At 40.5% G+C, this 57,671-nt stretch carries 53 protein-coding genes (2 of these 53 cut by a window edge); 45 read left to right on the top strand and 8 right to left on the bottom strand.

What is annotated here, in order from left to right:
* Nucleotides 1–869: the 3' portion of a UDP-glucose--hexose-1-phosphate uridylyltransferase gene (locus tag ACTU7M_RS06080; RefSeq protein WP_443473495.1), read on the top strand. 616 nt of this gene lie to the left of the window's left edge; 869 of the gene's 1,485 nt are visible here — the last part of the coding sequence; the start codon falls outside the window, past its left edge; the stop codon is at nucleotides 867–869.
* Between the two features lie 188 nt (nucleotides 870–1,057).
* Here the strand turns inward: ACTU7M_RS06080 and ACTU7M_RS06075 are convergent, their stop codons facing one another.
* Entirely contained in the window at nucleotides 1,058–1,261 is a 204-nt protein-coding gene (locus ACTU7M_RS06075; RefSeq protein WP_443473494.1) for a CsbD family protein, read from the bottom strand.
* Nucleotides 1,262–1,440: 179 nt separating this feature from the next.
* Here ACTU7M_RS06075 and tsaB point away from each other — a divergent pair, with 179 nt between their 5' ends.
* The 4 genes from tsaB to tsaD are packed head-to-tail and all read left to right on the top strand — an operon-like array spanning nucleotide 1,441 to nucleotide 4,219.
* The gene (tsaB, locus tag ACTU7M_RS06070) at nucleotides 1,441–2,166 is read left to right on the top strand and encodes a tRNA (adenosine(37)-N6)-threonylcarbamoyltransferase complex dimerization subunit type 1 TsaB (RefSeq protein ID WP_443473493.1); all 726 of its coding nucleotides are present in this window, start codon (nucleotides 1,441–1,443) and stop codon (nucleotides 2,164–2,166) included.
* On the top strand, nucleotides 2,141–2,740 hold the full coding sequence (rimI, locus tag ACTU7M_RS06065; protein WP_443473492.1) for a ribosomal protein S18-alanine N-acetyltransferase: 600 nt from the start codon (nucleotides 2,141–2,143) through the stop codon (nucleotides 2,738–2,740). The genes tsaB and rimI (ACTU7M_RS06065) overlap by 26 nt, the downstream gene beginning before the upstream one ends.
* On the top strand, nucleotides 2,740–3,189 hold the full coding sequence (gene rimI / locus ACTU7M_RS06060; protein ID WP_443473491.1) for a ribosomal protein S18-alanine N-acetyltransferase: 450 nt from the start codon (nucleotides 2,740–2,742) through the stop codon (nucleotides 3,187–3,189). Before rimI (ACTU7M_RS06065) ends, rimI (ACTU7M_RS06060) begins: the two co-directional genes overlap by 1 nt.
* Nucleotides 3,190–3,202: 13 nt before the next feature.
* Entirely contained in the window at nucleotides 3,203–4,219 is a 1,017-nt protein-coding gene (tsaD, locus tag ACTU7M_RS06055) for a tRNA (adenosine(37)-N6)-threonylcarbamoyltransferase complex transferase subunit TsaD (protein ID WP_443473490.1), read from the top strand.
* A gap of 40 nt (nucleotides 4,220–4,259) precedes the next feature.
* Here the strand turns inward: tsaD and ACTU7M_RS06050 are convergent, their stop codons facing one another.
* Complete coding sequence (locus ACTU7M_RS06050; RefSeq protein ID WP_443473489.1) at nucleotides 4,260–6,212, bottom strand: ABC-F family ATP-binding cassette domain-containing protein; 1,953 nt, start codon at nucleotides 6,210–6,212, stop codon at nucleotides 4,260–4,262.
* Nucleotides 6,213–6,509: 297 nt separating this feature from the next.
* Between ACTU7M_RS06050 and ACTU7M_RS06045 the strand changes: the two genes are divergently transcribed.
* Nucleotides 6,510–7,145 carry a redox-sensing transcriptional repressor Rex gene (locus ACTU7M_RS06045; RefSeq protein WP_443473488.1) on the top strand — a complete coding sequence of 212 codons (636 nt, stop codon included), beginning with the start codon at nucleotides 6,510–6,512 and terminating at the stop codon, nucleotides 7,143–7,145.
* A gap of 45 nt (nucleotides 7,146–7,190) precedes the next feature.
* Here ACTU7M_RS06045 and ACTU7M_RS06040 read toward each other — a convergent pair whose 3' ends face one another.
* On the bottom strand, nucleotides 7,191–7,394 hold the full coding sequence (locus ACTU7M_RS06040) for a YdiK family protein (protein ID WP_443473487.1): 204 nt from the start codon (nucleotides 7,392–7,394) through the stop codon (nucleotides 7,191–7,193).
* Between the two features lie 23 nt (nucleotides 7,395–7,417).
* Entirely contained in the window at nucleotides 7,418–7,981 is a 564-nt protein-coding gene (locus ACTU7M_RS06035; protein WP_443473486.1) for a lysostaphin resistance A-like protein, read from the bottom strand.
* A gap of 287 nt (nucleotides 7,982–8,268) precedes the next feature.
* Between ACTU7M_RS06035 and groES the strand changes: the two genes are divergently transcribed.
* From groES to ACTU7M_RS05995, 8 genes are all read left to right on the top strand, one after another.
* A complete protein-coding gene (groES, locus tag ACTU7M_RS06030; RefSeq protein WP_443473485.1) occupies nucleotides 8,269–8,553 on the top strand; it encodes a co-chaperone GroES in 285 nt (94 codons plus the stop codon).
* Between the two features lie 34 nt (nucleotides 8,554–8,587).
* Complete coding sequence (gene groL / locus ACTU7M_RS06025; RefSeq protein WP_443473484.1) at nucleotides 8,588–10,204, top strand: chaperonin GroEL; 1,617 nt, start codon at nucleotides 8,588–8,590, stop codon at nucleotides 10,202–10,204.
* Between the two features lie 160 nt (nucleotides 10,205–10,364).
* Nucleotides 10,365–12,149, top strand: coding sequence for an alpha-amylase family glycosyl hydrolase (locus ACTU7M_RS06020; RefSeq protein ID WP_443473594.1), 1,785 nt, complete (start codon nucleotides 10,365–10,367; stop codon nucleotides 12,147–12,149).
* A gap of 87 nt (nucleotides 12,150–12,236) precedes the next feature.
* On the top strand, nucleotides 12,237–13,631 hold the full coding sequence (locus ACTU7M_RS06015; protein ID WP_443473483.1) for a sugar transferase: 1,395 nt from the start codon (nucleotides 12,237–12,239) through the stop codon (nucleotides 13,629–13,631).
* Nucleotides 13,632–13,808: 177 nt separating this feature from the next.
* Nucleotides 13,809–15,221 (top strand): nicotinate phosphoribosyltransferase, encoded by a 1,413-nt coding sequence (locus ACTU7M_RS06010; protein WP_443473593.1) that lies wholly within the window; start codon nucleotides 13,809–13,811, stop codon nucleotides 15,219–15,221.
* A gap of 21 nt (nucleotides 15,222–15,242) precedes the next feature.
* The gene (gene nadE, locus ACTU7M_RS06005) at nucleotides 15,243–16,073 is read left to right on the top strand and encodes an ammonia-dependent NAD(+) synthetase (protein WP_443473482.1); all 831 of its coding nucleotides are present in this window, start codon (nucleotides 15,243–15,245) and stop codon (nucleotides 16,071–16,073) included.
* A gap of 21 nt (nucleotides 16,074–16,094) precedes the next feature.
* Nucleotides 16,095–17,954, top strand: a complete 1,860-nt coding sequence (locus ACTU7M_RS06000; RefSeq protein WP_443473481.1) for an LTA synthase family protein — start codon at nucleotides 16,095–16,097, stop codon at nucleotides 17,952–17,954.
* Between the two features lie 27 nt (nucleotides 17,955–17,981).
* Nucleotides 17,982–19,076: a glycosyltransferase family 4 protein gene (locus ACTU7M_RS05995; protein WP_443473480.1), complete on the top strand. Its 1,095-nt coding sequence runs from the start codon at nucleotides 17,982–17,984 to the stop codon at nucleotides 19,074–19,076.
* 50 nt (nucleotides 19,077–19,126) lie between these two features.
* Here ACTU7M_RS05995 and ACTU7M_RS05990 read toward each other — a convergent pair whose 3' ends face one another.
* A complete protein-coding gene (locus tag ACTU7M_RS05990; protein ID WP_443473479.1) occupies nucleotides 19,127–19,798 on the bottom strand; it encodes a YigZ family protein in 672 nt (223 codons plus the stop codon).
* Nucleotides 19,799–19,943: 145 nt separating this feature from the next.
* Between ACTU7M_RS05990 and ACTU7M_RS05985 the strand changes: the two genes are divergently transcribed.
* From ACTU7M_RS05985 to hpf, 5 genes are all read left to right on the top strand, one after another.
* Nucleotides 19,944–21,428: a UDP-N-acetylmuramoyl-L-alanyl-D-glutamate--2,6-diaminopimelate ligase gene (locus ACTU7M_RS05985; RefSeq protein ID WP_443473478.1), complete on the top strand. Its 1,485-nt coding sequence runs from the start codon at nucleotides 19,944–19,946 to the stop codon at nucleotides 21,426–21,428.
* Nucleotides 21,429–21,441: 13 nt separating this feature from the next.
* Nucleotides 21,442–22,296 (top strand): DegV family protein, encoded by an 855-nt coding sequence (locus ACTU7M_RS05980; protein ID WP_443473477.1) that lies wholly within the window; start codon nucleotides 21,442–21,444, stop codon nucleotides 22,294–22,296.
* A gap of 300 nt (nucleotides 22,297–22,596) precedes the next feature.
* A complete protein-coding gene (locus ACTU7M_RS05975; protein ID WP_443473476.1) occupies nucleotides 22,597–23,958 on the top strand; it encodes a DEAD/DEAH box helicase in 1,362 nt (453 codons plus the stop codon).
* On the top strand, nucleotides 23,936–24,622 hold the full coding sequence (locus tag ACTU7M_RS05970) for a ComF family protein (protein ID WP_443473475.1): 687 nt from the start codon (nucleotides 23,936–23,938) through the stop codon (nucleotides 24,620–24,622). The genes ACTU7M_RS05975 and ACTU7M_RS05970 overlap by 23 nt, the downstream gene beginning before the upstream one ends.
* 117 nt (nucleotides 24,623–24,739) lie before the next feature.
* Complete coding sequence (gene hpf / locus ACTU7M_RS05965) at nucleotides 24,740–25,294, top strand: ribosome hibernation-promoting factor, HPF/YfiA family (protein ID WP_443473474.1); 555 nt, start codon at nucleotides 24,740–24,742, stop codon at nucleotides 25,292–25,294.
* 116 nt (nucleotides 25,295–25,410) lie between these two features.
* On the opposite strand, the gene ACTU7M_RS05960 is transcribed toward hpf, so the two are convergent.
* The gene (locus tag ACTU7M_RS05960) at nucleotides 25,411–26,715 is read right to left on the bottom strand and encodes an ISL3 family transposase (RefSeq protein ID WP_443473473.1); all 1,305 of its coding nucleotides are present in this window, start codon (nucleotides 26,713–26,715) and stop codon (nucleotides 25,411–25,413) included.
* A gap of 302 nt (nucleotides 26,716–27,017) precedes the next feature.
* Here ACTU7M_RS05960 and secA point away from each other — a divergent pair, with 302 nt between their 5' ends.
* The 22 genes from secA to ACTU7M_RS05850 all read left to right on the top strand — a co-directional run bounded on the left by secA (nucleotide 27,018) and on the right by ACTU7M_RS05850 (nucleotide 51,521).
* Entirely contained in the window at nucleotides 27,018–29,591 is a 2,574-nt protein-coding gene (secA, locus tag ACTU7M_RS05955) for a preprotein translocase subunit SecA (protein WP_443473472.1), read from the top strand.
* 87 nt (nucleotides 29,592–29,678) lie between these two features.
* Nucleotides 29,679–30,795 (top strand): peptide chain release factor 2 gene (gene prfB / locus ACTU7M_RS05950; protein WP_443473471.1). Its coding sequence is split into 2 segments (ribosomal slippage): nucleotides 29,679–29,750 and nucleotides 29,752–30,795, totalling 1,116 coding nucleotides; the frame shifts between segments, so codons are not numbered across the junction.
* Nucleotides 30,796–31,052: 257 nt separating this feature from the next.
* The gene (gene ftsE / locus ACTU7M_RS05945; RefSeq protein WP_443473470.1) at nucleotides 31,053–31,739 is read left to right on the top strand and encodes a cell division ATP-binding protein FtsE; all 687 of its coding nucleotides are present in this window, start codon (nucleotides 31,053–31,055) and stop codon (nucleotides 31,737–31,739) included.
* A complete protein-coding gene (gene ftsX, locus ACTU7M_RS05940; protein ID WP_443473469.1) occupies nucleotides 31,729–32,616 on the top strand; it encodes a permease-like cell division protein FtsX in 888 nt (295 codons plus the stop codon). The genes ftsE and ftsX overlap by 11 nt, the downstream gene beginning before the upstream one ends.
* A 125-nt stretch (nucleotides 32,617–32,741) precedes the next feature.
* Nucleotides 32,742–33,482, top strand: coding sequence for a response regulator transcription factor (locus tag ACTU7M_RS05935; RefSeq protein WP_443473468.1), 741 nt, complete (start codon nucleotides 32,742–32,744; stop codon nucleotides 33,480–33,482).
* Nucleotides 33,482–35,257 carry a two-component system histidine kinase PnpS gene (pnpS, locus tag ACTU7M_RS05930; protein WP_443473467.1) on the top strand — a complete coding sequence of 592 codons (1,776 nt, stop codon included), beginning with the start codon at nucleotides 33,482–33,484 and terminating at the stop codon, nucleotides 35,255–35,257. Before ACTU7M_RS05935 ends, pnpS begins: the two co-directional genes overlap by 1 nt.
* 252 nt (nucleotides 35,258–35,509) lie before the next feature.
* Complete coding sequence (locus ACTU7M_RS05925; RefSeq protein ID WP_443473466.1) at nucleotides 35,510–36,412, top strand: substrate-binding domain-containing protein; 903 nt, start codon at nucleotides 35,510–35,512, stop codon at nucleotides 36,410–36,412.
* A gap of 134 nt (nucleotides 36,413–36,546) precedes the next feature.
* A complete protein-coding gene (pstC, locus tag ACTU7M_RS05920; RefSeq protein WP_443473465.1) occupies nucleotides 36,547–37,407 on the top strand; it encodes a phosphate ABC transporter permease subunit PstC in 861 nt (286 codons plus the stop codon).
* A complete protein-coding gene (gene pstA, locus ACTU7M_RS05915) occupies nucleotides 37,408–38,223 on the top strand; it encodes a phosphate ABC transporter permease PstA (protein ID WP_443473464.1) in 816 nt (271 codons plus the stop codon).
* Between the two features lie 2 nt (nucleotides 38,224–38,225).
* Nucleotides 38,226–38,978, top strand: coding sequence for a phosphate ABC transporter ATP-binding protein PstB (gene pstB, locus ACTU7M_RS05910; protein ID WP_443473463.1), 753 nt, complete (start codon nucleotides 38,226–38,228; stop codon nucleotides 38,976–38,978).
* 59 nt (nucleotides 38,979–39,037) lie between these two features.
* On the top strand, nucleotides 39,038–39,697 hold the full coding sequence (phoU, locus tag ACTU7M_RS05905) for a phosphate signaling complex protein PhoU (protein ID WP_443473462.1): 660 nt from the start codon (nucleotides 39,038–39,040) through the stop codon (nucleotides 39,695–39,697).
* A 96-nt stretch (nucleotides 39,698–39,793) separates the two neighbouring features.
* Nucleotides 39,794–40,093 (top strand): ArsR/SmtB family transcription factor, encoded by a 300-nt coding sequence (locus ACTU7M_RS05900; RefSeq protein ID WP_443473461.1) that lies wholly within the window; start codon nucleotides 39,794–39,796, stop codon nucleotides 40,091–40,093.
* Between the two features lie 79 nt (nucleotides 40,094–40,172).
* Complete coding sequence (gene uvrA / locus ACTU7M_RS05895; protein WP_443473460.1) at nucleotides 40,173–43,016, top strand: excinuclease ABC subunit UvrA; 2,844 nt, start codon at nucleotides 40,173–40,175, stop codon at nucleotides 43,014–43,016.
* A 470-nt stretch (nucleotides 43,017–43,486) separates the two neighbouring features.
* Nucleotides 43,487–45,010 (top strand): daptomycin-sensing surface protein LiaX, encoded by a 1,524-nt coding sequence (gene liaX / locus ACTU7M_RS05890; protein ID WP_443473459.1) that lies wholly within the window; start codon nucleotides 43,487–43,489, stop codon nucleotides 45,008–45,010.
* Nucleotides 45,011–45,028: 18 nt separating this feature from the next.
* Entirely contained in the window at nucleotides 45,029–45,334 is a 306-nt protein-coding gene (locus ACTU7M_RS05885; RefSeq protein ID WP_443473458.1) for a PspC domain-containing protein, read from the top strand.
* The gene (locus ACTU7M_RS05880; RefSeq protein WP_443473457.1) at nucleotides 45,334–45,669 is read left to right on the top strand and encodes a phage holin family protein; all 336 of its coding nucleotides are present in this window, start codon (nucleotides 45,334–45,336) and stop codon (nucleotides 45,667–45,669) included. Before ACTU7M_RS05885 ends, ACTU7M_RS05880 begins: the two co-directional genes overlap by 1 nt.
* A gap of 176 nt (nucleotides 45,670–45,845) precedes the next feature.
* The gene (gene hprK / locus ACTU7M_RS05875) at nucleotides 45,846–46,784 is read left to right on the top strand and encodes an HPr(Ser) kinase/phosphatase (RefSeq protein WP_443473456.1); all 939 of its coding nucleotides are present in this window, start codon (nucleotides 45,846–45,848) and stop codon (nucleotides 46,782–46,784) included.
* An 18-nt stretch (nucleotides 46,785–46,802) separates the two neighbouring features.
* A complete protein-coding gene (gene lgt, locus ACTU7M_RS05870; RefSeq protein ID WP_443473455.1) occupies nucleotides 46,803–47,660 on the top strand; it encodes a prolipoprotein diacylglyceryl transferase in 858 nt (285 codons plus the stop codon).
* Complete coding sequence (locus ACTU7M_RS05865) at nucleotides 47,657–48,694, top strand: NAD(P)H-dependent glycerol-3-phosphate dehydrogenase (RefSeq protein ID WP_443473454.1); 1,038 nt, start codon at nucleotides 47,657–47,659, stop codon at nucleotides 48,692–48,694. The genes lgt and ACTU7M_RS05865 overlap by 4 nt, the downstream gene beginning before the upstream one ends.
* A gap of 1 nt (nucleotide 48,695) precedes the next feature.
* Nucleotides 48,696–49,583: a UTP--glucose-1-phosphate uridylyltransferase GalU gene (gene galU, locus ACTU7M_RS05860; protein ID WP_443473453.1), complete on the top strand. Its 888-nt coding sequence runs from the start codon at nucleotides 48,696–48,698 to the stop codon at nucleotides 49,581–49,583.
* Nucleotides 49,584–49,644: 61 nt separating this feature from the next.
* Nucleotides 49,645–50,592 carry a thioredoxin-disulfide reductase gene (trxB, locus tag ACTU7M_RS05855; protein WP_443473452.1) on the top strand — a complete coding sequence of 316 codons (948 nt, stop codon included), beginning with the start codon at nucleotides 49,645–49,647 and terminating at the stop codon, nucleotides 50,590–50,592.
* 269 nt (nucleotides 50,593–50,861) lie between these two features.
* Entirely contained in the window at nucleotides 50,862–51,521 is a 660-nt protein-coding gene (locus ACTU7M_RS05850; protein ID WP_443473451.1) for an amino acid ABC transporter permease, read from the top strand.
* Nucleotides 51,522–51,965: 444 nt separating this feature from the next.
* On the opposite strand, the gene ACTU7M_RS05845 is transcribed toward ACTU7M_RS05850, so the two are convergent.
* A complete protein-coding gene (locus ACTU7M_RS05845; protein ID WP_443473450.1) occupies nucleotides 51,966–52,589 on the bottom strand; it encodes a histidine phosphatase family protein in 624 nt (207 codons plus the stop codon).
* A 131-nt stretch (nucleotides 52,590–52,720) separates the two neighbouring features.
* On the opposite strand from ACTU7M_RS05845, the gene ACTU7M_RS05840 reads away from it, so the two are divergent.
* From ACTU7M_RS05840 to ACTU7M_RS05825, 4 genes are all read left to right on the top strand, one after another.
* Nucleotides 52,721–53,788 (top strand): DUF871 domain-containing protein, encoded by a 1,068-nt coding sequence (locus ACTU7M_RS05840; protein ID WP_443473449.1) that lies wholly within the window; start codon nucleotides 52,721–52,723, stop codon nucleotides 53,786–53,788.
* 3 nt (nucleotides 53,789–53,791) lie between these two features.
* Nucleotides 53,792–54,685: an N-acetylmuramic acid 6-phosphate etherase gene (murQ, locus tag ACTU7M_RS05835; protein WP_443473448.1), complete on the top strand. Its 894-nt coding sequence runs from the start codon at nucleotides 53,792–53,794 to the stop codon at nucleotides 54,683–54,685.
* A gap of 22 nt (nucleotides 54,686–54,707) precedes the next feature.
* Nucleotides 54,708–56,204: a PTS transporter subunit EIIC gene (locus ACTU7M_RS05830; protein WP_443473447.1), complete on the top strand. Its 1,497-nt coding sequence runs from the start codon at nucleotides 54,708–54,710 to the stop codon at nucleotides 56,202–56,204.
* Nucleotides 56,205–56,283: 79 nt separating this feature from the next.
* The gene (locus ACTU7M_RS05825) at nucleotides 56,284–57,150 is read left to right on the top strand and encodes a MurR/RpiR family transcriptional regulator (protein ID WP_443473446.1); all 867 of its coding nucleotides are present in this window, start codon (nucleotides 56,284–56,286) and stop codon (nucleotides 57,148–57,150) included.
* A 56-nt stretch (nucleotides 57,151–57,206) separates the two neighbouring features.
* Here ACTU7M_RS05825 and ACTU7M_RS05820 read toward each other — a convergent pair whose 3' ends face one another.
* Nucleotides 57,207–57,671: the 3' portion of a transporter substrate-binding domain-containing protein gene (locus ACTU7M_RS05820; protein WP_443473445.1), read on the bottom strand. Its footprint extends 321 nt past the window's final position; 465 of the gene's 786 nt are visible here — the last part of the coding sequence; its start codon lies off the right edge, out of view; the stop codon is at nucleotides 57,207–57,209.

Here is a 57,671-nt window from a genome sequence, read left to right as displayed (position 1 = left end):
ACTGGGGCTTCCAGTATTCTCCTTACGCTTATTATAATGAGCATTGTATCGTGTTTACCAAAAAACATATTTCCATGAATGTGGGTCACCATACCATCCAAAACTTAATGGAATTGACAACGGTATTTCCCCATTATTTTATGGGATCGAATGCAGGACTACCAATTGTCGGGGGCTCTATGTTGGGACATGAGCATTACCAAGGGGGGCGTCATCATTTTCCAATGGAGAATGCGAAAGTTCTGGACACATGGACCTGGAAAACAAATTCAAACGTTACAGCTGAACGCCTGTATTGGCCACTATCCGTAGTAAGGCTACGTGCACATGATAAGGAAGATATCCTGCAAGCCGGTTCAGAATTGATGGAGGCGTGGGATAACTATTCTAATGAAGCGCTCCAAATAAAATCACATACGAATGATGAAAAACATAATGCTGTGACTTTAATTGCCCGTCGAAACGGATCGGATTATGAACTGGATGTAGTCTTAAGAAACAATCGGACAACGGAAGAGTTTCCTGATGGCATTTTTCATCCACACCCAGATGTGCAGCATATCAAGAAGGAAAATATTGGCTTGATAGAAGTTCTGGGGTTGGCGATTTTACCACCACGTCTAAAAACAGAATTAGCTGAGGTTGAAGCTTTTATTTTAGGAGCTAACAATAACATCGCGCCTTACCACCAGGAGTGGGCAGAAGAACTGAAGCAACAAGGGACTATAACCAAGGAAAATGCCGCGACAATCCTTAAAGAAGCGGTCGGACATAAATTCCAGAGAGTGTTGGAGGATGCTGGGGTTTTCAAACAAACAAAAGAAGGACAAATGGCTTTTGCAGCATTTATAGCTGACTTCCAGGCATAACAAAATGGAGCTGTGAAATAACTCCCAGCCCTTATCTATTTACGAATACTTTATCGCAAACGTGCTCAAAAAGGCAGCCCCGACGCCACTTCACGAATAATGCTCAGATGGTCTGCGACCATGCTGTGCTTATTCGTTCCAGTGGTTCGGGGCTAAACGCCTTTTTGAGCACTCTCATTTTTTAAATGTTATCTATTTTTGTCTTGCCAGTCATCGACCTTGTCATGGGCTCTGTCTTTGCCTTCTTCGACTTTTTCAGTCATCTTACCTTTATTTTTTTGCAGTTTTCCTTCAAGTTCCTTGGATTTGTCATCGGTAGCATCGCCGTATTCTTCCTTCACTTTTCCGACAGCTTGATCTTTCAATCCTTTTAGTTTGTCATCTAATGCCATATTAATAACCTCCTAAATTAAATTGAGAGAACGATTACAAGTTCCCTTTGATATTATTATTAAGGAAAAAGGTTTGTAACGCAAATAAAAGCCCTTGTACATCTTATAAAAATGCAAAGAGATTTTTACTGGCAGTTAAGCTATAATGTTAATAACTAATCGTGGAAGGACGAAGTATTTTGAAAATCTTAGCCATTGAATCATCCAATCAAACGATGAGCGTCGCGACTGTTGAGAACGGTCTAGTCGTCTCCGAATACACTCGAAATGGCAACCTGCAACATAGTACCCAGCTGATGCCGGCTATTGAAACGGTTATGAACGGGTCAAGTTGGCAGCCAAAGGATATTGACCAAGTGGTGGTATCGAAAGGTCCCGGCTCATATACTGGCGTGCGAATCGGTGCCACTATTGCAAAAACACTGGCCTGGACGCTCAAAAAGCCTCTAGTTCCTGTCTCCAGCTTAAAATTATTAGCAGCGAATGGACTTGCTTTTGAAGGGCTGATCATCCCTTTAATTGATGCAAGAAGGGAAAATATCTACACCGGAGTTTACCATGTAGAAAATGGCATTTTAGTGCAAGTGCAGGAAGATAATCATATCGACAGCGAAATCTTCTTTGACTCCTTAAAAAATAACACTGAACCACTCCTGTTTATCGGGCAAGATATTCCGATTTACAAAGAGCGTCTTACTGACGTTTTTGGAGACCGTGCATTTTTTGCCCCACAACAAGACTGGTTGCCTCGTGCGGGCGTTTTAGCAAATTTAGCTCACGGTGAGCAACCAGTTGACGCGCATGTATTTACTCCCGAATATTTGAAAAAACCTGAAGCTGAAGAAAATTGGCAAAAAGCCCATAGAGGAGAAGAGAAAGGTGAGTACGTTGAAAGAATTGATTAATCATTTCCATTCGATGATGGATTCACTTCAAAAAGAGGGTCCTCTTCTGCAAAGTAAACTATCTTTTTCTAAACGGACGGATTATTTATCTGACCGCTACACTCTTCCTAACGGGCAAGAAATCAGCCTGGAAATTGGCCAAAGAAAGCATATCGCTGATGTATTGGAAATTGAACGCTTAGGCTATGAAGGAAAAACGCCTTGGGGGTTTGTGGCTTTGGAAAATGATATTGTTAAAAGTCAAAAATCGCTGTATTTGATTTTATACAATGGAAACGAACCAATTGCTTTTTTAGGGAGCCGTTTTGAAATTACGGATATCCATATTACCAATATAGCAGTTGCTCCCGCTTGGCAGAAAAAGGGCGTTGGTAGCTTGCTTTTGGAATTATTAAAAGTTGTGGCGAAACAGGAAGCTGTTTCCAGCTTAAGTCTTGAAGTACGTATTTCCAACAAAAATGCCCAAAGTCTTTATAAAAAAATGGGTTTTGAAGCTTTGCGTATCAAGAGAAACTACTATCACGGTGATGGCGAAGATGCCGTCGATATGAAATTGGATTTGGATAAAAAATGATGAACCCATTCAATATAAAAGTACTGACGGTAGAAGATGCCGAAACCATTTACCGCATTTGTCTGGATGCCAATGATGGGAAGACGACCTGGAAACCATCCTCATTTGAAGGAGAGTTGGGCAATCGTTATAATGTTTATCTCGGTTACGAAATAGCAGGCACGTTAGTTGGATTTATCGGGTGCAGTTTAATTTTCGATAGTCTGGCAATAAATAACTTTGCGGTTTCTTCTCATTATAAACGGCAAGGTATTGGCGAAAAACTCTTGGATGCCTTATTGGCATATGGGAAAGAAAATGGTGCCGAGAATTTCATTTTGGAAGTCCGTGTATCCAATAAACCAGCCATCGCCTTGTATGAAAAATTTGGCTTCCGGCAAGTCGATCGTCGGAAAAACTACTATGAACAACCAGTGGAAGATGCTTATATTTTCCAGTTAATTAAATGAAAGGGGAAAATGCATGAGCGATACATTGATACTAGCGATTGAGAGCAGCTGTGATGAAACTAGTGCAGCCGTAATCAAAAATGGCTCTGAGATACTCTCTAACATTGTGGCTTCTCAAGTCAAAAGCCATATGCGTTTTGGTGGGGTAGTGCCAGAAGTTGCGAGCCGTCACCATGTAGAACAAATAACCCAAATCATTGCATCCGCCTTAACGGAAGCAGAGGTAGAGATGGCGGATGTGGATGCCATTTCGGTAACAGAAGGGCCTGGTTTGGTGGGCTCTTTATTAATCGGTGTAAGTGCCGCAAAAGCGATGGCTTTTGCGCATAATAAGCCCTTGATTGCGACCAACCACATCGCCGGACATATTTATGCCAATCAACTTTTGGGACCTCTTCAATTTCCTTTGCTGACCCTAGTTGTAAGTGGCGGCCATACAGAATTGATTTACATGCCAGAAGATGGTGTTTTCGAAATTGTTGGGGAAACAAAAGATGATGCTGCAGGTGAGGCGTATGATAAAATTGGTCGTGTTCTGGGCTTACCTTATCCAGGTGGGAAAGTAATGGATGAGATGGCCCATCAAGGAAAGGATGTTTTTAATTTTCCAAGGGCGATGCTGCACGAAGATAATTATGACTTTAGTTTTAGCGGGTTAAAGAGTTCGGTTATTAATACCATACACAATGCGCGCCAAAAAGGTGATGATTTAGACCCTTATGATGTGGCAGCGAGTTTCCAGGCGGCTGTTGTTGATGTATTGGTAGCAAAAACCTTGCGGGCTGCCAAAGAAAAAGATGTAAAACAGCTATTGTTAGCAGGTGGTGTTGCAGCCAATAAGGGATTGCGTACGGCTCTATCTGAAGCGGTCGCCAAAGAACTTCCCGGTGTGGAACTTATTATTCCGCCATTAAGTTTATGTGGTGACAATGCAGCAATGATTGGAGCGGCTGCCTATACGCAATACAAGGCAAAAGAGTTTGCTGCTTTGGATTTGAATGCCAGACCAGGATTATTACTCGAAAATTAAAATAAAAAAACCATTTCAGCATTAGAAATGGTTTTTTTTATCATTCTATTTCTTCAAGCTCTAAATTCTTTTCTTCCCATTCTTGCATAAAAGTATCTTGCTGGTCCTTTAAATCCAGTAACATTTCATTAAATTCCTGTACCTTCTCATGGTCACCGAAAACTTCCGGTAAGGTGAGTTTTTGTTCAACATCATCGATTTTTACTTCTATCTCTTCCAATTGCTTTTCAAGAGTTTCGATTTCACGGTTTAGTTTCCGTTCGATTTTTGCTCTTTCCTTGCTTGCATGGTAGACCGATTTTGTTTGGGGACTTTTTTCTTCACTAGCTGGATTATTTCCATTTTCTTCTTGAGCAAGCAGGGCAGCCAATTCAGCTTCTTCTTGTTTCTTTTCCATATAGTAATCGTAATCACCGATATACAGTTTGCTGCCATCGGCTGAAAGTTCCAGAATACTTGTCGCGATTCGGTTAATGAAATAACGGTCATGCGAAACAAAAACAAGTGTGCCGTTATAATCAATAAGGGCATTTTCCAGTACTTCCTTACTGTCGATGTCCAAGTGGTTGGTAGGCTCATCAAGCATGAGCAAATTGTTTTGTTCAAGTGCTAATTTACATAGAGCAAGGCGCGCTTTCTCTCCCCCACTTAAGGAAGGAATTGTTTTTTCGACATCAGCGCCGGTAAAGAGGAAGCTTCCCAGGATACTCCGCACATCTTTTTCATTCATGGTTGGATGCAGGTCCCAAATTTCGGCCAGAATCGTTTTGTTTTTAGAAAGATTCGTCAACTCTTGATCATAGTATCCGAGGTCTACGTTTGTTCCAAATTTAACGCTTCCCTCTATGAATGGGATTTGATGAATGATTGATTTTAATAAAGTAGATTTACCAATTCCGTTGGGGCCAACTATTCCGATAGCTTGATGTTTACGCAAGTCCAGGCTGATGGGCTTGGCCAAGATGTTGTTGTCATACCCGATAGCCACATCTTCCAGCGTCATCACCACATTACCACTCTCGCGCTTAGTATCAAATGAAAAACGTACTGAACGTTCATCGCCTTTCGGCTTATCCATCCGCTCCATTTTTTCCAAACGTTTTCTGCGGCTTTGGGCCATTTTGGTAGTGGATGCGCGCACCAGATTGCGAGCCACGTAATCTTCTAATTTAGCAATCTCTTCTTGTTGCTTTTCATATTGTTTCATTTCCTGTTCGAGACGGGCCGCTTTTTCTTGTAGATAAAAGGAATAATTCCCTTTGTAATGATGGATTTTGTTTCGGCTGATCTCATAAACACCGGTCGCAATTTTATCAAGGAAATAGCGGTCATGGGAAACAACCAAAAGGGTACCGCGATAGTTCACTAAATAATTTTCCAACCATGCCAATGTATCGATGTCCAAATGGTTGGTAGGCTCATCCAAGATTAAAAGGTCGTTCTTCTCAAGCAGGATCTTAGCCATTGCCAAGCGCGTTTTCTGGCCACCGGATAATTGTGAAATAGGGCGGTCCAAGTCTTCTTCGTAAAACTTAAAACCATGGAGGACGGATCTGATTTCCGATTCGTAACCATAAGCATCTTGCTTATGGATTTCCTGTTGTAGGGAGTCGTACAGTTTAAGTGCCGCTTCCATAGTCACAGGATCATTGATAACCGCTTCATCAGCCAAGCGTGCTGCAGCCTGTTCCGCTTGTTTCATTAACAAAATGACAGGTGCGAAAACGGTTAACATTTCTTCCCAGATTGTTTTATTGGAGTCAACCGCACTATGTTGATCAAGATAGCCGATGGTCACTTCTTTCTTTTTCGCAACGGATCCCGCATCTGTTGGCTCGAGTCCAGCTAATATCTTCAATAACGTTGATTTTCCGGCGCCGTTTCTTCCTACGAGTGCAATACGTTCATTGTCCTGGATAGTAATTTGAATATTCTCAAATAAAACGGTCGGACCGAAGTAACGGGCAAGATTTTGTCCTTGTAAAAGTATCATTCAGTCGTTCCTCAACTTTCTATAGATATGCCTTTTCATTTTATCACAGTTCTGTCATACACCAAAGATACGATATTATGAAAACGTTATGACCTTTGTGAAAGTTACACTATTAATTTTATGAAAGCGATAAAATCAAACTCGAAGTTGAAATAAAATTCACAAAAAATTACAAATTAGAACAAATTAGTGGATTTTTCACTAACGCGTGCTATAATTGCACTATGTAATGATAAGTACAAATAGATTATAACTTATAATTTCACATATATAATTCTAAAGAAAGCGAGAAAAATTATGCCAACTAATAATGACATTCCAAAAGCCACTGCCCGCCGTCTTCCCATCTATCATCGTTACCTTCGCTATTTACATGATGCAGGAAAAACCAGAATATCATCAACCGAATTAAGCGAGGCTGTAAAAGTTGATAGTGCGACCATACGTCGTGATTTCTCCTACTTTGGTGCTCTTGGTAAAAGAGGATACGGTTATGATGTAGAGTATTTGCTGGATTTCTTTAGTAAGACCTTAAACCAGGATCGTTTAACCAATGTTGCTTTAATCGGGGTTGGTAACTTGGGACATGCCTTGTTGAACTATAACTTCCATTTAAGTAATAACGTGCGCATTAGCGCTGCATTCGATGTAAACGAAGAAATTGTTGGCAAAATCGTCAGTGGTGTGCCCGTTTATCCATTGGACGAAATGATTGAACAATTACGTATTCAACAAATTGACGTGGCTATTTTGACAGTTCCACAGCAAGTTGCCCAAAAAGCGGCTAACAATTTGATCGAAGCGGGTGTCAGGGGAATAATGAACTTTACACCTATTCGTTTGTCAGTACCAGAGAACGTTCGCGTTCAAAATGTCGACCTAACCAATGAATTACAAACACTGATTTATTTCTTGGATAATAATATCTCCTAAAAGCACAATGAAAAACGTTGAGACCGAAAGGGTCTCAACGTTTTTTTACTTGTTCACTTGATCTTTAATTTTAAAGTACATAATTAACATTTGGATGCCGGTTACGATGTTGTTTGTCGCGAAAAAGATACTGATCCACGTGAGGAATCCCCATCCAGAGACGTTGATGCTGTCTACAGCGAAATAAATGAAGAGACCGGCGAATGCAAATTTCATAACGATTTGTAAAATGATATTTTTTAAAGTCATAGAATTCCTTTCTTTTTAAACTGTTAGCCCAGGAGTTCTGGGAAAAAGATTGGTAATGAAGCAAATGCATTCATTAAACCATGAGCCAACATAGGTGTAAAAATGTTATTTGTTTTGTAGTATAGATAAGAGAACCAGAGTCCTAAAGTACCATACACAAGCATGTGTCCATCAAAGTGGATAAAAGCAAAAATTAAAGCACTTATGACCGCAGAACCGAATAATCCGACACGGGACATATTTAATTGGGTAAAGACAGCTTTTCGGAAAACAAATTCTTCCATTACTGGTGCGAAAATGGTGATCATAAAAATCAAGAGTGGGTAAGCCGTCGTTAATTCCAGTAAATTCTGAGTGTTAGCTGATTCCGGCGTAACTCCGAAAATAAGCGATTCAATAATGGAAGTGACCGTCTGGATTACAAGCGAACCGATAAAGCCAAGAACGCTCCATCCTATCACTTTCGACATAGGTGCAGAGGGCCGTTTGATAATAGGCGCTTCAGGACTCCATTTTTCTTTATAGTTTACGATAATCATTGCCACTGTTCCGATAAAGGCAAAGAGGATTGTTAAAGTCATGCTCATTTCAATGCGTTGCTCTGTCGGAAATAAAAAGAGAAGAGGAACGGGTAAGAATTGAGCTGCTAAGTATATGAATATTATACGCGTCGCAGTAGTGATTTTTCTTCGCATGTATTTTGTACCTTTCTTATTTGTTATAATACTCCTGTATAAAAGTATATCACAAGAATGAAAAAAATTACTGAATTTGCTTGCATTATCAAAAAAGTTTGATTATGATAGAAAAGTAGGTTAGCACTCTCGGTAATCGAGTGCTAATTAGAAATCAACTTATTTTTGGAGGGATACTTGTGTTAAAACCATTAGGTAATCGCGTCATTATTGAAGTTGCCAAAGAAGAAGAAAAAACTGTTGGTGGCATCGTGTTGCCGTCTTCCGCTAAAGAAAAATCACAAACAGGTGTCGTTATCGCTGCTGGTGACGGTCTTGTAACGGAAAACGGGACAAAAATCGAAATGACTATAAAAGTCGGCGACAATGTATTGTTCGAAAAATACGCTGGAACAGAAATCAAATACGATGGGAAAGATTATTTGGTAGTTAAAGAATCTGACGTCGTAGCAATTGTAGAATAATTTTCAAAATAATTGGATGAGGTGAATTTTAGAAATGGCTAAAGATATTAAATTCTCTGAAGACGCACGAGCAGCGCTATTACGCGGTGTTGATATGTTGGCAAACACTGTAAAAGTAACATTAGGGCCAAAAGGACGTAACGTTGTTTTGGAAAAAGCATACGGTTCTCCGCTTATTACAAATGATGGTGTGACAATTGCCAAAGAAATTGAATTAGAAGATCATTTTGAAAATATGGGAGCAAAACTCGTTTCTGAAGTTGCTTCAAAAACAAACGATATTGCTGGAGATGGCACAACGACTGCAACTGTTTTGACACAAGCCATTGTACGTGAAGGTTTGAAAAACGTTACTGCTGGTGCAAACCCAGTTGGTGTTCGTCGTGGTATCGAAATCGCTGCAAAAGAAGCGATTGCCGGTTTGGCAGAAATTTCTCAAACAGTTGATTCAAAAGAATCTATCGCACAAGTTGCAGCTGTATCATCAGGGTCCGAAGAAGTCGGCGCTTTGATTGCTGAAGCGATGGAAAAAGTTGGTAACGACGGCGTTATCACGATTGAAGAATCAAAAGGTATCGAAACAGAATTAGATGTTGTTGAAGGAATGCAATTTGACCGTGGTTACCTTTCACAATACATGGTAACTGATAATGACAAGATGGAAGCAAGCCTTGACATGCCTTATATCTTAATTACTGACCGTAAAATTTCCAACATTCAAGATCTTCTTCCATTATTGGAGCAAATCTTGAAAGAAGGACGTCCATTGTTAATCATCGCTGATGATGTGGATGGCGAAGCTCTGCCAACATTGGTATTGAATAAACTACGGGGAACATTCAATGTGGCGGCAGTTAAAGCGCCAGGATTTGGTGACCGTCGTAAAGAAATGTTGCAAGACATCGCTGTTTTAACAGGCGGAACAGTGATTGCAGAAGATTTAGGTTTGGAATTGAAAGATGCTTCTGTTGAACACTTAGGACATGCTGGTAAAGTAGTCGTTACAAAAGACAACACCACAATCGTAGAAGGATCTGGCGAAAAAGAATTGATTGAGCAACGTGTAGCAGTGATTCGTTCACAAGCTGCTGAAACAACTTCTGATTTCGACCGTGAAAAACTTCAAGAACGCTTGGCTAAATTATCTGGTGGGGTAGGAGTGATCAAAGTTGGTGCTGCTACTGAAACAGAATTGAAAGAGCGTAAATTGCGTATCGAAGATGCTTTGAATGCAACACGTGCTGCTGTTGAAGAGGGAATCGTCCCTGGTGGTGGTACTGCTTTAATCAATGTTCAAAAACGCGTTCAAGAGCTTGCACTTAAAGGCGATGAAGCGACAGGTGCTCGCATTGTTGCACGTGCATTGGAAGAACCGGTTCGTCAAATCGCTGAAAATGCAGGTCTTGAAGGATCTGTTATTGCAGCCCGCATCAAGACAGAAGAACCAGGAATCGGTTATAACGCTGCAACTGACGAATGGGTAAACATGATTGAAGCAGGAATTGTTGACCCAGCTAAAGTTGTGCGTTCTGCATTGCAAAACGCAGCAAGTGTAGCAGGACTAATCCTTTCAACAGAAGGTGTTGTCGCTGACAAACCTGCTCCAGAACCAATGATGCCACAAGACCCAGGTATGGGCGGCATGATGTAATTCAATAAATCAGGAAAAGCGATTGGGAAACGTCCCGGTCGCTTTTTTGAATTATAAGAGTGATATCGGTAACAACTCCCTAAAAATTGAATATTTTCCAAGCGCATGCTATCTTTTAGGTGGATTAAAACGCTTTCAAAAGGAGTCGTGTTAGTTGAAAATGAATCGCATAAAATATATTTTGCCAATTTTAACATTGGGGTTATTCGCTTGTACATCTGAAGATGAGAATGCCGTCGCCCACTATCCAGAAAAACCCACCGTCCAAGATAGTGTTCTCGTCAGAATCGATCCGGAAGTGTATTATGATGTAAAGGTTGAAAACGTTACTTTGGATGCCAGCGATTTAGGTGTGCCGAATGACATGATATTTGATGAGCAATTAAATGAACTGAGTGTCGCCATTGAAGATAATATTGAAATCGGAGAAAAAACAGTCAGGGTAACCATTGCAACTGAAGAAGGAACAGAAACTTACGAAGAAGCAATAACATTGGTAGCGTCCGAAGATAAAAATGATGGGCTCGACTTCAGTTGGGATGAAGCCCGTATTTATTTTGCTTTGACGGATCGTTTTTACAATGGCGATCCAACCAATGATGACCCTGGTAACCGACAGTATGATACAACCCATCCGGAAACTTATCATGGTGGGGACTTTCGTGGTTTAATCGATAAGATGCCATATCTTCAAGATTTGGGCATTAATACCCTTTGGATCACGCCTATTGTAGACAATATCGAGTGGAATATGCGCGAAGAACAACATGATAATCAGTATGGCTACCATGGCTATTGGACGAAAGATTTCACCAAAATCGATGAGCACTTAGGAGACTTAGCTACCTTCAAGGAGCTGATTGACACAGCCCACGATCACGGCATCAAGTTGATGGTGGATGTTGTGTTAAATCATGCTGGTTATAAGATGGCTGAAGGCGAAACGCCATTTGAGGGGATGCTGAGAGAGGAACCAATCCCTCATCATCCAGTACTGGGAGAACTTTCTGGCTTGCCTGATTTCAAAACAGAAGAGGAAGCAGTTAGGGAACAACTCGTATCTTGGCAAACAGCCTGGATTGAAGAAACGAAAACCGAGCGTGGGGACACCATAGATTTTTTTCGGGTGGATACAATTAAACATGTAGAAGACACTACATGGAAAGCTTTCAAGAATGCGGTTATTAAAGAACAACCGGATTTCAAGTTTATCGGCGAGCACTATGGCGCCTCCATTGCAAATACGGGAGGCTATTATCATGATGGAGAAATGGACTCTTTATTGGATTTTGAGTTTAAGAGTATTGCCGGTAGTTTTGTAAACTGGGACGTTGTGGGTGCCAATGATAAATTGATTGCTCGAAATGAGCAACTGACGAGCGATGCAACATTGGGGCAATTTTTATCCAGCCATGATGAGGATGGTTTTTTATACCGTCAAGCAGGAGGGGATAGGGGAAAACAAAAAGTTGCCGCATCCTTATTGATAACCGCTAAAGGACAACCTGTAATCTATTATGGTGAAGAATTAGGACAAACCGGTGCGACCGCCAAAAATATGGATAAAGGTGAATATAGTGAGAATCGCTATGATTTTGACTGGGATAGCGCTGAAACATCTGACATGCGGAACCATTATAAAGAACTGCTCCAAATTCGTAAAGACCATAGCCTCGTTTTTTCCAAGGGCAATCGAGAAACGGTGGCAGGATCGAATGAAGAAGGCTATATCGTCTTCAGTCGCGGTTACAAAAAGGAAGAATTATTCATCGGGTTGAATATCCTTGATGAACCCACTGTTTTTTCAATGGTAGCACCGGCTAAAAAGATGACAGACCTATATTCAGGTACACAGTATCAGGCTGAATCAGATGGAACCATAACCGTCACTCTTCCTCCAAAGAGTGAGGGTGGGACTGTGATTTTAAGCATTTCCGAAAATTAAAAAAGTTACCCTCTCTCTATCACTGTTCTAGTTTTTATTTTCATGCTAAAATGGATGAAGTCAAGATTGACTAAAGGAGGAAATAATGTGAAACAACAGGATGAGTGGACAAAGATTCGAAAAATCGCCATCATGGTGATTGATTTGATTCTTTACATGGGTTCATTTTTACTGTCGTTCCGCTTAAGATATGGAGCAGAAATACCGATTCGTAACTTAGAAGCATTCCAGGGAAGTGTCTTTTATGTCATCATCGGATTCTTAATTGTGAATATCTTATTGGGGACTTACATTCTTTATAACAAATCGCTGGGTGATTTCTTATTTATAACGATTATTGGTCAGTTTATCATGTCGTTATACATTATGGCATTAACGTTCGCTGGTAGATGGTTAGCATTTCCGCGTTCGGTGATCCTTATTGCCTTTTTCGTTGGCGTGCTCATACTTTTCTTGTGGCGTGCACTAGTATTCAAATTGTATCAACGATTAAGTGGTAGTAAGCGAGTTATGATAGTGGGGATGGAAAAAGAAGTTTTTGCGGCAGTGGATAATTTTACGAATACCAAGAGCATCCGTCACCGTGTCACGCATGTCGTGTTATCAGCCTATTACGAAAATGTACGTGAAAATCTGGAAGAAATCGATGTTGTTTATTTGGCCAGCCAGATTGAAGAATCTGAAAAACTACGTATTTATAACCTGTTGATGGAAAAAGACAAGAAATTTTTCTTGAATACGAGTTTTGAGAACTTGATGATGGTAAGACCGAATATGATGAATATTGAAGATGAAAGTATTATTGAAGTGTCACCTTTTAGAATTCCTTCTGAAGATGACATGATCAAACGATTGCTGGACATTGTTTTCTCTGTTGCTTTAATTATTGTATCCTCGCCAATCATGGCGATAGCTGCAATACTTGTTAAACGCAGCTCAGAAGGTCCGATTTTGTATCGTCAAACACGTATTACCAAGGAAGGGCGAGAATTTGAAATCTTGAAATTCCGGAGTATGGGTGTGACGGCTGAAAAAGAATCTGGTCCGGTACTCGCGACAAGTAATGATATGCGTGTCACGCCTGTTGGGAAATATTTGCGCGCATTGCGGATTGATGAACTGCCTCAGTTATTCAACGTCCTCAAAGGCGATATGTCAATTGTTGGACCCCGTCCCGAGCGTCCGTTCTTTGTTGAACAATTTGAAAAGCAAAACCCACATTATTATTTACGTCATAATGTACGTGCTGGTATTACGGGTTACGCCCAAGTTTATGGAAAATATGCTTCGGACTTCAATAGTAAATTGAACTTTGATTTGATTTATATCAAACAATATTCTCTCATTTTGGATATGAAGATTATGTTGCAGACCATAAAAATATTATTCGACAAAGTAAGTTCCCAAGGGTTGGATGAGCAAGAAACTGCCATTTATTCAGAGGAAGAATTTGAAGCACGCGGTATTAAAGTGATTCACTAATCAAAAAGCTCTCAGACAAAATGATGTCTGGGAGCTTTTTCGATGAATATTAAAGGAAAATACACATGTTTTACGATATAATGAGTTGAAATTATACAATTTTGAGGAGTGATCCGGTTGGAAGAACAATATAGAGATGATAGTTTGGTTTTGCATACTGATTTGTATCAGATCAATATGATGAAAACCTACTGGGATGAAGGCATCGCTGATAAACATGCTGTGTTTGAAGCTTATTTCCGCAAATATCCCTTCAGCAATGGTTACGCCGTTTTTGCGGGGTTAGAACGAATCGTTGACTACTTAAGAAATTTACGCTTTACCAAAACAGATATAGACTATTTACGTGAAGTCCAGGATTACCCTGAGGCATTCTTGGAATACTTGGAAGATTTCCGCTTTACGGCCACTTTAAGATCAGCGGTAGAAGGCGAACTTGTTTTTGCCAATGAGCCCATTGTGCAAGTTGAGGGGCCTTTAGCCCAATGTCAGCTGATTGAAACGGCTGTTTTAAATATCATCAACTTTCAGACGTTAATTGCAACCAAAGCGGCGCGGATTCGCTATGTTTCCGAAGAAGATACATTGATGGAGTTTGGTGCACGTCGTGCTCAAGAAATGGATGCCTCTATTTGGGGGGCTCGGGCGACTTATATAGGCGGATTTGATGCTACTTCCAATGTCCGGGCAGGCAAGATGTTTAACATGCCAATCGCTGGCACGCATGCTCATTCCTTGGTCCAAGTCTACCGGAACGACTATGATGCATTTAAGGCCTATGCTCATTCACATAAAGACTGTGTCTTTTTGGTTGATACATACGATACACTTCGCTCAGGAGTTCCGGCTGCAATTCAGGTGGCTGACGAACTGGGCGATAAAATTAACTTTATCGGTGTACGTATTGACAGTGGCGATATGGCCTACCAATCAAAAAAAATCCGCCAACAATTGGATGAAGCTGGCTATCCAAATGCCAAGATTTTTGCCTCAAGCGATTTGGATGAAATGACGATTCTGAACTTGAAGATGCAAGGAGCTAAAATAGACGTATGGGGAGTCGGTACAAAGTTAATCACAGCTTATGATCAACCGGCACTGGGTGCGGTTTACAAATTAGTGAGTATTGAAAATGATAAAGGCGAGATGGTCGATACTTTAAAAATATCAAGTAATGCCGAAAAAGTATCGACACCGGGCCGTAAACAGGTTTGGCGCATTACTCGGAATTCAGACGGGAAGTCAGAAGGGGATTATGTGGCCCTGTGGGAAGAGCGTCCCGATCAATTAAAAGAGTTATTTATGTTCCATCCAACCTATACTTACATAAACAAGACCGTGACGGATTTTACTGCTCGTCCAATTTTGCAAGATGTTTTTGTGGATGGTGAACTCGTTTATGAATTACCAACGCTGGAAGAGATTAAAACCTACTCCCTGAAACATCGTCATGCTTTGTGGGATGAGTATAAGCGTATCCTAAATCCAGAAGATTACCCGGTGGATCTGTCCCAAAAAGCTTGGGATCACAAAATGAATACGATTCAACAAATCAAACAAACGGTTCAACAAGGTGCACCTAAACTATAATGTTTTAAGGGGTTGAAAAAAATGCGTCCATTACAAAAAGAAATCATTGAAGAATTACGTGTTAAATCTATCATTGATCCGAGCGAAGAACTTCGTATTACTATCGATTTCCTGAAAGAATACATGTTGGCCCATCCTTTTTTGAAAACGTATGTTTTAGGCATCAGTGGGGGTCAAGATTCAACATTGGTGGGTAAGCTGGCTCAAATGGCCATGTCTGAATTACGTAATGAGACCGATAATGAGGATTACCAGTTCATTGCTGTTAAAATTCCTTATGGTGTCCAGGGTGATGCAAAAGATGTTGAAGATGCGCTGTCCTTTATTGGTCCGGACCAAATCCTGACGGTCAATATCAAAGCTGCCACCGATGCAATTGAAGCAGCGATTACAGCAAATGGTCAACCTGTTTCAGATTTTAATAAAGGTAATATCAAAGCACGTCAACGGATGGTGGTGCAGTATGCGATTGCCGGTGACAATGCAGGTGCAGTTTTGGGAACTGATCACGCAGCGGAATCCGTAACCGGTTTTTATACGAAATTCGGCGACGGCGCAGCAGATCTAACACCTATCTGGCGCTTGAATAAACGTCAAGGGCGAGTACTGCTTAAGGCTTTGGATGCGCCTGAACATTTGTATAAAAAAGTGCCAACTGCTGACTTGGAAGATGACCGCCCGGCTCTTCCGGACGAGGTTGCTCTAGGTGTATCTTATCAAGCAATCGATGATTATCTGGAAGGAAAAGAAGTCCTGGATAGGGATGCTGAAAAAATCGAAAGTTGGTTTATCAAAACACGCCATAAACGTCACTTGCCGATTACCGTATATGATGACTTTTGGAAAAAATAACAAATAAGGAGTGGTCAGGCGTTGAAAGAGCGTTTAACAAAACGGTTGCCATTCCTCTTTGGTGACCACCATAAAGCCAAAGTATTACGTCAAGTTCTCTCAATCATTTTTACTACCTTTATCAGCCAATTGTTATTGCAGTGGTTCCAAAACGATTTAAGAATGGATTTAGTCATTAATTTTACGTTTTTATGGCATACTGAAAAATTTTTTCTCAGTTGGATGGTATTAATGGTACCCGCGCTTTGGCTCTGGGCCCTTTTAAATAATGCCAAAGTTGTAAATTTAATCATGATTGGAAGCTCAGCATTAACGGGGTTCATTACTTATGAAAAAATGAGCCAAAGAGATGAACCCTTGTATCCAGCAGATTTTAAGATGATATTCGAAGTGGATTTCCTATTGAAAATGTTACCGCCGATTGTTGTTCTCCTTTTGCTAGGCGTTATAGTGCTCATCGTTATCTGGTTGGTCTGGCTTTTTCGTAAAGAGCATGTGAAAATCGGTATATTGAGCCGCATCTTGCTCCTTGGGACGACAAGTGTGGGGTTGTATTACTTATTTCAGTTTCAAGAAGAGGGGAATCTCGTAAAACGTGCATATGATCGAACGGCTACTTGGATTCCTTATAGTCAAAAAATGAACTATTATAATACAGGATTTGTGGCAGGGTTTCTCTACAATCTACCATCAGATCCAATGGTTAAGCCCGTTGGCATGGATACCACTGAGTTGGAAGCTTTGTTTTTAAAATATCAAAAAAAAGCTGAGAAGATTAATGCGACAAGGAAAAACGCGAATGTTGATGCAAATATTATCTATATTATGAACGAGAGTTTTGCGGATCCGTTATCTTTAGATAGAGCTGATGCTTCGTTTGACCCGATTCCGTTTACTAGACAACTGGCGAACCAGACGCGTAGTGGCAGTATGTTGTCACAAGGATATGGAGGTGGGACTGCAAATATTGAGTTCGAAGCTTTGACTGGCTACTCCATGGAGCCTTTCGCAGCAAATATTTCTACGCCTTTCACACAATTTCTTCCAAAAATGTCCTCATTTCCTTCCATAGTTTCGCGTTTAAAAGAGGAGGGGCATTATCCGTTTGCTATCCATCCTTTTGATACATCCATGTATAAACGGCGGGATAATTACAAAATGTTGGGTTTTGAAGCGTTCTATTATGATGAAACAATGGTAAATACGGGTAGGATTGGAACGAATCCATATATTTCTGATGACGCGGCTTATAAAGAAATAGTTGAACGGATGCAGGAAAGCGAATCCTATGATTTTGTCCATCTTGTAACGATGCAAAATCATTCGCCATTCCAAGGGAAGTATGAAACATTTCCAAACCATCTGAATACAGGATTTGTGAAGGAAGAAATTAACCAGTACCATCAAGCTTTGATTGAAAGTGATCACGCTTTAGAAAAACTATTCACAGCCATCCAGGAAATGGATGAACCGGTAGTGGTGGTGTTCTGGGGTGACCACTGGCCAAGTATCTTTGACGAGTCATTCAAACAACAGAGTGGAGATTTGCTTAGTCGCACTCCTGTTATCGTTTTTGGGAATGAATTATCTGAGCAAAAGAAATGGGACATTATTAGTCCCATCTACTTCATGACTGAACTTTGGGAAGCAACAGATACCAAAATAACACCTTTTGACGCATTAATGATGACGATGAGAAATGAGGTTCCAGCGTTTGAAAAAGGCATGTATTATTTGCCGGATGGCAGTTTTGTCCAAACGCGGGAAGAGCTTCCGGTGTCTTCACAAGCTATCTTGAAGGAATATGATTGGGTGATGTATGATACAACAACAGGGTCAAGACAGTTGGAAAAAATGGGTTTCTTTACCTTAGGGGACTAATCAACTATAAATGAAATGAGGTGACAAATGCGGTTCTTTTGGCGTTTTTTAATTGTATTTATGATAGCGTTGTTTTTGAGTTATCTAGCAACGCATGCTTTCCGGCGAGTGGCCATTAAAGCAAACTGGGTAGATAGACCTTCCAGTAAGAAGATTCATAATAAACCGATTCCGACAATGGGTGGCATTTGCATCTTCTTGGTTTACTGGTTGATTTATTTTCTGGGGATTCCCAGCGAGAACCAGATAGCGGATATTGGGGCAATGGTTGCTAGTTCTACAGTTATTGTCCTAACGGGTATTATTGACGATAAAGTTGAGTTGAAGCCTTGGCAGAAGTTGGCCGGCATCTTGTTGGGTGCGAATATCTATTACTTCTTCACAGATATTCGTTTGGACCACTTCACCATCGCGTTCCTGGGTACTATCGAGTTTCAGGAAATTAGTTATCTTATCATGATGCTCTGGATTGTAGGGATTACGAATGCGATGAATCTGATGGATGGGCTGGATGGGTTGGCAACGGGAACGGGGATTATTTCCTTGGTGACCATGGGATTGGTAAGCTATTTCTTCACTAATTCGGCCAACAATGCAATGGTCGTGCTGGTTTTTTTGCTAGTAGCTGTGTTGTTGGGCTTCTTGCCGCATAATTTCTATCCAGCAAAAATCTTTCTTGGAGATACCGGGGCTTTGTTTATTGGGTTCATGATCGCAACCCTTTCATTAAATGGCCTTAAGCAAGCCACTTTTGTTTCATTAATCATTCCTATCGCTATTTTAGGCGTTCCCTTGACTGATACTGTAGCCGCAATTTTTCGAAGATTACTTAAGAAAAAATCCGTCAGTAAGAAGGATTGGGGTCATCTTCATCACAGGCTATTGCGATTAGGTTTTACCCACCGGCAAGCTGTTTTGTTTATTTATGCGATGGGAATCATCTTTTCGTTAATCGCCTTATTGTTTCCAATTTCATCTTTATTGGGGACGATCATTTTGCTTCTTGGTTTAATTTTTGGAGTGATGCTGTTTATTGAATCTTTCAACTTACTTGATAGTGAAAAAACACCGCTTCGACGTTTGCTTCGACGGCTCAAAAGGAACACTAAACAAACTAAATAAGAGGTTGCCAAGGATATTAAAAGCCAATCCTAGACAGCCTCTTTTTTGTGTTAATCTTCGTCTTCACCCCATTCATCATCCGCAATTTCTGATAAACGACGTTCGACGTATTGCGGTTCACCCATTTCAAAGCTGATATTTCCGTTCATGAAATCAATCATTTCAGCTTGGAAAATCTCAACATTATCTGTAGGAATACCGACTGTAAAAGTAACTTGATCCGTATAAGTAGTATCAATAACAGTGTAGGTAGATTGAAGGAGATTATTTTCTAACTTACCAGAAGCAGAGTAGCTAACCGTACAAGATACCGGGACTTGAATGGCACGTTCCACAATGCCAATTTCCTTCAGGGCAGATGATACAGATTTGCTGTAAGCACGAATCAATCCACCCGCCCCTAATTTGGTTCCACCAAAATATCGCGTAACCACGGCCGCAACATATTTCAAATCGTTCTTCTTGAGAACCTCCAACATAGGGACACCAGCAGTACCGGATGGTTCGCCGTCATCATGAGCCCGCTGAACTTCATCCAAATCACCAATGAGATAGGCAGAACAGTTATGTGTTGCTTTCCAATGTTCTTTTTTTATGCGCTGAACAAAAGCTTTGGCATCGTCTTCTGTGTCTACACGTTCCAACGTACAAATAAAGCGTGAACCCCGAATAATAATTTCATACTCCCCATTTTCAGCAATGGTATAATAAGATTTTAACAACTAGGTGGCCTCCTCCAGAATGAATTTTGTATCTATTCTATCATAAGAAATTCTAAAACATGCAGTAAGGCGTGACTATTTATTGACAGGTCATGTATAATGATTTTTGACTAATTAAAATTAAAGTAGTAGGAGAGGTGTTATCTTGAATTTAGAACAATTATTCAACCATATTAAATTCAAGCATGTGATAGGTACTTTTCCCGAAACGCAAATAAATAAAATTACCCAAGATACACGCGAAGTTGAAGAAGGCGATGTATTTATTTGTATTGAGGGTGCAAATTTTGATGCTCATGACTATGTAGACAGGGCAATCGAAAAAGGCGCAATTGCAATTGTCGCACGTAAACCAATTATTAGTAATATTCCTGTTATCTATGTTAGTGATACTACGAAAGCAATGGCTATGTTGGCAAATGCTTTCTATGGTTACCCAAGTGACCAATTAAAAATGATTGGTATCACGGGTACAAACGGGAAAACCACAACCACTTATATTATTGAAGCCATTTTAAAAGGACTCCAATTAGGGTCGGGTGTCATTGGAACAGTGGGAATAAAAATCAACGATACATTTATTCCTACAATCAATACAACACCGGATAGCATTACCTTGCAACGCGTTTTCCAAGAGATGAATGAAAAGAACGTTGCCGTTTGTGCGATGGAGGTTTCCTCGCAAGCGCTTGTTAAAGGCCGTGTATGGGGAGTTGACTATGATGTTGCTGTCATGACGAATTTGACTCATGAACATATGGAATTGCACCAGAACATGGAGGCTTACCGAGCTGCCAAAAAATTACTTTTTGCGCAGTTGGGTAACAGTTACAAAACAAATAAAGTAGCTGTTTTGAATAAAGACGATCATACATATGCTGAATATCGTGAAGCAACCGTGGGAGAAGTACTGTCTTACAGTGTTCTTGATTCCAATAGTGATTTTTATGCTTCGAATATTGTCTATCAGGAATCGCATACAACGTTTGATCTCATTTATCAAAACGAGTCTTATTCTGTCCATTCCAACTTAGTGGGACAATATAACGTTTCAAACGTATTGGCAGGAATGGCAGCCGTATTTGCACTGGGTTATTCTTTAACAGAGATTGTAGCTACGATTCCATCTTTACTCGTTGTTTCTGGTCGGATGGAACTTGTTGCTAAGGAAGAGGATATCAGTCTTTATGTCGATTATGCTCACTCACCTGATGCGATGGAGAAAGTATTGGAAACAGTAAAAAATATTGCCAAGGGCAGAGTTATCTCAGTATTTGGCTGTGCAGGGAAAAGAGAGTTTGAAAAACGGCCTATTATGACTAATATCGGGATTGAACTGTCTGATTTTTCTTTTTTGACTGCAGATGAGACAATGGGTGAAAATCAAGCTGAAATCTGGGAAATGATGAAACCTGGCATTCCTGAAGGTGCTACAAACTTTGCTTATTATGAAAATCGCGTTGAAGCGATTTACAAGGCCGTTGAAATGGCTGAACCTGGCGATATTATTTTAATGATGGGTCGCGGCAATGATACCCGTTACTATGATACTGATGGAAGGGTGTATCATTTTACAGACAAAGAAGCATCCATTAATGGTTTAAAGAGGCGTGCGCAATTACAGAAGTAGGAAGGAACAGTTTATGAAAACGGCAATTGTTACAGACAGTACAGCATATATACCGAAAAGTCTTTTGGACGAACAAGATATATTCATGCTCCCTTTATTGGTTACTATAGATGGGAAATCATATCGTGAAGATATAGATCTATCTGCAACAGAATTTTATGAAAAAGTCCAAAATACAACGACATTTCCTTCTAGTTCACAACCAGCTATTGGTGAAACTTATGAACTGTTTAAGCGTTTGGCTTCTGAATATGATGCAATTATTTCTATTCATCTTTCATCAGGAATCAGTGGGACCTATCAAAGTGTGAGTACTTTAAGAGATGAATTTCCTTCGTGCCCCCTTTATACAGTGGATTCAGAAATCAGTTGTTACCCACAAGCGAGACTAGTATTGGAAGCAGCACGGCTTGCTAAAAAAGGTATGGATGCGGAAGAAATTGTGGCACGTGTGAAGAGACTGAAAGCACGTACGAAAGCATATTTTATGGTGGATGATTTAATTAACCTTCAAAAAGGGGGACGTCTTTCTGGAGGCGCCGCTTTAGTCGGTTCAATGCTGAAAATCAAACCAATTTTACATTTCAATGATAAAAAAATTACGGTATTTGAAAAAATCCGGACTAAGAAAAAAGCGTTACAATTGATACTGGATTTATTGGCCAGCGATGTTGAGAGCGTTGAATACCCGTTGATTGTGACTGTTATTCATGCCAATCGATTGGAAAGTGCAGAGGCTCTTGTAAGAGAAGTCAAGGCTAAATACCCAGATATTCATTGTGAAATCAGCTATTTTGGTCCTGTGATTGGAACGCATTTAGGCGAAGGTGCCTTAGGGATAACTTGGACAGAAGATACGACTAGATAGGAAAAAATTTTGGTATTTGGTGTTGTTAAGGAAATGCCCTTCGGCTTGCAAGCCTCAAAGGGCTCGTAGACGCTGAAGCGCCAACGGTCCCTAGTTTCGCGTTGCATCCTTGACACGTCCACAAGCAACCACTCCGTCCTACGGGATTTCGAGATGATGACTACCAACACAATAAATGATAGAGCCATAGGAAAGAGGGTGGGCCAAAAGGCTCATTCTCTTTTTTAAATTTAAAAAAATTGACCAAAATAAAACTTTTCGCCTTTTTTTGCATATATATATGTGAGAGGAGTTGAGTGGATGGATCAATTATTATTCGGACGGGAAATTAGTATGAAAGAATGGCCAAGCGAAAGCGACATACCCGGGACTGCATTGATACGCCCGGCTTTTTTAAGAATTAATAATGCTTGGCAATGCCAACGCTGTGGAACCCATGATGAAGCTATGTTCATTATGGGACCTTGTACGTGTGGAACAGACTGCTTCTATTGTTCGGTATGCCTCAATATGGGAAAGCTTAAAAAATGTACGCACTTGTATTCTTTACCGGAAACAAATGCATTTAATAAATTAAGTGAGACGCCATTGGTCTGGGAAGGAGTGCTATCTCCTGAACAACAACGTGCCTCTGAAGCCATTGTCAAAACTTGGTATCAAAAAGAAATACGCTTAATTTGGGCAGTGGCAGGATCGGGGAAAACGGAAATGATTTTCCAGGGAATAGCCCGTTGTTTGTTGGCACAAGGCCGGGTTTGCATTGCGTCTCCTCGAATCGATGTTTGTCTGGAGTTGGCTCCGAGGTTACAGGCGGCTTTTCGGGATATCCCAATCGCTTTACTTTATGGAGGCATGGAGGAAGTTTATCATTATACCCCTCTGACCATTGCGACGACGCATCAACTTTTACGCTTCAAAGAAGCATTTGATTTATTGATCATCGACGAAGTAGATTCATTTCCCTACCATAATAATCTGGCTCTTCATTTTGGGGCTGAAAAAGCACGAAAGCATAACAGTGCATTGCTTTATTTGACGGCTACTCCGCCTCGTATGATGCAACTGCAAGTAAAAAAAGGAGAACTTCCTGCTACAGTTCTTCCCGCTCGTTACCATGGTTATCCCTTGCCTGAAGTGACAACGAAGTGGCTGGGTGACTGGCGCAAAGCTATTCGCAAGCGTCAAAGGCGTTCACCATTAATAAAATTAATCGACAAAGCTGTTCATCAAAAACGTCGCTTTTTATTGTTCCTGCCCCATATTGGTTTAATGCTGGAATTAGAAAAATGGCTGCATGATTTATATCCGGAAATGACGTTTACCTCTGTATCAGCTGAAGACCCGGAACGCGTTAAAAAAGTTAAGGAAATGCGTGAAGAAAAATATACCCTCCTCCTTACCACCACAATTCTTGAAAGGGGGGTTACTTTTCGCGATATTGATGTGCTGGTAATCGGAGCGGAAGACAGGGTTTTTACCGAAGCCTCGCTGGTCCAGATTGCCGGTCGGGCGGGACGACATAGAGACTTCCCGACAGGGATGGTGTGGTTTGGCCATTACGGAAAGACGAAGGCCATAAAGCATGCGGTCTCCCAGATTAAAACGATGAACCAACAAGCTAGGGAGAAGGGGTTATTACATGGGACGTTGCCTGATTTGTAATCGCGGGATTCAGGATTCGCTGACTTTAGCTAAAATCGTTTCCTTTAAACCTTATAAAGAGTCCTGTATATGTGAACGCTGCACACAATTATTTCAAGAAATTCACCGGAATCAGGCATGTCCAGGGTGTTCTCGCCTTCAAGACGACATGTCGGATTGTAGAGATTGTATCAAATGGAAAGAAAAGGTAGTTGATGGTTTGGTCACCCATGAAGCCTTTTTTCGCTATGATGATGTCTTAAAAAATTGGATGCAAGTTTATAAGTTCCAAGGTGATACACGCTATGCGAGAATAATGGCGGACCCGTTGCAGGGATTTTATCGGAAACACAAAGACGCTGTTGTCGTCCCAATGCCTAGTTCGAAAGCGAGTATGGATAATCGGGGATTTAATCAGTGTGAAGAATTGTTAAAGTATGCAGGAATTCCCTATGTAAATTTAATTTCGAATGTGTCCCGGGACAAAAAACAGTCCGAAAAGAACCGTATGGAACGAATGCAGACGGGTCAACCATTCCAACTTAATGAGTTATCAGTAGATCATTCCAAGTCTTTGTTATTGTTCGACGATATTTATACGACAGGACGTACATTAATACATGCAAAAGAATTATTATGGGAAGCGGGATTCACTGCGATTTCTTCATTTTCCATAGGAAGATAATTAAATGGAATCGATTGTAAAATTTTAACGCTTACATTATAATGGTATTAAAGAATCCCTATGAGTGGTCCATAGGAGTCTTTTCTGATGATGAATCAGACGAAAGGAGAGAGCACTATGTTTAGATACAATGTCCGAGGAGAAAATATCGAGGTTACACCAGCAATTCGTGAGTATGCAGAGAAAAAACTCAGCAAACTGGAGAAGTTTTTTGATAATGTGCCGGAAGCAACGGCACACGTAAACTTGAAAGTTTACACTGATAAAACTGCGAAAGTAGAAGTAACGATTCCTCTACCATACTTAGTATTGCGTGCTGAAGAAACTTCAATCGATTTATATGGAAGCATCGACTTGGTAGTCGATAAACTAGAACGCCAAGTTCGTAAATATAAGACTAAAATTAATCGTAAATCACGCGAAAAAGGATTTACGCCAGCGTCAGTACCTTCTGCGATTGAAGAAGACCTTGATGAAAATAATGGTCAATTAGAAATTGTTAGAACAAAACGCATTTCACTGAAACCAATGGACAGTGAAGAAGCAGTTCTACAAATGAACATGTTAGGACATAATTTCTTCATTTTCGAAGATTCTGAAACGAACGGAACAAGTATTGTCTACCGTCGTAAAGATGGTAAGTTCGGATTAATCGAAACAGACAATGCTTAATCCCTTAATAAAACATTTCTGGCTCTTTGTCAAGAAGTGTTGATAGTGTATTTTTCCGATTGAATGAAGGTTAAAATTCACAATCTATGAAGCAGTAGCTGGGAACCGAACGGTTCCTAAGCTGCTGTTTTTATTTCTAGCAATTTATATTCAATAAAGATGCGGTTACGGAAACTAGAAAAGTTACGATAGCCATAGGCTGTCCGCTTAATAACCTTGATTTTGTTATTGATTCCTTCCACTAAGCCGTTCGAGTAATCATAGTTCAGTGCATTGATAATTGCTTTTTCGGATTGGCGGAATGTCTTCAAAGCCCGGTCCATTTTGACCGTCAGCCCCTGTTGTTTTTCATGAATGAAAGAGCTGAACAGCTTTGGTTTCCGGTGATTAACCGTGAAGATGATGGTTTGGTAGGCGTTATAATTAAGGCGCAATCCCTCGTCCAAAGAGAGGAGATAGTCAATAATTCCCCTCTCCGTCATGAGCCCCTTAAAAAGCCGGTGATAACGGTATTCGGTGCTATTCAATGTCTCTTCCTTTTTCAGGATTAATTTCCAGTATTTCTTCAGCTTCCTGTAATCTCGATTAGCCTTTAAGTCTTTTGATTTCTTCAGGGTATTCATAAAACTGACACGTGCCATATTGAGAGCCCGGTTCACCTGTGTGACAATGTGAAAACGATCAATGATCAACGCTGCCTGAGGAAAGAGGTCCTGAAACAGTTTTTGATAAGGACCGTAAAGGTCCACTACGACCGTCTTGACCTTCGCTCGTTGTTCTTGTGGAAAACGCATAAAGTAATCAATGATTGATTTGTTTCGACGATCCTCCAGAATATCAAAAATTTTCTTGTTGTCAGAATCACAAATAATCAGGCTCATTGCCCCCTCGGCGCTTTTTACGCTCTTAAATTCATCAATCGCCATGTTCTCAGGAAGATGGGTATAGACTTGGCGGAATGTATCATAAAAATCTCCAAAAACCCTTTTGACGGTGTTATTGGAAACACGGTGTTCAAGCGCAATATCCTTTTCAGATATGTTCCTCGTCCCTTGGACGGCGATAGAACGCTTCACATCATTCGTGATATGGCAACGTTTTTTAACGATAGTCGTTTCCGCAATAAACGTTTGACCACATTCCCGGCATAAGAATCGTTGTTTCTTCAGTTCCAAGTAAGCGGGACATCCCGCCATATCGAGGAGTAAAGGATGAGTCAGTTTTGTCCCATTTTTGACTATCGATCCCTCATTTACGCAGCCACAGCACTTACAAGCCTCTGGTGTAAAGGTCAGCTTGGCGGAGATGATTTTGCAATGCAGGCCATTTCTAACTTCTTCCTTCAGCCAATCCTTATCCGTCACTTTAATATTTTTATCTTTTATTCCCAGCAGATTTAATATAGAATGTTTATGAGACAAATGAATTTCCTCCCTAAAATAAAGACTCGATACCTTCATTTTAACGGAAAAATTCATTTGTCTCTTTGTATTTTCACAAAAGGGCCATGGGCCATCAACACTTAATATTCTAGAACCACATTTCTAAAGGCTAGGACTAACCGTCCTAGCCTTTTTTGGCTATGAATTAGTATAAAAGAGTACAAAAACCCTGTTATTAATGCTAAAATGAGTAAGATGCGTGAAGTGCAAGCATTCCTGATAGGGATTTGTATCAGACAAGTACTACTAAACATAGAATTCAGAATTAGAGGAGATTTAGGATGGCCAACTTTTTGAAACGATTATTCGAAAACGATAAAGCAGAAATTAAAAGTTTAGAAAAACAAGCAGACAAAATCATTGCCTTAGCTGATACAATGGCTGCTTTGAGTGACGAGGAATTAAAAGCAAAAACAACTGAATTTCAGGAACGTTACCAAAAAGGAGAAACATTAGATCAATTACTCGCTGAAGCTTTTGCAGTAGTAAGAGAAGCGGCAAAACGTGTTCTGGGACTATATCCATATAAAGTGCAGTTGATGGGTGGTATTACCTTGCATAAAGGTAATATTGCAGAAATGAAAACTGGTGAAGGTAAGACCTTGACGGCGACGATGCCGGTCTATTTGAATGCAATTTCAGGTGATGGTGTACATGTTGTCACAGTCAATGAATACTTAGCCAGTCGTGACGCGGTTGAAATGGGTGAGTTATACCGTTTCCTTGGTCTTACTGTAGGGTTAAACGTCGCAGGGAAATCTTCTGAAGAAAAGCGTGAAGCTTATAATGCTGATATTACATATAGTACCAACAACGAACTAGGCTTTGACTACTTGCGTGATAACATGGTCGTTTATCGCAATCAAATGGTTCAACGTCCGTTAAATTTTGCAGTAGTGGATGAGGTCGATTCAATCTTAATCGACGAGGCGCGTACACCTTTGATTATTTCCGGACAAGCTGAAAAATCAACAGCCCTTTACAACCGGACAGATTTCTTTGTTAAAGGCTTGAAAGAAGAAGAAGACTACACAATTGACCTAACTTCTAAATCGATCGCCTTGACTGACACAGGAATTGAAAAATCAGAAAAAACATTCCACGTTGATAACCTATACGATGTTGACAATACAAAACTGGTCCATCATTTGGATCAAGCTTTGCGGGCAAACTTTATCATGATTCGCGATGTGGATTATGTGGTTAATGAAGGCAAAGTTCAAATCGTCGACCAATTTACAGGCCGTATTATGGAAGGTCGTCGTTATTCAGATGGACTTCATCAAGCGATCGAAGCCAAAGAAAACGTAGAAATTCAAAATGAATCCCGAACAATGGCAACTATTACGTTCCAAAACTACTTCCGGATGTATTCAAAACTATCTGGTATGACAGGTACGGCAAAAACAGAGGAAGAAGAATTCCGTGAGATTTACAATATGGAAGTTATTCAAATCCCTACTAACAAACCGATTATCCGTCAAGACTATGCTGATTTACTCTATCCAAACCTGAAGAGCAAATACAAAGCAGTCGCACAAGACATTAAAAATCGTCACGAAAAAGGACAACCGGTCTTGGTTGGTACCGTTGCAATCGAAACGTCTGAATTGCTTTCCCGTCTATTGAAAGAAGAAGGTGTTCCGCATGAAGTCTTGAATGCGAAAAATCACTTCAAAGAAGCGGAAATCGTCATCAATGCAGGCCAACGTGGTGCAGTTACGATTGCTACTAACATGGCTGGGCGTGGTACAGATATTAAATTAGGACCTGGCGTGAGAGAAGTGGGCGGTTTAGCAGTTATTGGTACCGAACGTCATGAATCCCGTCGTATCGATAACCAATTACGGGGACGATCTGGTCGTCAAGGGGATCCGGGTGAATCACAATTCTATCTTTCATTAGAAGATGATTTGATGAAACGTTTTGGTTCTGACCGGATTCAACAAGTCTGGAGTCGCTTGAACATGGATGGTGAAGGCGATGATATGGCGATTCAAAGTAAAATGCTTTCGCGTCAAGTTGAATCAGCTCAAAAACGTGTAGAGGGCAATAACTACGACACACGTAAAAATGTTTTGGAATATGATGAGGTTATGCGAGAGCAACGTGAAATTATCTATGGCCAACGTCTGGATATTATCACGGAAACAAAAGATTTGCGTACCGTAACAGTCAATATGATTGAACGTACCATTAATCGCATGGTTGAAACACATACACAAGGCGATAAAGAAACATGGAATCTTAAAGCAATCCATGACTTCGCTGGTAGTGTATTGGTTCATCCTGATTCAATCACTGAAGAAGAGTTGAAAGGTAAATCTGCTGTTGAAATTAAAGAAGATTTGACCAACCGAGCAAAAAATGTTTACGAAGCGAAAGAAAAACAACTAAGTGCAGACCAATTGCTGGAATTCCAAAAAGTTGTCATTTTACGTGTTGTGGATCAAAAGTGGACAGAGCATATCAGTAACATGGATGAACTGCGTCAAGGAATTGGACTACGTTCATACGCTCAAAACAATCCACTGACTGAATATCAAACGGAAGGTTACAATCGATTCCAAGAGATGATTGCGTCTATTGATTATGATGTAACACGTATTGTGATGAAATCAGAAATCCGTCAAAATCTGAAACGTGAATCAGTAGGAGCAAGTTCTGACATTCGCGCTGTTCGTGAAAGTGAAGCGGGAGCGAGTGAAAAAACGGAACAAATCAAACGTGCACAAATGGCGGCCATGCAAATGCGTCAAATGATGATGGCGCAACAAATGGAAAAATTACGTGCTCAAAAAGCAGCAATGGATGTAAAAAAAGAAACGCCGGAGCAAGACGAGACTGAAAAGTAAAAGCATCCGATGAAGGCTTATAAAATGTGGAAGGGCTGGAAAATGATTTCTAGCCCTTCTTGTTGAATAAAAAATAGGAGGAATACCATGGAATTAAGTGAAGTAAAAGCATTCCTGGAAACATCAGAAGAGAAAATCCAAAGCTTTGGGAGGTCTCTTTGACTTAGAGGCACTCGAAGCAGATATTGCAGAATATGAAGACCAAATGCTGGATCCAAGTTTTTGGGATGATTCCAACGCAGCTCAAGACGTCATTAATGCTTCCAATCAACTAAAGTCTGTTTATGAAACATTCAAAAAATTGGCGGCTTTGCAGGAAGATCTGCAAGTCATGTATGAAATGGTAAAAGAAGACCCTGAATCCGGTTTTGAAGAGGAACTGGAAGAAAGAGTCGAAGAATACGAAGAAGCTTTAAATAGTTACGAGCTAACGATGTTATTGAATGGACCGCACGATAAAAACAACGCCATCCTGGAAATACACCCGGGAGCTGGTGGAACTGAATCCCAAGATTGGGGAAGCATGTTATACCGCATGTTTACCCGTTGGGCGGAGAAAAAAGGCTTTACAGTTGAGACGCTGGATTATCAAGCGGGTGATGAAGCAGGTATTAAGAGTGTGACGCTTCTTATAAAAGGTCTGAATGCTTATGGGTATTTAAGATCTGAACGGGGTGTTCACCGATTGGTTCGTATCTCACCGTTCGATTCAGCAGGAAGAAGACATACGTCGTTTTGTTCAATCGATGTCATGCCGGAAATTGCAGCCGATAATGCAGAGATTGAAGTAAACCCAGATGACATTCGGGTAGATACTTACCGGGCAAGTGGGGCTGGGGGGCAACATATTAACAAAACCTCGTCTGCCATTCGGATTACGCATATCCCAACAGGTATCGCCGTTCAAAGCCAGGCGCAACGTTCCCAATTCCAAAACCGCGATACAGCAATGGGAATGCTGAAAGCTAAGTTATTCCAGTTACAAGAAGAAGAGCGGGAAAAAGAATTGGCAGCGATTCGGGGCGAACAAAAAGAAATCGGTTGGGGTTCTCAAATACGTTCCTATGTTTTCCACCCGTATTCAATGGTCAAAGACCACCGTACCAATCATGAAACCGGCAATGTACAAGGAGTGATGGATGGCGATTTAGATCCATTTATTGATGCATTCTTGAAGATGAACATTACAAACGACGAACAATAAGATACTGGGACAGGCAGACGGGAATTCATATTCTGGTCTGCCTTCAATATTAATTTTCAAGAATCCGCTTCAAAAAACTGTCATATTTTGAAATATAAATGTAACCAAACTAAAACAGCAATAATGAGCGAACGTGCTATAATGATTTGGCGTACCGAAGAGATAAAGTCAACCACTGTTTAATTCCCGCAAACATCTTGTTTGGGGATTTTTTTTAGGAATATTGTTCAGCCAAAAATAAAAAGATAGGTGATTACATGATTGAGATGGTAAATGTCTCAAAAGTTTACAAAAATGGCGTAACGGCAGTAAATGATCTTAGCGTGAAAATTGATCAAGGCGAATTCGTATATATAGTTGGACCAAGTGGGGCAGGGAAATCTACTTTTATTAAAATGCTTTACCGTGAAGAAAAAGCTACAAGTGGCTCTATTAAAATCGGTAAATTTGATTTAATGAAAATAAAAGAACGTGATGTTCCAATGCTACGCCGTTATGTTGGCGTTGTTTTCCAGGATTTTAAATTATTACCACGCTTGACAGTTTTTGAGAACATTGCCTATGCAATGGAAGTTGTAGAGAAAACACCAAAACAAATTGAAAAGCGCGTCTTCGAGGTTTTGGATCTTGTGAAGTTAAAACATAAAGCGCGTATGTTCCCGACGGAATTATCCGGTGGGGAACAACAACGGATTGCAATTGCACGGGCTATTGTTAATATGCCAGGAATTTTGATTGCCGATGAACCGACAGGTAACTTGGATCCTGACACATCTTTGGAAATCATGAATATATTGGATGAGATCAATTCACAAGGTACGACCATCTTGATGGCGACACATAATAGCCAAATCGTTAATGATATTAAGCACCGTGTGTTGGCGGTTGAAAATGGCCGCATTGTAAGAGATCAATTAGAAGGAGAGTATGGCTATGAAATTTAGAACCATGGGACGTCACATTCGCGATGCATTCAAGAGTCTTTTTCGGAATGGGTGGATGTCTGTGGCAGCAATAAGTGCTGTTGCAATGACATTAATCTTAGTGGGTTCATTTATAGCAATCCTCTTTAACGTAAATAAACTCGCAAGTGATGTCGAGAACGATGTAAGCGTGCGTGTGTTTATTGACTTGGCGGCAGAAGAGGAAAATAAAGAAACTTTAAAAGAACAACTAGAACAAATCCCGAATGTTGAAACATTAACGTATTCAACGCGCGATGAAGAATTGAATAAATTAATTGGTAGCTACGGCGAAGAATTTAATTTGTTCGGCGGGGATGACAATCCTTTGCATGATGTATATATTTTGAGCACGAAAGTGCCGGAACAAACAGGTGAAGTAGCAGCAGCTGCTGAAAAACTGGAGTATGTTTCAAAAGTCGAATACGGTGGAACAACGGCAGAAAAACTATTTGATACAATTGCGACGATGCGGACTATTGGCTTGGTTATCATTATCGGTCTGTTGCTGATTGCAGTTTTCTTGATTTCAAATACAATCCGGATTACCATTTTCTCGCGTAGTACGGAAATTGAAATTATGCGACTGGTGGGAGCCAAGAACAGCTATATTCGTTGGCCATTCTTGATTGAAGGAGCAGTAATCGGATTGGTTGGGGCTTTAATCCCAACAGGCATTCTGATTTTTGTATACCGATTCTTGTATGATCTGGGAACCCAATACTTAATCGGCTCGAATTTCGGTTTGTTATCACCGGCACCATTTATCTATTACCTTGGTTTAGGTTTAGTGGGTGTCGGGGTGCTGTTAGGCTCAATCGGATCAGTACTTTCCATGACACGTTTCTTAAAAGTATAATGTTTTATATACAATCGGCATTGCTTTCGACAGCAATGTCGATTTTTTGTTAACTTTTCAATTATCCTTCATAATGATAGAATGAGAATGAGAAGGATATATTAGAATGATTTCAGGAGGACGAGATGAAAAAAGTTTTAGTTGTGGATGATGAGGAATCCATTGTTATTTTGCTGTCTTATAACCTAGAAAAAAATGGTTATGAAGTCATTACAGCTCATGACGGCAAGGAAGGCTATGATTTGGCGATGAGCCAATCTTTTGACTTCATTATTCTCGACTTGATGTTGCCTTCGATGGATGGCATGGATATTTGTAAACGACTGCGCCAAGAAAAAATCAAAACACCGATATTAATGCTCACCGCTAAAAATGACGAGTTGGAAAAAATTATTGGTCTGGAGTTGGGCGCGGATGATTACATGACAAAACCATTCAGCCCACGTGAAGTTTTGGCTCGGATGAAAGCCATCTTACGCCGCACGGGAAATCTTCAAAATAGTGATTCTTCAGATGAAACGGCAGAGCAAGTCGCTTTAGAAAATGAAGTAATAAAAGAAGAAAAAGTGGAAATAGGCGAAATCATTATTTTTCCAGACTTATATGAAGTTCAAGTTAGAGGTGAAGTGATTGACATCACTCCAAAAGAATTTGAACTCTTGCTTTACATGGCAAAAAGAGCGAACCGTATTTTAAGTCGTGAACAGTTATTGAATGCCATTTGGAACTTTGATTATGCAGGTGAAACACGGATTGTGGATGTCCATATCAGTCATTTACGCGAAAAAATTGAAGAAGATACCAAAAAACCACAATATATAAAAACGGTAAGAGGCTTTGGCTACAAATTTGAGGAATCAAAATAATGCGCAAATTTACAAATCAATTTATGGCCATCTTCATTGGACTCTTTCTACTCCTGTCAATGGGAGTAGTTTTTTATACCAATCAATTGGTGTATAGAGTCACTAGTGAAACAATGACAGCGGAAGTCGTGCGGCATGGCGAAACCTTAGCGGAAATAATGGAGCGCGGGTTTTTAAGCGAGGCCAAGAATGTCCAAACGGCTGTTACACATCTGGATTCCTTGCAGTTTTTTTTAGAAGAAGAGGACGACATAGCTTTTATCAACAATTCGGGTAAATTAATTTACTCTTCTAATGCCTATTACTCTTCTGTTGAAAATCAAGCTAATACAAGGGAAATCCGTCGTGTTATCGAAGGCGCTGATCGTGGTACCAGCGGTATTGTTAAGAACACAGCAGGCAACAGCGAATTCCGAGTGGCAGTTCCATTATTTAATGGTAATGAGGAACAAGTAGGTATTTTACGTTTAACACATGAATTGCGCGATTTGGATGGACTGAAAAATGCGCTCATTCGATCCGTTTTCGTGTTTAGCTTTGTCGCTATCTTGATGGCGGGATTTATTGCTTACTACTTATCGAATCGGATATCGAAACCATTAAAAGGAATCTCTAACGTCATTGAAGGTATTTCAGATGGTGATTATTCCAATCATTACATAGGTATCGACTACCCGGAAGTTGCAGAACTAGGCGATACCGTTAATCAGCTGGCCGAAAATCTGGAATCCAAGAATCGGGAAATTATTCAGTCGAATGAGCGGCTGACAGTTTTGGTAGATAGGTTAGTGATCGGTGTAGTCTTATTGGATCATAGACAGCAAATTCAAATGATGAACCCAGCTGCACATGAAATTTTAGGTATTGATGATCGTTTATTGGGACACACTTTCCTGGAAATGACGAAAAGTTATGGTCTCGTTCAAATTATTCAACAAACCTATCAAGACCACCAAAATAAACATGAGGAAATCTATATTTATCACCCTCAAGATCGTATATTAGATGTCAATACCATGATTGTTCCCAACATCATGGGGCAACAAATAATCGTTCTTTTATATGATATTACGCAAATACGCCGATTGGAAAAAGTTCGGACAGATTTTGTTTCGAATGCTTCCCATGAACTAAGAACCCCTGTTACAGCCTTAAAAGGATTTGCAGAAGTGCTCCTGGATGGTGCCATGGAGGATCCGGTCACGACAAAACAATTTTTGGAAATCATCTATAAGGAGTCGAAACGTTTAGAGATTTTGGTTAATGATATTCTCGAGCTTTCTCGGGTCGAGCAAAAACAGGTGCCAATGAAACAGGAGGAAATCAATCTTGAAGAAGTCGTACGCGCTTGTTTCCGGGTGATTCAACCTCAAGCCGATGTGAAAAAAATCAAGTTGCGTTTTTATTCCTCGGAACCAAATGTCATTATGCTCCAAACAGACCGCAGTCGCTTAGAGCAAGTGCTGAATAACTTGATCATTAACGCTGTAAACTATACGGATACCGGTGGCAAAGTTTCCGTAATGATTGAGCAAACAGAAAAAGAAGCGGTTATACATGTTGCGGATACTGGAATTGGTATACCCGAAGAAGATATGGGTCGCATATTTGAAAGATTTTACCGAGTGGATAAAGCACGTAGCCGAAATTCGGGTGGAACAGGATTGGGGCTTTCAATTGTTCGCTATCTGGTCCAAAACTTGAATGGAAGGATTAGTGTCAAGAGCACGCTGGGAATCGGAACCACCTTCACAGTTCATCTCCCAATAAAGTAACAAACTTCTTTCTACACATGTAATTTACATATTATTTACATAAAATTTACATTCCGCAAAAAAGCCCTGAAAACCCCCTGGTTTCTCAGGGTTTTTTAATTTAAAGCGTAAGAAAACGGTATCTTTCTTATTGCATTTAAATTTATACCTAAAAAAATCTTTACATTAAACCATGCAGAAAATTTACATTCGAAGAATAGAATAAGAGTAAGGCAATGAGCCCAAGACACTAAAAAAGGATGGTAATCGATAATGCAATTGAAAAGCCTAAGTAAGTTAGTATTGTCTTTAGGAGCTGTAGGTTTTTTAGCAGCGTGTGACTCAGCAGCAACAGACGAAGAAGCAACAGGATCAGCAGAAGGTTCCGCAACATCTGGTGAAATTATTGTAGTATCTCGTGAAGATGGTTCAGGAACAAGAGGCGCGTTTACAGAAATTACAGGCGTTTTAGCTGAGGATGAAAACGGAGAAGAAGTTGATCAAACTTATATCGAAGCTGTTATTCAAAACGGTACCGAGGGAGTTCTTTCAACAGTAGCTGGAGATGCAAACGCAATTGGTTATGTGTCCTCAGGTTCATTAAACGATACGGTTAAAGGCGTACCGGTTGATGGCGTTGAACCAACAAATGAAACTGTTCAAGATGGTTCATTCCCTATTTCTCGTAACTTCAATATTGCTTGGGGTGGCGACCTTGATGCAGTTGCTCAAGACTTTATAGATTACATCCTTTCAGCAGAGGGACAAGAAATTGCAGTCGGTGAAGGTTATGTAGAATTCGTAACTGGCGCAGAAGCTTATGCAGGTGACGGATCACAAGAGGGGACAATTTCAGTAGTAGGTTCTACTTCGGTAACGCCATTAATGGAAGTACTTGCTGAGGAATATTCTAAATTGAACGAGGGCGTTCAAATTGATATTACTTCTAACGGTTCTTCGGCTGGGATGACAGCGGCTATGGACGGAACTGCAGACATTGGTATGGCTTCTCGTGAATTGAAAGAAGAAGAAGCAGCTGAATTAGAATCAACAGCAATCGCAGTTGATGGTATTGCAGTTATCGCAAATAAAAACAATAGCGTTGAAAGTTTGACACTTGAACAAGTACGTCAAATTTTCACTGGTGAATTAACTGAATGGGAAGAGGTTCAATAATCTTCTGACCGATGGAAAAGGCCAGTTATCTGGCCTTTTTTTTTTAGAAGTGGTATAAATATTTTAGCTATTATTTTGCGTTGAAATATGGTATTGTCTCATTTGGGAAACCCCAGGGTAAGGGAGAGGGAAATATGCAAAAGAAATATTTTTGGGAACATTTCATGAAATGGGTATTTATAGCATCTGCATCCATTTCGGTCATTTCCATCATTGTTATTTTTTATTTTATTTTTGAAGGCGGCCTTCCATTCATGTTGGACTATGGAATTGGCGACTTCCTTTTTGGGTCTGTATGGACGCCATCTAACTCAACACCACAATTTGGTATTTTACCGATGATTATCGGCTCGATTGTTATCACAATTGGAGCGATTATTATTGGAGTACCTACAGGGGTGTTTACTTCCGTTTTTATGGCACGTTTTTGTCCACCATCGTTGTATAAATTTCTAAAACCAGCAGTAAATATGATGGCTGCGATTCCTTCAATCGTCTACGGTTTCTTCGCATTACGCGTTATTGTACCGTTAATGAAAAACTGGGTAGGTGGAACGGGTATGAATATTTTGACAGCCTCCATTTTATTGGGAATCATGATATTGCCAACGATTATTGGAATGTCAGAAGCTTCATTACGCGCTGTTCCAAAAAGCTACTATGAAGGTAGTGTGGCGCTAGGTGCGACACATGAACGTTCCGTTTTACGCGTTGTTGTTCCAGCTGCTAAGTCCGGGATTGTGTCATCGGTTATTTTAGGTGTCGGTCGTGCGATTGGGGAAACAATGGCTGTTATTCTTGTAGCCGGTAACCAACCACGTATTCCATCAAGCTTGACACAAGGTGTTCGTACAATGACAACGAATATCGTACTGGAAATGGCATACGCTGCCGGACAACACCGTGAGGCCTTGATTGCAACTGCCGTGGTACTGTTCATCTTTATCATTATTATCAACGGTGTGTTTTCAGTCGTGAAAAGGAAGGAGATCTAGATGGAAGCGAAACTAATTAGATTTTTTGTTTACTTCTTTAGTTTTATAACATTTGCTTCGTTACTCTATATTATTGGTTTTATTTTAGTTAATGGGATTTCAGCCTTGTCGCCTGAAATGTTCGCTTGGAAATATACGACAGATAACGTATCCATGATGCCTTCAATCATTACGACCTTTATAGTTGTCATATCTTCATTGCTTATTGCGGCACCTATCGGCGTATTTACAGCTTTTTATTTGATTGAATATGCAGATACAAGTAATAAATTCATAAACATTATCCGTGTCGCAACAGACACACTATCTGGGATTCCTTCTATTGTTTATGGTTTGTTCGGGATGTTATTCTTCGTTCTTTTCCTGGGATTTCAATATTCACTGATTGCTGGTATTTTAACTTCAGTAATCATGGTATTGCCAGTTATTATCCGTTCCACTGAAGAAGCGTTGCTATCTGTAAATGTTTCTCTACGTGAAGGGAGCTTCGCTCTGGGAGCAGGTAAAATACGGACCATCTTCCGAGTTGTACTTCCTGTTGCCATGCCTGGTATTTTATCAGGAATTATCTTGGCGGTAGGCCGTATTGTTGGTGAAACGGCAGCGTTGATGTATACACTTGGGACATCAACCAACTTACCAACCAATGCTTTCCAATCGGGTCGTACACTAGCACTTCATATGTACGTATTATCGAGTGAAGGGATGCATGTTAGAGAATCCTACGCTACTGGGGTGGTACTGATTATCATGGTACTAATTATTAATGGTCTTTCAACTTGGCTAAGTAACCGATTAACAAGAGGAGCGAAATAAGTATGAGTAAATTAAGCATTTCTAATATGAATCTCTGGTATACAGATTTTCAAGCGCTAAAGAATCTAAACATGGAAATCAAAGAAAATGAAATTACTGCTTTCATTGGACCTTCCGGCTGTGGGAAATCTACATTTCTAAAAAGCTTGAACCGGATGAATGATTTGGTTCCGGGCTGTCGTATTGAAGGTAAATTATTGTTGGATGGCGAAGATATGTATGCATCTGATTTTGATGTGAATCAACTTCGTAAACGTGTCGGAATGGTTTTCCAACATCCAAACCCATTCCCAATGAGTATCTATGATAACATCGCTTACGGACCACGTACACACGGTATCAAAGACAAGAAAACTTTGGATGAAATCGTGGAACGTAGTTTGAAAGGTGCCGCAATTTGGGACGAAGTAAAAGATGATTTGAATAAAAACGCATTGCGTATCTCTGGTGGTCAACAACAACGTATTTGTATTGCACGTGCTTTGGCAGTGGGTCCGGAAGTCTTGCTTATGGACGAACCAACCTCTGCACTTGATCCCATCTCAACTGCAAAAATTGAAGACCTTGTACAAGAACTTAAAGGTGATTATACAATCGTCATGGTTACGCATAATATGCAACAAGCTGCCCGTGTGTCTGATAAAACAGCATTCTTCTTGACAGGAGAAATCATTGAATTTGGCGATACTACCGACATCTTCTCTAATCCACAAGACAAACGTACAGAAGATTACGTATCAGGTAGATTTGGGTAATTAGTCGTTTCATGATAAAATAGAGCTATAAAAATCAGTTGAATAAGGAGTGCGCGCAAATGAGAAGAATATATGATGATGAATTAAAAACGATGCATGCTCAATTTACTAAAATGGGCTTAATGGTAAATGAAAATATTTTATTGGCAGTTAAAGCGTTCATTAACCACGATAAAGAGGCAGCAGATCGTGTGAAAAAGAATGACCATGCTATAAATGAAATCGAAATAGCAATCGAAGAAATGTGCTTCAAATTAATTGCGCTACAACAACCTGTTTCGAGTGACTTGCGCTCTATTGTAACGGTTATGAAAGCCAGCTCGGATTTAGAACGTATGGGAGACCATGCGGTCAGCATTGCGCGTTCTGTCATTCGTGTTAAAGAACGTCACAACAAACGTATTCCAATGGTTGAAGGCAAGATTGCCGATCAAGCGGATATCGTCAAGAAAATGGTTGAAAATGCTCTGGATGCATACGTACGCATTGATGTGGACGAAGCTTATAAAATTGCTGAAACTGACACACATGTCGATAATCTATATGTAGAAATCAACAAGCTTACGATGAAGGAAATGGCAATGGATCCAGAAGTAGTTCCTGGTGGGACAGACTACATCGCAGTTTCCGGTTACTTGGAAAGAATTGGTGATTACGTCACCAATATCTGTGAGCGTATCGTCTACCTAAAAACAGGTGAACTTTCAGAATTAAACTAATTTATTCAGGTAAGAAAAGGCTGGGAACTAATTCTCAGCCTTTTTTTTTATATTCTGGTAAAATTAGGGAGAAAATGAACCCAAGGAGGGTAGTGGATGTTAAATCAAATGGATCCGAAAATTACCAATCAAACCATCCAAATGTTTAAGATACTGGGAGACAAAACGCGGTTTAGGATTTTGTACTTGCTAGAAACAAAGGAGTGGCATGTCAACGCGATTGCCGACGCGTTGGAGATGGAACAATCCGCTGTTTCCCATCAACTTAGAAAACTCAAAGAAGCCAAATTGGTGAAAAGCCGCCGTGTCGGAAAGAATATTTTGTATAGTCAAGAAGATTCTCACGTTTATGACATCCTGCACTTGGCAATGGAGCATGCGGCTCACACCCATTAGCAATTGCGAACTAGTGTTCTTTTTTGTTGTTTCATGATATGATAGAAAAAATATAATCTTATTAAAAAGGAAGAAAAATATGGCAAAAGACCAAATAGTCGTGCGTGGAGCACGTTCTCATAATTTAAAAAATATTGATGTAACGATTCCTAGAGACCAGTTGGTTGTTGTGACCGGATTGTCGGGATCGGGGAAAAGTTCACTGGCTTTTGATACGTTGTATGCTGAAGGGCAAAGACGATATGTCGAGAGTCTTTCGGCTTATGCGCGTCAGTTTTTGGGCCAAATGGAAAAAGCAGATGTCGATAGTATTGATGGTTTGAGTCCAGCGATTGCGATTGATCAAAAATCTACCAACAATAACCCTAGATCAACTGTTGGAACGGTAACAGAGATCAATGACTATTTACGTTTACTGTTTGCTAGAATCGGTCATCCTATTTGTCCCAATGATGGAACAGAGATTAGTAGTCAATCACCGGAACAAATTGTCAATCAAGTAATGGAACTGCCTGAACGTACGCGGATGCAAATAATGGCCCCAATTGTTTACGGTAAGAAAGGCCAACACAAAAAGGTTTTTGAATCGATCAAAAAGCAAGGCTATGTCCGTGTTCAAGTCGATGGTGAAATTTATGATATTGGAGATGTACCTGAATTAAATAAAAATATGAACCATAATATCTCGATTATTATTGATCGGATCGTGGTCAAAGAAGGTATTCGTTCGCGTTTATATGATTCAGTGGAGTCAGCATTAAATTTAGCTGATGGGTATGTCGTTATTGACATCGTTGACGGGGAAGAAATGATGTTTAGTGAACATTATGCTTGTCCGAAGTGTGGCTTTACAGTGGGGGAAATTGAACCGCGATTATTCTCATTTAATGCACCTTATGGGGCTTGTTCAGAATGTGATGGATTGGGATCTAAGTTGGAAGTCGATGCGGACTTGGTTGTTCCTGACCGTCAACTAACCATTGCGGAGGGCGCTTTAGCACCCTGGAACCCCATCAGTTCAAACTATTATCCGGAAATGTTACGCCAGTTTTGTGAACAGTATGAAATTGCGATGGATGTGCCGTTTGAGGATTTACCATCGGAACATCAAGACTTGGTTTTAAAAGGGACAAAAGGTGAAAAGTTCCACTTTTACCATAAGAATGAATTTGGTACAGTTCGGGATGTGAATATGCCCTTTGAAGGAGTCATGAACAATATCAGCCGTCGTTACCACGAGTCTTCGAGTGATTTTACCCGTCGTGTGATGCGTGAATACATGACAGAATTGGCTTGTCAAAAATGTCATGGCGATCGTTTGAATGAACAAGCTTTGGCTGTAAAAGTAGCAGGAGAAAACATTGCAGAAGTCACCCATTATTCCATCGACTCAGCAATCAGCTTCTTTGAAAACCTGAAGTTAGAAGGCGCAGAGCAAGAGATTGCAGCACCAATTTTAAGGGAAATCAAATCGCGTTTAACTTTCTTGCGTAACGTTGGATTGAAGTACCTGACATTAAGCAGGATCGCTGGCAGTTTGTCAGGGGGAGAAGCGCAACGTATTCGTCTGGCTACGCAAATTGGTTCTAATCTATCAGGTGTTCTGTACATTTTGGATGAACCTTCTATTGGTTTGCACCAACGTGATAATGACTTATTGATTGAGTCCATGAAAAAGATGCGGGATTTAGGTAACACGCTAGTCGTTGTGGAACATGACGAAGAAACCATGATGCAAGCTGACTATTTGATTGATATCGGACCAGGTGCAGGGGAACTGGGCGGCCAGATTGTGGCTGCTGGAAAGCCTGAAGAAGTGATGCAAGTAGAAGAATCCATCACCGGTCAGTATCTAGCTGGCAAAACTTTTATTCCCGTACCAGAAGAAAGAAGAGCGGAAGACCGAGGCGAAATCCTGGTTGAAGGTGCCCAAGAGAACAACTTGAAAAATGTTGATGTATCCTTTCCCATTGGTCGTTTTATTGCCGTCACGGGTGTCTCTGGTTCTGGTAAGAGCTCATTAGTGAACCGCGTTTTAAAACCTGCCTTATCTCGTGAACTAACCAGGACGAAAGAAAAACCCGGGAAGTTTAAGCGTATTTCCGGTTATCATGAATTGGAAAAAGTGATTAATATTGATCAAAGTCCTATTGGAAGGACTCCGCGTAGTAACCCGGCTACATACACAAGCGTTTTTGATGACGTACGGGATCTCTTTGCCAGTACAAATGAAGCGAAGATTCGTGGCTATAGTAAAGGACGTTTTAGTTTCAACGTTAAAGGTGGTCGTTGTGAAGCGTGTAAGGGTGACGGGATCTTGAAAATTGAGATGCATTTTTTGCCAGACATTTATGTACCATGCGAAGTCTGTCACGGACACCGCTATAATTCCGAGACACTGGAAGTGAAGTACAAGGGGAAAAATGTCGCGGAAGTTTTGGACATGACGATTGATGAGTCGTTGGTTTATTTTGAAGCTGTTCCGAAAATTCGTCGCAAACTCCAAACCATTTCCGATGTAGGCTTAGGATATGTTACGCTAGGCCAACCTGCTACAACCTTATCCGGTGGTGAAGCCCAACGGATGAAGTTGGCGAGTGAGTTACAACGTGTATCGACTGGAAAAACCTTATATATTCTGGATGAACCGACAACTGGTTTGCATACGCATGACATCGCGAAGTTGTTGGAAGTGCTGCAGCGTCTCGTTGATCAAGGGAATACAGTATTGGTCATTGAACATAATCTGGATGTGATTAAAACAGCCGATTATGTGATCGATATGGGACCAGAAGGTGGCGTTGGGGGCGGAATGGTTATCGCAACCGGGACCCCTGAGGAAGTCGCTGAAGTGAAAGCAAGTCATACAGGCCTTTATTTGAAGAGGGTCATGGAACGTGATAAGGCTCGTAACAAACAATAAAAAGAGACGAGCGGGTTGTCTGTTATTGCACGTTTTCAAATAAATGCTCATATGTAGGATAGGGTCTGGGAATAACTCCCAGACCCTTATCTATTTACGAATACTTCAACACAAACGTGCTCAAAAAGGCAGCCCCGACGCCACTTTGTCATGGTTGTTGCTGCTTCAGCAGCTTACAAACATGATACACTTGGGCGTTAGCCCACAGTGCCTCTATAATAATGCTCAGATGGTCTGCGACCATCTTGTGCTTATTCGTTCCAGTGGTTCGGGGCTAAACGCCTTTTTGAGCACTCTCTTTTTGTGTTGCCCTCTACCTATCTCTAAGTATTGCTGTGTAAGCGGAAATCAACCTTAAGACCTATGACTTCAATCTAGAATCTTGGCATAATAGAAACATAAGATAACAACCCTTTCAGATGGTAGATAGCAAATAGGCTTTGTGTTGAAAAGATATAGGAGGAAAGATCATGAACGAAAGAGAACGCATTTTAGCATTGGTCAAACAAGGCATCATTTCAGCGGAAGAAGCAATTGAGCTTCTTGAAAATTCAGCTAAAAAACAAGTTAAAGAAGAAGCGCTTAAAAGTGAAGCGCAAGATTTTACTGTGACACATGAAAAAATGGAAGAAGCAGAGCCAACTGCTGAAGAAACACAGAAAGCGACAGACAAAAAGGACAGAGAAAATTTCGAGAAAATTTTAGAATCACTTGCTAGTGAAATTTCTTATTTCTCTTCCAGGGTAGATGAAAAAACTGAGGCATTACAAATCTTGCGCCGCCAAATCAGTGCGAAAGAAGAGCGCAGACAGGCAATTGCTACCCAGGAAGAACTGGAAACAATGACACCGGAACTGAGTATGGAAGCATTACGTTTGGACGAGGAACTCGAAGCACTTCGTTCCCAAGAACGTTCCTTGCGTCAAGAAAAAATTAAAATGGAAGAACAAATGCGCACATTGAAAAAAGAGCAACTCGAAACGAATGTGAAATCATTCGGGGAGAAGTTTGGTAATAAAGAAGAGTGGAAAGAAACTGCGAGCGATTTGGGAAGTAAATTAAACAAACTTGGTTCTCAACTTGGTCAATTTGTGACTGCCACTGTTAATAGCATTACAGATAATCTGGAGTGGAAAGAAGTAGACTTGAACATGAACATTCCAGGACTGGTTACCAGCAAATTTAAACATGAATTCAATTTTGAAAATGCAACAGCGACGATTCTGGATTTCCAACTGGCAAACGGAAATATCCAACTGAAAAAATGGGATAAAGAAGATATCCATGTCGCAGCTGACGTCAAAATTTATGCGAAGTATGAAGAAGAAACACCGTTGGCGGCATTTGAAGCACGTAGCAACATTGAAATTGATGAAGATCAATTAACTTTCCATGTTCCAAACAAACGCATTCGCTGTGATGTAGTTGTTTCACTTCCAGAACGGGAATATGACTATTTGGCAATCAAGTTGCTAAACGGAAACGTAAGCGTAGATGACTTCAAAGGGAAAGATATCTACTTGAAGTCAACCAATGGGAATATGGCATTTAAAAACGTTGAGGCAACGATGTTGGAGCTTGATGGAGGAAATGGTCATATCACCATCATGGACAGTCGTTTAGTAGATGTGATCGCAAAATTGATTAATGGCGATATTACAGTTAAGAGTCACGTCTCCAGTTCACACCTGTCCATCATCAATGGTGATATCCGCATTACCCACACAGATTTAGAGGTCAAACGGATTGAAGCGACCTCTGTAAACGGAACGGTTAAACTATCCATCCCCAAAGATAAAAGTATCGAACTGGATGCGCATAGTTCCTTGGGAAGCATTAAAAATCGCATGGAGAATGTGGAAGTCATCAATCAACGTGATGAAAAAACAAATAAACATTTACAATTCCGCAGAGTCGTCGACAATGCCCCAGTTATGGTAGAATTAAAAACAACAAATGGCAGCATCTTATTAAAAGATGCAGATGCATACTAATAAAAGAGAGGGATAATCATGAAAAAACTAACAAAATCAGCTACTGACAGACAAGTGAGTGGTGTACTAGGTGGATTGGCTGAGTACTTTGGAATTGACTCAACGATTGTTCGTATTGTTTTCTTAATCTTCGCTTTTGCAGGCGTGGGATCGCCGGTCTTTCTCTATATCCTGTTGGCGCTATTGATGCCTGAACCAGATAGAGGTGCTCGTGATCAAACACAGTATGACAACCGTGAAAGAACGGCTCGCCGTCGTCCACGTAAAGAAGCAAAACCCGTAGAAAAAGAAAAAACGGATAAAGACGACTGGAGCGATTTCTAATGGGCTTCTGGCAGAAAATAGGGGTTAGTACGGTCGTATTTTTGGCCTTGGCCTTTTTCTTGCCGGGGTTCACGGTCACAAGTGGTTGGACTGCACTAGGAGCGAGTCTCGTTTTGGCCTTGGTAAATATTTTTGTGAAACCGATTCTTCACATTCTTTCTTTTCCAATAACCATTCTTACGCTCGGTTTATTTAGTTTCATCATCAACGCATTGATGCTTACACTAACTTCCGCCTTGGTGGGACCAGGTTTTCAATTCAGCTCCTTTGGCGTTGCCTTACTCGTTTCCTTAATCCTTTCACTTGTCCAAAGTGTAATTGAAAATCGTAATTAACAAGAGTCGAGAAGAAATTCTCGGCTCTTTTTAATTTTTATTAAGCAAATTATTCCAGAAAAGCCTCTAAACTTTTTGCCTTTCTTACAAGCCCCAATAATGTTAAGATTAATAGGAAAACTTGAATTGAGAATCGAACGAGAAATCATACTATATTTATAGAGTGAGGGAATGCAATGCCGAATAGAGTAACCATTAAAGAACTGATTAAGGCTTCTACATTTAAAGTTATTATTGGCGAAGAATTTTTAAATAAAGAAATTACGTCAACTGAAATCCACCGTCCAGGCGTTGAACTAACAGGCTATTTCAATTTTTATCCGTCTTGGCGTGTCCAACTTATGGGCCAAACGGAAACATCCTTTTTAGCGCGGATGTCTTCAGAAGAACGCTTAATCATCATGCGTCGTCTTTGTCAAAAAGAGACACCTTGTTTCATCATTGCGCGTCGCATCGATCCGCCTGCTGAATTGATCAAAGCGTGTCAAGAAGCTGGTATTCCACTGTTGCAAGCTACATCAAAAACGACTCGTGTATCAAGTAATGTCACAAACTTCCTGGAAAGTCGCTTGGCTGAACGTATATCCATGCACGGTGTATTGGTGGATGTATTCGGGATGGGCGTCATGATTACCGGTGATTCTGGCGTTGGAAAATCTGAAACAGCCTTGGAATTAATCCAAAAAGGGCACCGCCTCGTTGCGGATGACAGGATTGACCTTTATCAACATGATGATGATACCTTGATGGGGGAAGCACCTTCTATTTTACGTCATTTGATTGAAATCCGTGGTATCGGCATAATGGACGTCATGACTTTATTTGGAGCTGGTGCCGTCAAACAAACGAATGAAGTCAACTTAATCGTTAACTTGGCCTTATGGACCCAAGATAAAAAATTTGAACGTCTAGGTACTGATGAAGAATTAGTTTCAATTTTAGATGTCCAAATACCAAAGATTACGGTTCCTGTAAAAACAGGTCGTAATTTGGCGATTATCGTTGAAATGGCAGCTATGAATTACCGTGCGAAAACGATGGGTTATAATGCAGCAGAAACATTTGAACGGAATTTAGAGAACCTGATCAAGGAAAATTCGCGCAAGGAAATTTAGTTTAAATGGAGGAATAAAATGAATAAACTTTTAGCGGCTATTGATCCCATAGCGATTAGGATCGGCAGTTTTGAAGTAGCCTGGTATGGTGTAATTATCGGCATCGGGATAATGATTGCCATGTATCTTGCTTCTAATGAAGGTGACCGTAAAGGTATGCCTCAGGATTATATTCTGGACTTGGCTTTCTGGGCAGTTCCAATCGCAATACTAGGTGCAAGAGCTTATTATGTGCTGTTTGAACTTGATTATTACTTGGCGAATCCCGGTCAGATTCTGCAAATTTGGAACGGGGGCATAGCGATTTATGGTGCCTTGATTACGGGGGCCATCGTCGTTTACTTCTTTTCCAAAAACAAAAAGGTTCCATTTATGTTGACTTTGGATGTTTTGGCTCCTGGCGTATTGATTGCACAGTCAATCGGACGTTGGGGTAACTTCATTAACCAAGAAGCCCATGGTGCAGAAGTAACCCGTGAATTTTTGGAGGGCTTGTTTTTACCGGAATTCATTATTAATCAAATGAATATCAACGGTGTCTATTACCATCCGACCTTTCTTTATGAATCACTCTGGTCCCTATTGGGCTTTTTAATTATTTTATATCTACGCAGAAGACCTAAATTGCTTCGTGAAGGGGAAGTCTTTTTCGCTTATGTCATTTGGTATGCCTTTGGCCGTTTCTTTATCGAAGGTATGCGCACGGACAGCTTGTATTTATTTGCCAACATCCGTGTCTCACAATTGCTTTCTATCGTGTTGATTGTGGCGGCAATTGCTGCCTGGGCTTTCCGTCGGTATAATCACTATCCAAAAGATCCCTATTATACGGAAATTAATCTGGGAATGAACACGTCGAAGGAGTTTAAAAAATGAAAAAAATTGCCGTTTTAGGAGCTGGATCCTGGGGGACAGCTTTAGCAATGGTCTTAAGTGAAAATGGCCACTATGTTAATATTTGGGGAAACGTCCCGGCGCAAATTGACGAGATTAATGAAAAACATACAAATGAGCATTATTTACCTGGATTAAAGTTGAGAGAGACGATTGTGGCATACACAAAACTGGAAGAAGCGTTGAAAGATGTTGATTTTATTTTATTCGTCATTCCAACAAAAGCGATTCGTTCTGTCTCACAACAAGTGAATGCCATTCTTGATGGAAAGCAAAGGCCCATTTTGATTCATGCAAGTAAAGGCTTGGAACAAGTAACCCATAAACGTATTTCAGTGATTATCGACGAAGAGATGGACGCTGACAAACACAATGGAATCGTTGTTTTATCCGGACCGAGCCATGCAGAGGAAGTTGCCAAAAGGGATATTACAACCATCACGGCCGCTTCTTCATCAACGGCTGCTCGTGCAGAAGTTCAAAAATTATTTATGAATAACTACTTTCGGGTTTATACAAATGGTGACGTCATCGGGGTTGAACTAGGCGCAGCATTGAAAAACATTATCGCTGTTGGTGCTGGGGCATTAGTAGGCCTTGGCTATGGTGATAATGCCAAAGCGGCTTTAATTACCCGTGGATTGGCTGAAATCAGCCGTTTGGGCGTTGCATTTGGTGCAGATCCCTTAACTTTTATCGGGTTAAGTGGCGTGGGTGACTTAGTTGTTACAGCCACAAGTGTTCACTCCAGAAACTGGCGTGCTGGAAACTTGATTGGTAAGGGCGTGCCATTGGATGAAATATTGGCGAATATGGGTATGGTTGTGGAAGGTGTTGAAACAACTAAAGCGGCCTACGAATTGGCTCAAGAAAAAGGAATCGATATGCCAATTACGACTGCCATTTACCGTGTCCTGTTTGAAAATGCGCATGTAGATGAGGTAATCGAAGATCTTATGTTACGAGATAGTAAAGCAGAACATAGCACATCTAAACTGAAATCGGAGGAAGAATAAATTGAAAAAAGTTAAAAAAGCAGTTATTCCAGCAGCAGGATTTGGAACACGTTTTTTACCGGCAACTAAAGCAATGGCAAAAGAAATGTTACCCATTGTTGATAAGCCAACCATTCAGTTTATTGTAGAAGAAGCAATCGAGTCAGGTATAGAAGATATTTTAATCGTAACTGGAAAGAGTAAACGTCCAATCGAGGACCACTTTGACTCCAATGTTGAATTAGAAACAAACCTAAGAGATAAAGGTAAAGATGATTTATTGAAATTGGTTCAAGAAACAACAGGGATTCGTATTCATTTTGTACGACAATCTTATCCACTGGGATTAGGGCATGCAGTTCTCCAAGCGAAAGCATTTGTAGGAGATGAACCATTTGTGGTTATGTTGGGTGACGACTTAATGGTGGACGAGGTTCCTTTGACAAGGCAACTAATTGAAGGTTATGAAAAAACGTACGCTTCAACGATTGCAGTTATGGAAGTACCCCATGAAGAGACTTCGAAATATGGTATTATCGATCCAGATAACCAATTGGAAGAAGGACTCCTAAATGTACGTCGTTTTGTGGAAAAACCAAAACCCGAAGATGCACCGAGTAACTATGCCATTATCGGTCGTTACTTATTGACACCAGAAATCTTCGAAATTTTAGAAAAACAAGAAGTTGGAGCAGGTGGCGAAATTCAATTGACGGATGCCATTGACACATTGAATAAAACACAACGTGTATTTGCCAAAAACTTTAAAGGTCAGCGATTTGATGTGGGAGACAAATTTGGTTTCTTGGCTACTAGCATTACGTATGGCCTTCAACATCCAGAAATGAAGGATAAATTAAAAGATTATATTATTACGTTAGGTGAAAGCCTTGAACAGGCAGAAAAATAGCCTAAAATAACGAACCTCGTTATAATAAAGAAGTGAATGTTGGTATTGAAGGGAGAAAACCATGGAACAAACAGAAAAAATTTACGATGTTGTCATCATCGGTGCAGGTCCAGGCGGTATGACAGCGGCCCTGTATGCGTCTCGTTCGAATTTAAGAACGCTTATTTTAGAAAGAGGCGTTCCAGGAGGAGAGTTAATCAATACAGCGGAAGTAGAAAACTATCCTGGTTATGACTCCATCTTGGGCCCAGAATTAGCGGATAAAATGTATAATAGTGCAATGCGTTTTGGTGCCGAGCATGTCTATGGAGACGTGAAAGGTATTAAACAAGAAGACAATTACCATATTATTGAGGCTGGTAAGAAAAGTTATAAAACAAAAGCGGTTGTTATTGCAACCGGCTCACAGCATAGAAAATTGAATGTTCCCGGTGAAGACCAGTATAACGGACGCGGTGTTTCTTATTGTGCCGTTTGTGATGGCGCCTTTTTCCGTAACAAAGAACTTGTCGTTGTAGGTGGCGGGGATTCTGCAGTTGAGGAAGGAACATACTTAACACAATTTTCAGAGGTTGATATTATTCATCGCCGTGATTCATTGCGTGCCCAAAAGATTTTACAAGATCGTGCATTCAAAAATGAAAAAGTAGATTTTGTCTGGGACACAGTGGTAGAAGAAATTCAAGGTGATGGTAATAAAGTGACTGGTGTTATAACCAAAAACGTAAAAACCGGTGAAGTTAGTACGCACGCTACTGATGGTGTGTTTGTATATGTGGGTATTTTGCCACAAACGGATGCTTTTGTAGACCTTAACATCACTGATGAAGAAGGTTGGGTTTTGACCAATGAGTACATGGAAACAACTGTACCTGGTATTTTTGCAGTTGGTGATGTACGGAAAAAATCACTGCGTCAAATCACTACAGCAGTGGGTGATGGTGCGGAGGCCGGTAACCGTACTTTCCATTATGTAGAATCATGGAACGAACGCAACGAAGTTAAATAACTGTAATTACTCACCCATTTCCCATGATGGGTGAGCTTTTTTGTATTTGTTATCTTCACCATATCGAAATGCGATAGACCAAAAAGCTATGAGAATATTGCTATTATGCGATGGCGTCGTCAGAAATATTGACGGTAATAAGGGAATGTGCTATTCTATTACAAATACTGGTAAAATGAGTGAACGCTCATAATTACCTTGAAAAGCACTTGTAGATGCTTTTTTTATTTTGTAAACTTCTTACATATAAATAGATAGGATGATGAAAAATGTTATTTTTTGAATTGTTGTTGGAACATTTTCCTTCCTTTATGGATGCCATGTGGCAAACCGTTCAAATTACGCTGTTTTCTTTACTTTTCGGACTGATCCTCGGGGTTGTCTTCGGGCTTATGAAAGTATCTAACAACAAGGTGCTACAATCACTATCAAATGTTTATATTTGGCTTATTCGTGGAACGCCTTTGCTGGTTCAAATTTACTTCGTCTATTTTGGTATTCCGATGGCGACCGGTCTGAAACTGACTGAATGGCAAGCCGGGGTTATCACAATGAGCTTGAATGCGGGAGCCTATATAGCAGAAATTGTACGGGGTGGGATTGAATCCATCGATAAGGGACAAATGGAAGCAGCTCGTAGTTTAGGTCTTCCTTATAATAAATCAATGAGTAAGGTTGTATTACCGCAAGCGTTGCGCATAATGCTCCCTTCTATGATTAATCAGTTTATTATTACCTTGAAGGATACCTCTTTACTATCCATTATCGGGGTTCGTGAATTAACAATGAATGGTAAAATCATCACAGCGAACAACATGGAAACCATCCGTATGTGGTCGATTGTTGCTTTGTATTATTTAGTGGTTATTTCTATTTTGACCATCATCGCTAATAAAGTTGAATTGAGAGTTTCAAAAAGCAGTAGGTAAATAAAAAAGAAGCGGGAGCCCTGATTATTCAGGGCTCCCGCTTCTTTTTGTGGTTCTATTATTTATGGTGTTGGTAGGTATTCTTCTTGGAAATCCCGAAGGACGGTGGGGTTGCTTGTGGCCGTGTCAAGGATGCAATGCGAAAGTAGGGGGAAGTGGGACAAAAGGCGGTTAGCCCCGAACCACTGGAGCGAATAAGCGCAAGATGGTCGCAGGCCATCTGAGCATTATTCGTGAAGTGGACGTCGGGGCTGCCTTTTGTCGCACGTTTAGAATACAGATATTCGTATACAGGAAAGAGGGTGAGACAAAAGTCTCACCCTCCCCTTTGAGGCCTGCAAGCCCGGAGACTACAGGCTCAGGGCGGTCCTACGGCAGTACACAAGCAAACACGCCGAAGGGCATTTCCTTCACCAACGCCAGATAACCAAGAACCCTTTTTGTTCATACTAAATGATCTGTAAAGTTCCACATATCAAGATGAAATCCTTCATTGTCCTTAATTAAGCGGGTGATGCTTGTGTTTGCTAAGGGGGACTGAGAGCGTATATCTTTTAACTCGAAGCCTACCAACGAAAGCAGAGTGGCTGTCCAAAGAATACTGTGTCCAACAAATAAAAGATCTGATTGTGGCTGTTTTTCCGCATGGAAAAGAATAGATTTTGTCCCACGGGCTATGAGATCTTGGTACGTTTCACCTCCAAACAAAGAAGGGTTATACAGGTGCGGCTCATGACGCAAGTGATAAAATATTTCAGGATGTTTTTCCGCTATCGAGGGAATGTATAATCCTTCCCATTTTCCATAGCCAAACTCCTTTAATAAATCATCTTTTTCTAAAGGAATATCCGATTTAAATTCATCCAAGATATATTTAGCGGTATCCCATGCCCGGATTTGTGGACTGCTTATGGCTCGAGAAATGCTTGTTTGGCATAAAAATTTACCGGTTTTCCTCGCATCTTCGATACTTTTTTCTAATAACGGAGAATCAATAGCTCCTCCTTGTACGTGATTGGCGGCATTGAGCTTTGTTTGACCATGTCGCACAAAATAGAGTTGTTGCAAAAAAACCATCCCCTTTGAAATATTATTTTAACATAAATTAATTTAAAGCTATTAAGATGTTTTATGTTGAAATAAAATTTCATTTTGTTATAATGAAGGCATAAAAAAACGTTTCCAGAAAGGGGCGTACTATGTTTGGATTCTCAATTTTCTTAAACGAGGACTTCACTCAAGAAACATACAACTACATGACTGAAATGGTTGAGCACGGCTTCAAAGGTATTTTTACTTCGATTCATATTCCTGAAGAAGATAATAACAAATATCTAGATGGATTACAAAAACTGGGAACATTCTCCAGGAAGAATAACCTAGAACTTGTGGTCGACATTTCCGGAGCAGCTCTTGATAAACTGGGAGTTTCATTTAACGACTTATCTCCGCTCAAAAAAATGGGTCTTACCGGAATTCGTATTGATTACGGTATATCAATGGAAATTGTGGCGAAGGCTAGCCAAGTGATGGGTATTGCACTTAATGCCAGTACCATTTCCGAGGATGATTTAACTATTTTACGCAAACATAGTGCCAATTTTGAGAATATGGAAGCTTGGCATAACTACTATCCTCGTCCGGAAACGGGACTTGGTAAAAAGGCGTTTCAAAAACAAAATGAGTGGTTAAAAGAGGTTGGTTTTAAAGTGATGGCATTTGTTCCGGGTGATGGCAAGAAACGCGGGCCGCTCCAACAAGGATTACCCACATTAGAAAAACATAGAGGTGGAGCACCTTTTAGTGGCGCATTGGAGCTGTTGAATGATTGTCATGTCGACAAAGTTTATATTGGTGATCCCGGTATTGAAAAACGCACTAAAGAGCAATTTGGCTATTATGTGACAGAAGCAATCATTTTGTTTCATGCCTCGTTAATTGGACAAAGCGTGGAAGCGATACCAAGCTATATGCAAGGTGTCCATACTAATCGGATGGATGCTGCCCGAGATGCTATTCGCAGCCAAGAAGCGCGATTGTTGAAGGAAGCCCCAATTGAACCAAGGTATACTGAAAGACGCCCGATTGGAACTATCACCCTTGATAACGAGCAATACGGTCGTTATGCGGGAGAAATGCAAATTACAAAAAGAAACTTAGCCCGAGATGATCGTGTCAATGTCATGGGACGAATAATAGAACGTGATCAAAACTTAATTAAATACTGTAAAGCAGGCCAAAAATTCAAAATAATATGGGAGGAATAATAGATGGATTTAGGAAAACTAACAACAGAAAGACGAAATCCTCAAACGATGAACCTTGATAAAATGACCATCCCGGAAATGCTGGAGCTTATGAATCAAGAAGATGCAAAGGTTGCAGATGCCATAAAAATAGCTCTGCCTGAGATTGGGAAAGCTGTTGAAGTCATAGTGGCATCGCTTAAATCGGGTGGTCGCTTGATTTATATGGGAGCAGGGACGAGTGGGCGTTTAGGTGTACTGGATGCCGCTGAGTGTGTGCCTACATTTGGTGTATCCTCCGATGTAGTAGTAGGACTCATTGCTGGTGGTGAACGCGCAATGACCAAAGCGGTTGAAGGAGCAGAGGACTCCAAGGAGTTAGGTCAAAAAGATTTGGAGAACTTGAAACTCACAAAAAATGATGTTGTAGTTGGTATAGCCGCTAGCGGGCGTACACCTTATGTCATCGGTGGCTTGCAATATGCTAAGACAATTGAAGCTCATACTGTGACGATTGCCTGTAACAGGGATGCAGAAATCAGTAAATTTAGCCAAATTCCCATTGAAGTGGATGCAGGTCCAGAAATTTTGACTGGCTCGACCCGACTAAAAGCAGGTACGGCTCAAAAGCTAATATTAAATATGTTGTCAACGTGTTCTATGGTAGGTATCGGGAAAGTTTACCAGAATCTGATGGTGGACGTTCAACCAACCAACGAGAAACTGGAAGAGCGTTCCAAACGGATTATTATGGAAGCGACCGAATGCAGTTATGAAGATGCAGCCAAGGCATTTGAAGCTTCCGGTAATCAGGTCAAGTTGGCAATTGTGATGCTGTTGACGGACAGTAAGCGAGAGGAGGCGGAATTAAAGCTTAGCAAGTCGCAGGGATTTATTCACGACGCAATAAAAAAATAAAATATACAGGAGGAAAATACAAATGGCTGAATCAAAAGAACAACGCTTAGCAAGAGATATTTATAGCAATATTGGCGGCCCCAATAATGCTGAAAAAGTATATAACTGTATGACACGTGTGCGGATTGATTTACGTGATGATACACAAGTCGATATGGATGCCTTGAAAAAAGTTGATGGTGTAATGGGTGTTGTCGAAGACGGTGATACGCTACAAGTCGTGGTGGGACCGGGAACGGCAGCAAAAGTAGCAGCAGCAATGTCGGAAACTGCCGGTGTTGAAAGAGGAGCTAGCTTAAACGAAAATTTAGATCAGGAATTGACAAGTGGTCGAAGCGAAGCTGAAAAAATTGCATCACAAACCAAAAGCGAGCAGAAAAAGCGCAATGATACCCCATTTAAACGCGCTCTGAAAGTAATTGCGAGTATTTTTGTACCTTTAATTCCAGCCTTTGTTGGAGCAGGTATCATTGGTGGGATTGCCTCGATTATCCAGAACTTGATGACGGCGGGTTCAATTGACCCGGAAATCTGGACAAATATTTTCCAAGTTCTGAAAATCTTACAAAATGGTCTTTTTGCTTACCTTAATATTTATATCGGTATTAATGCAGCACGTGTTTTTGGTGCAACTGAAGGTCTGGGTGGGGTTATTGCCGGTGTTATCTATCTTAATGGAATGAATGTGGAAACGCCAATCCCGAATATCCTTACGGGAGACCCTCTTTCAGCAGGGCAAGGTGGCGTTATCGGTGTTATTATTGCAGTTTATTTACTATCCATTATTGAAAAGAACTTACGTAAAGTCGTGCCAAATGAAATTGATATTATTGTAACGCCAACCGTATCCTTGCTTGTAGTGGGCTTGGTAACTATATTCTTGATTATGCCAGTGGCTGGCTTTATTTCAACAAGTCTAGTTGGAACAATTAGTTGGGTATTGGAAGTGGGTGGAGCAGTTGCTGGATTTATTCTGGGTGCAACATTCTTGCCGCTCGTTATGTTTGGTTTGCATCAAGTGCTGACACCTGTACATATTGAGATGATTGCTTCAGCCGGAAAAACATTGTTATTGCCGATTTTAGCCATGGCAGGTGCCGGACAAGTTGGTGCAGCGATTGCTCTTTGGGTGAAGTGTCGTCGTAACAAACAATTAACGAATATTATTAAAGGGTCACTGCCAGTAGGTATTTTAGGAATTGGTGAACCGTTAATCTATGCTGTCACATTACCACTTGGGCGTCCCTTTATCACTGCCTGTATTGGTGGCGGGATAGGTGGTGCTGTTATTGGTGGTATCGGAAATATTGGTGCTACTGCAATCGGGCCAAGTGGTGTTGCGTTGATTCCCTTAATTCCTGATGGTATGTGGTGGGGCTATGTATTAGGTTTGCTTGCAGCCTATCTAGGTGGCTTCCTTGCTACTTACTTCTTTGGTATCCCTAAAGAAGCAATGGAACCGACTGAGATTAACGGAAATGCATCACAGCCAGTAGACCCATTGGCAGAATTTAAATAAACGGGTAAAATGATTAAAGCGGTAGAATCAAGATTTTATTGATTCACCGCTTTTTTAAATGAAAAGGAGGGTGACGACCATGCAAAATATATTGCTTACCGTCAAAGAAAAGTTACCGAAGCTACCGAAATCGGAGCGGAAAATTGCTAAGATTATTTTAGCGCACCCGCTCGATATCATTCAAATGAGTGCCGCTGATTTGGCTAAAATGGCGGAATCCAGCCCTGCTGCTGTCATCCGTTTTTGTCGCTCCATTGGGGTCAAGGGATACACTGAATTGAAACTTCAGTTATCGGCTGTCTCCAATGAGATAGAAGCAGCAAGCTATACAGATATTTCTCCAGATGAAAACCTTGATGAGATTAAGAAGAAAATGCTTTGGAATACAAATTATATGTTGGAAAGAACGAACAATACCTTGGTAAATGACGCATTGGAACAAGCGGTCTTATTGATGGTTAAAAGTCCAGTGATCTATGCGTATGGTCTCGGAGCTTCGTTTCTGGTAGCGATGGACTTGAAGCAAAAACTGACTCGTATTGGTAAACAAGTTATTTGTACCCAAGACCAACACGAATTGGTTGCCGCGTTAGCTATCGCCCCTAAAGATGCAGTTTATTTTGGGATTTCGAATAGTGGTGAAAAGAGAGAAGGGCAGGTATTGATGGAAATTGCAAAAAAAACTGGTGCCTATACCATCTCTTTGACGAAGGATTCTGATAATTCACTTAGTCGCTTAGCCGACATCGCTCTAAAAATGGCAGACACGAACGAAGCACCGCTTCGCAGTGGTGCAACGATTTCTTTACTGACGCAAATGTATGCCATAGATATTTTATTTTACCATTTCATGACCAAAAAATATGAGGATAATATCGAATATCTAGAGCTCTCACGCAAGGCCATTGCGAATTTCAGTAACATTATGGAAATGGACAATAACTAAAAAACCCCTCATCAAGATAGACGCGTGATTCGTCTATCTTGATGAGGGGTTAATTTTTATTCTTCGCCAAGATATTTAGCAAGAATTTCATCGTACTTACCGCTGTCTCTTAAGTTTTTCAAACCAGCATTAAACATTTCCACTAATTCGGGTTGTTTGTCTTTCAATGTAGCAAAGCCGTATTCTGAAGAACCTTCAGACTCGTGGATAACTTCCAGTCCCATACCACGTGTGATTTCATATTGGATTACAGCGTAATCTTCAAAAGCGGCAGCAGAGTTACCGGTTAATACGTCTTGGTACATTGTAGCAGAATCTTCAACGTATTTTACAGTGAAACCATATTCGTCCTTGATGCTTTCGGCATAGGCTGCACCTTCTGTACCTGTTTTGGCAACAACTTGTTGGCCTTCCAAGTCAGCTAATTCTGTGTATCCTTTAGTAGGATCCACTCCTACCCCTGTTGCAGATTGATAATAAGCATCTGAGAAGTCATACTTCAATTCGCGCTCATCGGTAAT

The sequence above is a fragment of the Jeotgalibaca sp. A122 genome (assembly GCF_052266715.1).
Classification (GTDB): domain Bacteria; phylum Bacillota; class Bacilli; order Lactobacillales; family Aerococcaceae; genus Jeotgalibaca.
The sequence above is the reverse complement of the archived record's forward strand: the minus strand, read 5'-3'. Positions and strand labels throughout refer to the sequence as shown.

Excerpts from the sequence above, each read along its gene's own strand:
- rimI (WP_443473491.1), top strand. The coding sequence starts at position 2,740 with ATGAACCCATTCAATATAAAAGTACTGACGGTAGAAGATGCCGAAACC.
- ACTU7M_RS05935 (WP_443473468.1), top strand. The coding sequence starts at position 32,742 with ATGAAAAAAGTTTTAGTTGTGGATGATGAGGAATCCATTGTTATTTTG.
- ACTU7M_RS05970 (WP_443473475.1), top strand. The coding sequence starts at position 23,936 with ATGGGACGTTGCCTGATTTGTAATCGCGGGATTCAGGATTCGCTGACT.
- ACTU7M_RS05900 (WP_443473461.1), top strand. The coding sequence starts at position 39,794 with ATGTTAAATCAAATGGATCCGAAAATTACCAATCAAACCATCCAAATG.
- secA (WP_443473472.1), top strand. The coding sequence starts at position 27,018 with ATGGCCAACTTTTTGAAACGATTATTCGAAAACGATAAAGCAGAAATT.
- liaX (WP_443473459.1), top strand. The coding sequence starts at position 43,487 with ATGAACGAAAGAGAACGCATTTTAGCATTGGTCAAACAAGGCATCATT.
- pstA (WP_443473464.1), top strand. The coding sequence starts at position 37,408 with ATGGAAGCGAAACTAATTAGATTTTTTGTTTACTTCTTTAGTTTTATA.
- nadE (WP_443473482.1), top strand. The coding sequence starts at position 15,243 with ATGCGTCCATTACAAAAAGAAATCATTGAAGAATTACGTGTTAAATCT.
- murQ (WP_443473448.1), top strand. The coding sequence starts at position 53,792 with ATGGATTTAGGAAAACTAACAACAGAAAGACGAAATCCTCAAACGATG.
- uvrA (WP_443473460.1), top strand. The coding sequence starts at position 40,173 with ATGGCAAAAGACCAAATAGTCGTGCGTGGAGCACGTTCTCATAATTTA.
- ACTU7M_RS05880 (WP_443473457.1), top strand. The coding sequence starts at position 45,334 with ATGGGCTTCTGGCAGAAAATAGGGGTTAGTACGGTCGTATTTTTGGCC.
- hpf (WP_443473474.1), top strand. The coding sequence starts at position 24,740 with ATGTTTAGATACAATGTCCGAGGAGAAAATATCGAGGTTACACCAGCA.
- ACTU7M_RS06020 (WP_443473594.1), top strand. The coding sequence starts at position 10,365 with ATGAATCGCATAAAATATATTTTGCCAATTTTAACATTGGGGTTATTC.
- tsaD (WP_443473490.1), top strand. The coding sequence starts at position 3,203 with ATGAGCGATACATTGATACTAGCGATTGAGAGCAGCTGTGATGAAACT.
- ftsE (WP_443473470.1), top strand. The coding sequence starts at position 31,053 with ATGATTGAGATGGTAAATGTCTCAAAAGTTTACAAAAATGGCGTAACG.
- ACTU7M_RS05865 (WP_443473454.1), top strand. The coding sequence starts at position 47,657 with ATGAAAAAAATTGCCGTTTTAGGAGCTGGATCCTGGGGGACAGCTTTA.
- phoU (WP_443473462.1), top strand. The coding sequence starts at position 39,038 with ATGAGAAGAATATATGATGATGAATTAAAAACGATGCATGCTCAATTT.
- ACTU7M_RS05995 (WP_443473480.1), top strand. The coding sequence starts at position 17,982 with ATGCGGTTCTTTTGGCGTTTTTTAATTGTATTTATGATAGCGTTGTTT.
- ACTU7M_RS06010 (WP_443473593.1), top strand. The coding sequence starts at position 13,809 with ATGATGAAAACCTACTGGGATGAAGGCATCGCTGATAAACATGCTGTG.
- ACTU7M_RS06035 (WP_443473486.1), bottom strand. The coding sequence starts at position 7,981 with ATGAGCATGACTTTAACAATCCTCTTTGCCTTTATCGGAACAGTGGCA.
- ACTU7M_RS05830 (WP_443473447.1), top strand. The coding sequence starts at position 54,708 with ATGGCTGAATCAAAAGAACAACGCTTAGCAAGAGATATTTATAGCAAT.
- ACTU7M_RS06050 (WP_443473489.1), bottom strand. The coding sequence starts at position 6,212 with ATGATACTTTTACAAGGACAAAATCTTGCCCGTTACTTCGGTCCGACC.
- ACTU7M_RS06040 (WP_443473487.1), bottom strand. The coding sequence starts at position 7,394 with ATGACTTTAAAAAATATCATTTTACAAATCGTTATGAAATTTGCATTC.
- ACTU7M_RS05850 (WP_443473451.1), top strand. The coding sequence starts at position 50,862 with ATGTTATTTTTTGAATTGTTGTTGGAACATTTTCCTTCCTTTATGGAT.
- ACTU7M_RS05825 (WP_443473446.1), top strand. The coding sequence starts at position 56,284 with ATGCAAAATATATTGCTTACCGTCAAAGAAAAGTTACCGAAGCTACCG.
- groL (WP_443473484.1), top strand. The coding sequence starts at position 8,588 with ATGGCTAAAGATATTAAATTCTCTGAAGACGCACGAGCAGCGCTATTA.
- ACTU7M_RS05885 (WP_443473458.1), top strand. The coding sequence starts at position 45,029 with ATGAAAAAACTAACAAAATCAGCTACTGACAGACAAGTGAGTGGTGTA.
- ACTU7M_RS05840 (WP_443473449.1), top strand. The coding sequence starts at position 52,721 with ATGTTTGGATTCTCAATTTTCTTAAACGAGGACTTCACTCAAGAAACA.
- hprK (WP_443473456.1), top strand. The coding sequence starts at position 45,846 with ATGCCGAATAGAGTAACCATTAAAGAACTGATTAAGGCTTCTACATTT.
- ftsX (WP_443473469.1), top strand. The coding sequence starts at position 31,729 with ATGAAATTTAGAACCATGGGACGTCACATTCGCGATGCATTCAAGAGT.
- ACTU7M_RS06075 (WP_443473494.1), bottom strand. The coding sequence starts at position 1,261 with ATGGCATTAGATGACAAACTAAAAGGATTGAAAGATCAAGCTGTCGGA.
- ACTU7M_RS05925 (WP_443473466.1), top strand. The coding sequence starts at position 35,510 with ATGCAATTGAAAAGCCTAAGTAAGTTAGTATTGTCTTTAGGAGCTGTA.
- trxB (WP_443473452.1), top strand. The coding sequence starts at position 49,645 with ATGGAACAAACAGAAAAAATTTACGATGTTGTCATCATCGGTGCAGGT.
- pnpS (WP_443473467.1), top strand. The coding sequence starts at position 33,482 with ATGCGCAAATTTACAAATCAATTTATGGCCATCTTCATTGGACTCTTT.
- ACTU7M_RS05980 (WP_443473477.1), top strand. The coding sequence starts at position 21,442 with ATGAAAACGGCAATTGTTACAGACAGTACAGCATATATACCGAAAAGT.
- pstC (WP_443473465.1), top strand. The coding sequence starts at position 36,547 with ATGCAAAAGAAATATTTTTGGGAACATTTCATGAAATGGGTATTTATA.
- ACTU7M_RS05975 (WP_443473476.1), top strand. The coding sequence starts at position 22,597 with ATGGATCAATTATTATTCGGACGGGAAATTAGTATGAAAGAATGGCCA.
- ACTU7M_RS06045 (WP_443473488.1), top strand. The coding sequence starts at position 6,510 with ATGCCAACTAATAATGACATTCCAAAAGCCACTGCCCGCCGTCTTCCC.
- lgt (WP_443473455.1), top strand. The coding sequence starts at position 46,803 with ATGAATAAACTTTTAGCGGCTATTGATCCCATAGCGATTAGGATCGGC.
- pstB (WP_443473463.1), top strand. The coding sequence starts at position 38,226 with ATGAGTAAATTAAGCATTTCTAATATGAATCTCTGGTATACAGATTTT.